The 57,671-nt window shown below is 31.8% G+C and carries 45 protein-coding genes and 1 tRNA gene (1 of these 46 running past the window's edge); 26 read left to right on the plus strand and 20 right to left on the minus strand.

The window, feature by feature from the left end:
- Positions 1–412: 412 nt before the first annotated feature.
- Genes odhB through ITB9_RS09565 form a run of 3 tightly spaced genes read right to left on the minus strand, consistent with a single transcriptional unit; the run spans position 413 to position 4,834 of the window.
- Complete coding sequence (gene odhB / locus ITB9_RS09555; protein ID WP_054852051.1) at positions 413–1,663, minus strand: 2-oxoglutarate dehydrogenase complex dihydrolipoyllysine-residue succinyltransferase; 1,251 nt, start codon at positions 1,661–1,663, stop codon at positions 413–415.
- 34 nt (positions 1,664–1,697) lie between these two features.
- Complete coding sequence (locus tag ITB9_RS09560) at positions 1,698–2,063, minus strand: DUF3887 domain-containing protein (protein ID WP_054852052.1); 366 nt, start codon at positions 2,061–2,063, stop codon at positions 1,698–1,700.
- 11 nt (positions 2,064–2,074) lie between these two features.
- Complete coding sequence (locus ITB9_RS09565) at positions 2,075–4,834, minus strand: 2-oxoglutarate dehydrogenase E1 component (RefSeq protein WP_054852053.1); 2,760 nt, start codon at positions 4,832–4,834, stop codon at positions 2,075–2,077.
- 116 nt (positions 4,835–4,950) lie between these two features.
- Here ITB9_RS09565 and ITB9_RS09570 point away from each other — a divergent pair, with 116 nt between their 5' ends.
- On the plus strand, positions 4,951–5,496 hold the full coding sequence (locus ITB9_RS09570) for a hypothetical protein (protein WP_054852054.1): 546 nt from the start codon (positions 4,951–4,953) through the stop codon (positions 5,494–5,496).
- On the opposite strand, the gene ITB9_RS09575 is transcribed toward ITB9_RS09570, so the two are convergent.
- Together ITB9_RS09575 and ITB9_RS09580 are read right to left on the minus strand one after the other, a co-directional pair.
- Complete coding sequence (locus tag ITB9_RS09575; protein WP_054852055.1) at positions 5,493–5,843, minus strand: hypothetical protein; 351 nt, start codon at positions 5,841–5,843, stop codon at positions 5,493–5,495. The genes ITB9_RS09570 and ITB9_RS09575 overlap by 4 nt on opposite strands.
- A gap of 5 nt (positions 5,844–5,848) precedes the next feature.
- A complete protein-coding gene (locus ITB9_RS09580; protein WP_054852056.1) occupies positions 5,849–6,823 on the minus strand; it encodes a polyprenyl synthetase family protein in 975 nt (324 codons plus the stop codon).
- Positions 6,824–6,950: 127 nt separating this feature from the next.
- Here ITB9_RS09580 and ITB9_RS09585 point away from each other — a divergent pair, with 127 nt between their 5' ends.
- The 7 genes from ITB9_RS09585 (at position 6,951) to ITB9_RS09615 (ending at position 17,542) form a co-directional block, all read left to right on the plus strand.
- Positions 6,951–7,559: a TetR/AcrR family transcriptional regulator gene (locus ITB9_RS09585; RefSeq protein ID WP_028607496.1), complete on the plus strand. Its 609-nt coding sequence runs from the start codon at positions 6,951–6,953 to the stop codon at positions 7,557–7,559.
- Positions 7,559–8,866 carry a TolC family protein gene (locus tag ITB9_RS09590; protein ID WP_028607497.1) on the plus strand — a complete coding sequence of 436 codons (1,308 nt, stop codon included), beginning with the start codon at positions 7,559–7,561 and terminating at the stop codon, positions 8,864–8,866. Before ITB9_RS09585 ends, ITB9_RS09590 begins: the two co-directional genes overlap by 1 nt.
- A 22-nt stretch (positions 8,867–8,888) precedes the next feature.
- On the plus strand, positions 8,889–10,058 hold the full coding sequence (locus ITB9_RS09595) for an efflux RND transporter periplasmic adaptor subunit (protein ID WP_054852057.1): 1,170 nt from the start codon (positions 8,889–8,891) through the stop codon (positions 10,056–10,058).
- Positions 10,059–10,070: 12 nt separating this feature from the next.
- Complete coding sequence (locus tag ITB9_RS09600) at positions 10,071–13,583, plus strand: efflux RND transporter permease subunit (RefSeq protein WP_054852058.1); 3,513 nt, start codon at positions 10,071–10,073, stop codon at positions 13,581–13,583.
- Between the two features lie 93 nt (positions 13,584–13,676).
- A complete protein-coding gene (gene aspS, locus ITB9_RS09605; RefSeq protein WP_054852059.1) occupies positions 13,677–15,431 on the plus strand; it encodes an aspartate--tRNA ligase in 1,755 nt (584 codons plus the stop codon).
- A gap of 47 nt (positions 15,432–15,478) precedes the next feature.
- Positions 15,479–17,260, plus strand: coding sequence for a chloride channel protein (locus tag ITB9_RS09610; RefSeq protein ID WP_054852060.1), 1,782 nt, complete (start codon positions 15,479–15,481; stop codon positions 17,258–17,260).
- Between the two features lie 42 nt (positions 17,261–17,302).
- Positions 17,303–17,542, plus strand: a complete 240-nt coding sequence (locus ITB9_RS09615) for a hypothetical protein (protein ID WP_054852061.1) — start codon at positions 17,303–17,305, stop codon at positions 17,540–17,542.
- Positions 17,543–17,681: 139 nt separating this feature from the next.
- Here the strand turns inward: ITB9_RS09615 and ITB9_RS09620 are convergent, their stop codons facing one another.
- Entirely contained in the window at positions 17,682–18,131 is a 450-nt protein-coding gene (locus tag ITB9_RS09620) for a nucleoside deaminase (RefSeq protein WP_054852062.1), read from the minus strand.
- Positions 18,132–18,195: 64 nt separating this feature from the next.
- Here ITB9_RS09620 and ITB9_RS09625 point away from each other — a divergent pair, with 64 nt between their 5' ends.
- The 3 genes from ITB9_RS09625 to ITB9_RS09635 all read left to right on the plus strand — a co-directional run bounded on the left by ITB9_RS09625 (position 18,196) and on the right by ITB9_RS09635 (position 21,448).
- A complete protein-coding gene (locus ITB9_RS09625) occupies positions 18,196–18,525 on the plus strand; it encodes a hypothetical protein (protein WP_054852063.1) in 330 nt (109 codons plus the stop codon).
- Between the two features lie 129 nt (positions 18,526–18,654).
- Positions 18,655–19,653 (plus strand): energy transducer TonB, encoded by a 999-nt coding sequence (locus tag ITB9_RS09630; RefSeq protein WP_054852064.1) that lies wholly within the window; start codon positions 18,655–18,657, stop codon positions 19,651–19,653.
- Positions 19,654–19,675: 22 nt separating this feature from the next.
- Positions 19,676–21,448, plus strand: a complete 1,773-nt coding sequence (locus tag ITB9_RS09635) for a 1-deoxy-D-xylulose-5-phosphate synthase (protein ID WP_054852065.1) — start codon at positions 19,676–19,678, stop codon at positions 21,446–21,448.
- Positions 21,449–21,488: 40 nt separating this feature from the next.
- Here ITB9_RS09635 and ITB9_RS09640 read toward each other — a convergent pair whose 3' ends face one another.
- The 3 genes from ITB9_RS09640 to dgt form a co-directional block, all read right to left on the minus strand.
- Positions 21,489–22,190 (minus strand): hypothetical protein, encoded by a 702-nt coding sequence (locus ITB9_RS09640; protein ID WP_054852066.1) that lies wholly within the window; start codon positions 22,188–22,190, stop codon positions 21,489–21,491.
- A 6-nt stretch (positions 22,191–22,196) separates the two neighbouring features.
- Positions 22,197–26,195, minus strand: a complete 3,999-nt coding sequence (locus ITB9_RS09645) for a thrombospondin type 3 repeat-containing protein (protein ID WP_054852067.1) — start codon at positions 26,193–26,195, stop codon at positions 22,197–22,199.
- 90 nt (positions 26,196–26,285) lie between these two features.
- Positions 26,286–27,629 (minus strand): dGTP triphosphohydrolase, encoded by a 1,344-nt coding sequence (gene dgt, locus ITB9_RS09650; RefSeq protein ID WP_054852068.1) that lies wholly within the window; start codon positions 27,627–27,629, stop codon positions 26,286–26,288.
- A gap of 200 nt (positions 27,630–27,829) precedes the next feature.
- Between dgt and ITB9_RS09655 the strand changes: the two genes are divergently transcribed.
- Positions 27,830–30,634 carry a TonB-dependent receptor gene (locus ITB9_RS09655; RefSeq protein ID WP_028607508.1) on the plus strand — a complete coding sequence of 935 codons (2,805 nt, stop codon included), beginning with the start codon at positions 27,830–27,832 and terminating at the stop codon, positions 30,632–30,634.
- Positions 30,635–30,675: 41 nt separating this feature from the next.
- The gene (locus ITB9_RS09660) at positions 30,676–31,845 is read left to right on the plus strand and encodes a hypothetical protein (protein WP_054852069.1); all 1,170 of its coding nucleotides are present in this window, start codon (positions 30,676–30,678) and stop codon (positions 31,843–31,845) included.
- Positions 31,846–31,917: 72 nt separating this feature from the next.
- Here the strand turns inward: ITB9_RS09660 and ITB9_RS09665 are convergent, their stop codons facing one another.
- On the minus strand, positions 31,918–32,271 hold the full coding sequence (locus ITB9_RS09665) for a toxin-antitoxin system YwqK family antitoxin (RefSeq protein WP_028607509.1): 354 nt from the start codon (positions 32,269–32,271) through the stop codon (positions 31,918–31,920).
- Between the two features lie 284 nt (positions 32,272–32,555).
- Here ITB9_RS09665 and ITB9_RS09670 point away from each other — a divergent pair, with 284 nt between their 5' ends.
- The 3 genes from ITB9_RS09670 to ITB9_RS09680 all read left to right on the plus strand — a co-directional run bounded on the left by ITB9_RS09670 (position 32,556) and on the right by ITB9_RS09680 (position 36,573).
- Complete coding sequence (locus ITB9_RS09670; protein ID WP_028607510.1) at positions 32,556–34,853, plus strand: inorganic phosphate transporter; 2,298 nt, start codon at positions 32,556–32,558, stop codon at positions 34,851–34,853.
- 83 nt (positions 34,854–34,936) lie between these two features.
- A complete protein-coding gene (locus ITB9_RS09675) occupies positions 34,937–35,656 on the plus strand; it encodes a DUF6503 family protein (protein WP_054852070.1) in 720 nt (239 codons plus the stop codon).
- A 65-nt stretch (positions 35,657–35,721) separates the two neighbouring features.
- Complete coding sequence (locus ITB9_RS09680; protein WP_054852071.1) at positions 35,722–36,573, plus strand: OmpA family protein; 852 nt, start codon at positions 35,722–35,724, stop codon at positions 36,571–36,573.
- Positions 36,574–36,626: 53 nt separating this feature from the next.
- Here ITB9_RS09680 and ITB9_RS09685 read toward each other — a convergent pair whose 3' ends face one another.
- The 5 genes from ITB9_RS09685 to ITB9_RS09705 form a co-directional block, all read right to left on the minus strand.
- The gene (locus ITB9_RS09685; protein WP_054852072.1) at positions 36,627–37,373 is read right to left on the minus strand and encodes a CPBP family intramembrane glutamic endopeptidase; all 747 of its coding nucleotides are present in this window, start codon (positions 37,371–37,373) and stop codon (positions 36,627–36,629) included.
- A complete protein-coding gene (locus ITB9_RS09690; RefSeq protein ID WP_054852073.1) occupies positions 37,373–37,882 on the minus strand; it encodes a zinc ribbon domain-containing protein in 510 nt (169 codons plus the stop codon). The genes ITB9_RS09685 and ITB9_RS09690 overlap by 1 nt, the downstream gene beginning before the upstream one ends.
- A 156-nt stretch (positions 37,883–38,038) precedes the next feature.
- A complete protein-coding gene (locus tag ITB9_RS09695; protein ID WP_028607514.1) occupies positions 38,039–39,835 on the minus strand; it encodes a ribonucleoside-diphosphate reductase subunit alpha in 1,797 nt (598 codons plus the stop codon).
- 1 nt (position 39,836) lies between these two features.
- Positions 39,837–41,111 carry a ribonucleotide-diphosphate reductase subunit beta gene (locus tag ITB9_RS09700; protein ID WP_028289724.1) on the minus strand — a complete coding sequence of 425 codons (1,275 nt, stop codon included), beginning with the start codon at positions 41,109–41,111 and terminating at the stop codon, positions 39,837–39,839.
- A 684-nt stretch (positions 41,112–41,795) separates the two neighbouring features.
- Positions 41,796–42,365: a DUF3109 family protein gene (locus ITB9_RS09705; protein WP_028289723.1), complete on the minus strand. Its 570-nt coding sequence runs from the start codon at positions 42,363–42,365 to the stop codon at positions 41,796–41,798.
- 149 nt (positions 42,366–42,514) lie between these two features.
- On the opposite strand from ITB9_RS09705, the gene ITB9_RS09710 reads away from it, so the two are divergent.
- The 3 genes from ITB9_RS09710 to ITB9_RS09720 are packed head-to-tail and all read left to right on the plus strand — an operon-like array spanning position 42,515 to position 43,935.
- The gene (locus tag ITB9_RS09710) at positions 42,515–43,096 is read left to right on the plus strand and encodes a MarC family protein (protein ID WP_028289722.1); all 582 of its coding nucleotides are present in this window, start codon (positions 42,515–42,517) and stop codon (positions 43,094–43,096) included.
- A 30-nt stretch (positions 43,097–43,126) separates the two neighbouring features.
- Positions 43,127–43,324 carry a hypothetical protein gene (locus tag ITB9_RS09715; protein ID WP_054852074.1) on the plus strand — a complete coding sequence of 66 codons (198 nt, stop codon included), beginning with the start codon at positions 43,127–43,129 and terminating at the stop codon, positions 43,322–43,324.
- Positions 43,324–43,935, plus strand: coding sequence for an FAD-dependent oxidoreductase (locus ITB9_RS09720; protein WP_054852075.1), 612 nt, complete (start codon positions 43,324–43,326; stop codon positions 43,933–43,935). The genes ITB9_RS09715 and ITB9_RS09720 overlap by 1 nt, the downstream gene beginning before the upstream one ends.
- Position 43,936: 1 nt before the next feature.
- Here the strand turns inward: ITB9_RS09720 and ITB9_RS09725 are convergent, their stop codons facing one another.
- The 3 genes from ITB9_RS09725 to ITB9_RS09735 form a co-directional block, all read right to left on the minus strand.
- Positions 43,937–45,532 carry a S41 family peptidase gene (locus tag ITB9_RS09725; protein WP_054852076.1) on the minus strand — a complete coding sequence of 532 codons (1,596 nt, stop codon included), beginning with the start codon at positions 45,530–45,532 and terminating at the stop codon, positions 43,937–43,939.
- Positions 45,532–45,963 carry a dCMP deaminase family protein gene (locus tag ITB9_RS09730; protein WP_028289718.1) on the minus strand — a complete coding sequence of 144 codons (432 nt, stop codon included), beginning with the start codon at positions 45,961–45,963 and terminating at the stop codon, positions 45,532–45,534. Before ITB9_RS09730 ends, ITB9_RS09725 begins: the two co-directional genes overlap by 1 nt.
- A 118-nt stretch (positions 45,964–46,081) precedes the next feature.
- Entirely contained in the window at positions 46,082–46,672 is a 591-nt protein-coding gene (locus ITB9_RS09735) for a HupE/UreJ family protein (RefSeq protein WP_028289717.1), read from the minus strand.
- Between the two features lie 190 nt (positions 46,673–46,862).
- On the opposite strand from ITB9_RS09735, the gene ITB9_RS09740 reads away from it, so the two are divergent.
- A complete protein-coding gene (locus tag ITB9_RS09740; RefSeq protein ID WP_054852077.1) occupies positions 46,863–47,873 on the plus strand; it encodes a LacI family DNA-binding transcriptional regulator in 1,011 nt (336 codons plus the stop codon).
- Between the two features lie 35 nt (positions 47,874–47,908).
- Here ITB9_RS09740 and ITB9_RS09745 read toward each other — a convergent pair.
- Positions 47,909–47,990 (minus strand) — tRNA-Leu (locus tag ITB9_RS09745).
- Positions 47,991–48,133: 143 nt separating this feature from the next.
- Here ITB9_RS09745 and ITB9_RS09750 point away from each other — a divergent pair.
- From ITB9_RS09750 to pth, 3 genes are all read left to right on the plus strand, one after another.
- Complete coding sequence (locus tag ITB9_RS09750; RefSeq protein WP_054852078.1) at positions 48,134–49,075, plus strand: ribose-phosphate pyrophosphokinase; 942 nt, start codon at positions 48,134–48,136, stop codon at positions 49,073–49,075.
- Between the two features lie 46 nt (positions 49,076–49,121).
- Positions 49,122–49,745, plus strand: a complete 624-nt coding sequence (locus tag ITB9_RS09755; RefSeq protein WP_028289714.1) for a 50S ribosomal protein L25/general stress protein Ctc — start codon at positions 49,122–49,124, stop codon at positions 49,743–49,745.
- A 146-nt stretch (positions 49,746–49,891) separates the two neighbouring features.
- Positions 49,892–50,458, plus strand: coding sequence for an aminoacyl-tRNA hydrolase (pth, locus tag ITB9_RS09760; RefSeq protein WP_261975599.1), 567 nt, complete (start codon positions 49,892–49,894; stop codon positions 50,456–50,458).
- A 52-nt stretch (positions 50,459–50,510) separates the two neighbouring features.
- Here the strand turns inward: pth and ITB9_RS09765 are convergent, their stop codons facing one another.
- Positions 50,511–53,534 (minus strand): reprolysin-like metallopeptidase, encoded by a 3,024-nt coding sequence (locus tag ITB9_RS09765; RefSeq protein WP_054852080.1) that lies wholly within the window; start codon positions 53,532–53,534, stop codon positions 50,511–50,513.
- A gap of 137 nt (positions 53,535–53,671) precedes the next feature.
- Here ITB9_RS09765 and ITB9_RS09770 point away from each other — a divergent pair, with 137 nt between their 5' ends.
- The 3 genes from ITB9_RS09770 to ITB9_RS09780 all read left to right on the plus strand — a co-directional run.
- Positions 53,672–56,476, plus strand: a complete 2,805-nt coding sequence (locus tag ITB9_RS09770) for a M43 family zinc metalloprotease (protein ID WP_054852081.1) — start codon at positions 53,672–53,674, stop codon at positions 56,474–56,476.
- Positions 56,477–56,558: 82 nt separating this feature from the next.
- Entirely contained in the window at positions 56,559–57,473 is a 915-nt protein-coding gene (locus ITB9_RS09775) for a bifunctional riboflavin kinase/FAD synthetase (protein WP_054852082.1), read from the plus strand.
- On the plus strand, positions 57,463–57,671 hold the start of the coding sequence (locus ITB9_RS09780) for an HTTM domain-containing protein (RefSeq protein ID WP_054852083.1). It continues 1,111 nt past the right edge of the window; 209 of the gene's 1,320 nt are visible here — the first part of the coding sequence; the start codon lies at positions 57,463–57,465; its stop codon lies off the right edge, out of view. The genes ITB9_RS09775 and ITB9_RS09780 overlap by 11 nt, the downstream gene beginning before the upstream one ends.

Below are 57,671 nucleotides of genomic sequence, written 5' to 3' on the forward strand. Positions count from 1 at the left end.
ATAATATTCAATTTACCTTTACGATGTTAACAATCAATTTTGGGAGAATTGATAAAGCTTTAAAACGATTTACTGTTTTAGAGCTTTTTTTTTGCTTCTATTGCGAAAAAATACGTAGTTATACGTATTTTATATATCCTTAACAATCAATACCTTTACCATGCTATTAATTAGTTCTTAGGGAGAATTATTTAAAGAAAACTCTGTATTGTAATGGTACAGAGTTTTTAACTAAAACAAGTATGTAAATATGATAGATTTAGAAAAAAGAACAAAAGAACAGAATACAATTATAATTGCATGTATTACAATACTAACTATTGTTATTGTTGCATTTAATATTTTTATCTTTTTTAAATAAAAAAAGGGAGCAATTAAATTGCTCCCTTTTTTTATTTATTAATTAGAATTATTATAATTCTAATGCTTTCTTGATATCGTTATTCATTAATAACTCGGTTGGGTTTTCTAAAGCTTCTTTAACAGCTACTAAAAAGCCTACACTTTCTTTACCATCAATTATTCTATGATCATAAGATAACGCAACATACATCATTGGATGTATTTCTACCTTACCATTTACAGCTATTGGTCTTTCAATAATATTATGCATACCTAAAATACCACTTTGAGGTGGATTAATAATAGGTGTAGACAACATACTACCAAATACTCCTCCATTTGTAATTGTAAATGTTCCACCTGTCATTTCATCTACTGTAATTTGTCCATCTCTAGCTCTTAGTGCTAAGCGTTTAACTTCAGATTCAACACCTCTAAAAGTTAAGTTTTCTGCATTTCTTATTACTGGCACCATTAATCCTTTAGGACCAGATACTGCAATACTAATGTCTACAAAATCAAAGCTTTTCATTTCTTTACCATCAATCATTGAGTTTACTGCAGGATACATTTGTAATGCACGAACAACTGCCAATGAGAAGAAAGACATAAAACCTAAGCTTACACCATGTTTAGCCTTGAAAGTTTCTTTATATTCTTTTCTAAGTTCAAAAATAGGAGCCATATCTACTTCGTTAAAAGTAGTTAACATAGCTGTTGTATTTTTAGCTTCTACTAAACGTTCTGCTACTTTACGTCGTAACATTGACATTTTAGTATTTGAAGATCCACGATTTCCCCCTGTTGGAGTTCCCATAGACGGTACAGCTTTTACTGCATCATCTTTTGTAATACGTCCATCTTTACCAGAGCCTTGAATTGTTGAGGCTTGAATATTTTTTTCAGCTAAAATCTTTTTTGCTGCAGGACTAGCAGTACCTGAAGCATAAGTTTCTGTTGCTGGGTTAGCAGCTTTAGCTGAATCATTATTTGGTGTTGATTTTTGGTCTTTAGCCAAATCTTTTTCAGCATTTGAGTTACCTCCTTCATCACCACCTTCAAAAGTGCTACTTGCTGGAGCTTCAGCACTTGTATCAATTAAACACACTACTTGGCCAACTGCTACAGCATCTCCTTCTTCCGCTTTAAGCGTAATAATTCCACTTGCTTCTGCAGGTAGCTCTAAAGTTGCTTTATCACTATCTACCTCAGCAATAGCTTGGTCTTTTTCTACATAATCACCATCTTGAACTAACCATTCTGCTATTTCAACTTCTGTGATAGATTCGCCTGGAGAAGGCACTTTCATTTCTAAAATCATCGTAATGTAATTTTATTTTGTTGTGTTAATTTTATTAGTTGATTGAATTTATTTCTAAAAATTCAAGTTTGTTATCTGTTCCTGCTTTGAAATACGCATTATAAACTCCGTTTTCAAAAACCATTGTATAGTTATTTCCAGATCTAACAGTATCTACATATTCTATTGATTTCATTTTACCTAAAGCATTCATTTTTAATTGATCCCTGAAGTAAGCTTTGGTTTTTTCTAATGTTAAAACCTTTTTGAAATCGCTGTTAAACATACTATAAATACCATCTACATCTCCATTATTATAATGTTTTTGAAAAGTTGACGCTATAGTTTTAGAAGTTTGACTTTCTTGAGCGAAGCCTATTGTTGAAACTAATAATGCTAGTATAAAAAGTATTTTTTTCATAATGGAAATATTTAATTACGTTGGTTGTTTTTTGATTTATCAAATACAAAACCGATAACTTCTTTATGACGTTTTTTAGATCTTACAGAACTACCAGCTGCTGGTGCACCATAAGGTCTTCTAGAGGCCAATCTAAATGTTTTAGCTTCGTCTAAATGCATTAACATGTGTGCATACGCTCCCATGTTTCTTGGTTCTTCTTGTGCCCAAACTACATCTTCAACATCTTTGTATTTGTCTAATATATTTTTAATATCCTGTGTTGGTAATGGAAATAGTTGTTCTATTCTAATAATAGCAACATCATCTCTGTTTAACTTAGTACGTTCTTCGTCTAAATCGTAATAAAACTTACCTGTTAAAAACACTAATGTTTTAACTTTTTCTGCTTTTACCTCTACATCATCAATTACAGTTTGGAAGCTTCCGTTAGCAAACTCTTCTACTGTACTTACACATTTAGGATGACGCAATAAACTTTTTGGTGTAAACACTATTAATGGTTTACGGTATTTAGATTTTACTTGACGTCTTAATAAGTGAAATATGTTAGCAGGAGTTGTACAGTCTGCAACAAACATATTGTCTTTAGCACATAATTGTAGGTAACGTTCCATGCGTGCTGAAGAGTGTTCTGCTCCTTGACCTTCATAACCATGAGGTAGTAACATGACTAACCCATTTTGAGTTTTCCATTTATCTTCACCTGCAGAAATGTATTGGTCTAACATGATTTGCGCACCATTACTAAAGTCTCCAAATTGTGCTTCCCAAATAGTTAATGTATTTGGACTTGCCATAGCATAACCGTAATCAAAACCTACAACTCCATACTCTGAAAGTAATGAATTAAAGATATGAAATTGACCTTGAGTATCACTAATTTGGTTTAATAATAAAATTTCTTCCTCGCTATCTTCTACCTTTACAACTGCATGTCTATGAGAAAAAGTACCACGCTCTACATCTTGACCAGACATACGTACATTGTAACCTTCTTCTAATAAAGTACCATAAGCTAAATGCTCTGCCATAGCCCAATCTAATCTGTTTTCGTCAAACATTTTTTGACGCTCATTTATTAGACGCTCTATTTTTCTGATAAACTTTTTATCTTTTGGTAAGTTAGATATTACTTTAGTAATTGCTTTTAATTTATCTGTAGAAGTTGTTGTGTCAACAGGTTGCATCATAACAGTTTCATCAACTTGTGTAAATGCTTTCCATTGTTCTTCCATAAACGGAGTGATTACCGTTTTATCTTCTTTACGAGAATCTTCTAGCTTTTCTTCTAAGCTAGATTTATAATCCTTTTCTAATTGCTTAACATGTCCTTTATCAATAATACCTTCTGACATTAATTTTTCAGCATAGATGTCTCTTGGGTTAGCATGTTTAGCAATTGCTTTATATAATTTAGGTTGTGTAAACCTAGGCTCATCACCTTCGTTATGACCATATTTTCTGTAACCTAATAGGTCAATAAATACGTCACGCTTAAAATTCATTCTAAAATCTAAAGCAAATAACATAGCGTGTACAACTGCTTCTGCATCATCTGCATTGACGTGTAATACTGGAGACAATGTTACTTTACCTATGTCTGTACAATACGTACTTGATCTTGCGTCTAAATAGTTAGTTGTAAATCCAACTTGATTATTTACTACAACGTGTATTGTACCATTAGTTTTATAACCATCTAACTGAGCCATTTGCACAACCTCGTACACCAATCCTTGACCAGCAATTGCAGCATCACCATGCACTACAATTGGTAATACTTTACTAAAGTCGTCGCTATAAAAATTGTCTTGTTTTGCTCTAACAATACCTTCTACTACTGCTCCTACAGTCTCTAAGTGAGATGGGTTTGGTGCAATACTTAGGTTTATTTTTTTCCCTGTATTGGTTTCTCTGTTACTAGTCCAACCTAAATGGTATTTTACATCTCCATCAAAAACTTCTTGCTCGTAATCTTTACCATCAAACTCGCTAAAAATATCTTTAGCTGATTTACCAAAAATATTTGTAAGTGTACTTAAACGACCTCTGTGAGCCATTCCCATTACAAACTCTTTAACACCAAGTTCTGCAGCTTTTTCAATAACTGCATCTAATCCAGGAATTAAAGACTCTCCTCCTTCTAGAGAAAAACGTTTTTGCCCTACATATTTAGTGTGTAAAAAACTTTCAAACGATACTGCTTCATTTAATTTTTTAAGGATATGCTTTTTTTGCTCTCCTGAAAAATTGGGTTGGTTATCGTTAATATTTAATTTATTCTGAATCCATTGTATTTCATCAGGCTTTCTAATATACATATACTCCACACCTATAGCATCACAATAAATGCTATTAAGATGTTTTAGTATTTCGCGTAAAGTTTGTGCACCAATACCAAGTATATCACCAGCATTAAAGCTTGTGTCAAGATCTGCATCTGATAACCCAAAATTTTCTAGTGCTAAAGTTGGCTCGTATTTTCTACGATCTCTAACAGGATTGGTTTTTGTAAATAAATGCCCTCTGTTACGATAACCATCTATTAATTTTACTACTTGAAATTCTTTCTGAACATGTTCTGGTATTTGACTAGAAACATTTTCAGTTAGTACTCCATCTTCAGTATAGTTTTCAGAACCAAAGTCGTAACCTTGAAAAAAGGCTCTCCAACTAGGCTCAACTGAGTCAGGATTTTTTAAGTATTGTTCGTATAAGTCAGCAAAGTATGCTGTATGTGCTGCGTTTAAAAAGGAGTATTTATCCATTATTTTCTTTAAGACGTGTTCGCTTCAACAAAATTTTATCAAAAATACAACATTTACCAAAAATAAAGATGCTTTTATTATATTTATAACATTGAAAAATTTCTAAATTAATTATTATGAAAATTAAATCGATTAAACTTCCTAAAATTATTGTTTTATCAGTAATCGCTTGTTTTTTATCAACTTTTGCTAATTCTCAGAACAATTTACCTCAGCAAAAAAGTGATTTTTGGAAAAACGTACGTTTTGGAGGTGGATTAGGTTTAAGTACTGGAAGTAATTTTTTTAGTGCTACTTTAGCTCCAAGTGCTATTTATCAGTTTAACAATACTTTTGCTATGGGTGTTGGTCTAAACGGAACATATAACAAAAGTAAAAACGTTTACAAATCTACCATTTTAGGAGGAAGTGTTATGGGTTTGTTTAATCCTATAGAAGACATACAGCTTTCTGCCGAGTTTGAACAGCTTAATGTTAACCAACAATTTGAAGGTGCTTTTGCTGAAAATACAGATAGAAACTATTGGGTACCTGCTTTATTTATTGGTGCAGGTTACAGAACTAACAACGTCACGTTTGGTGTTAGATATGATTTACTATATGATGAAGCTGATAGTGTTTACGCTAATGCTTTTGTGCCTTTTGTTAGAGTTTTCTTTTAAGAATATTTTTGCCTAAACCACACTTTTTGCCATTCTCTTTTTAAGATTAAAAATGAAACGTCTTCAGATAATTGTAATGTATCACTACCATCTAATTTTTTAATCGCGTCTTCTGACACATCTATTATATAAAGCAAGTTAAGATACTCGGCAAACTTTTCCTGAATCAGCTTATATACTGTCTCATGCAACATTAGTTTTAAACTTGAAGGTAAAATATCAAGACTAAAATCCAAATCTATATTAGCATACAAAAAATCTTTATTTAATTGTTGCACTAATTTTTGATACAAATTTTGTGTACTTGCATGCTCTATTAATTGGTTAAAATCTGATGGTAAATCCATAAAAACTAGACACTTCTTGTCATTAAATTAGTCCCAAAAGTTTTAAGCAATTGTTTTTTATCTTCAGATATACTTAGTGTGTCTAACACTTCAAAAGCCTTATTGGTATATTCTTTAATAGCTTCCTTAGTCGCTTCAGCAGATCCAGAGGCTACAAAATACTGTTTTACAGTTTCGATTTTATCACTATTATCTTCTAAATTAACAGAAAACAATTGTTCTAATCTATGTTTATCACTATCATCTAAAGCTTGTAATGCTTTTAAATAAAGGTAGGTTTTTTTATTTTCAATTATATCTCCTCCAACTTGTTTACCAAAAGTTTTTGGATCACCAAAAGCGTCTAAATAATCATCTTGTAATTGAAAAGCTATTCCTAAAAGACGACCAAATTGATAAATGCTATTTTGATTGTCTTCAGAAGTTTCGGCAACAATTGCTCCCATTTTCATGGCTGCTCCAACTAAAACTGCTGTTTTGTATTCAATCATTTTTAAATACTCAGGTATAGTTACATTATCTCTTGTCTCAAAATCAACATCATATTGTTGACCTTCGCAAACCTCTAAAGCTGTTTTGCTAAATAATTTTGCTAAAGACTGAAATACTTGTGGATTATAGTTTTCAAATAACTGATATGCCATAATCAACATAGCATCTCCCGACAAAATACCTGTATTTATATCCCACTTTTCGTGAACTGTTTGTTGACCACGTCTTAAAGGTGCATCATCCATAATGTCATCATGTACCAATGAAAAATTATGAAACACCTCTATACTCAAGGCTGCATCTAAAGCCTTAGTATGATTAGACCCAAAAATCTCGGCAGTCATTAAAGTCAACACTGGTCGTAAACGTTTACCACCTAGTTGTAATATATAATGTATAGGATTGTAAAGGTTAGCTGGTTCTTTTGGTGACGCATACCCTTTAAGATAATCCGTAAAAGCAGTTTGATATGATAAAATATTTTGCATTCTGCAAAAATAACGCAAATCCTATTAACAAACTAAAGTCTATGTAAAGAGCTGTGTTAAAAAACTATTAATACTTTGGAAACTTTTATTGTTTTTAAAGTTTCCTGTCGTACATTTGTGCCAAATTATGAGAGAAAAAATTATACTTAAATCTGCCGAACTATTTTTAACACTTGGTTTTAAAAGTGTTACAATGGATGAGATTGCCAATGCCTTAGGTATTTCTAAAAAAACAATCTATCAACATTTTGATAATAAAACTAAATTAGTGGAGGCAACTACAACACAAATTTTTGAAAATATATGTGGAGGAATTGATTGTATTTGTGATAAATCACATAATCCAATTGAGGAACTATATGATATTAAAATGTTTGTTATGACGTATTTAAAAAACGAAAAAGCATCACCACAATATCAATTAAAAAAATACTACCCTCAAATACATAACAACTTGCATTTAAAACAATTTGAAAAAATGTATGTATCTGTTAAAGACAGCATGCAAAAAGGTGTAGACACAGGGTTGTTTAGAAAAAATATAAATGTCGATTTTATTTCTAGAATGTACTTTAACGGTATGTCTGGTATTAAAGACGAAACTATTTTTCCGACAAGTATTTTTACAATGGAGTATCTAATGGAAAGCTATTTAGAATATCATTTAAGAGCCATTTGTACTGAAAAAGGATTACAAACACTAAATAAATTTATAAACAAAACCACCCTTAACTAATGAAAAACTTAATCTTAGTATTTAGTTTAATTCTGACGTCCATAGCAGTTGGTCAGGAAGCACCTACCAATATGTCATTACAAGAAGCTATTGACTATGCGTTAGAAAACAACAGAACTGCAAAAAATGCAGCGTTGGATATAGAAGCTGCCATCAAACAAAAATGGGAAACTACAGCTACAGGTTTACCTCAACTTAATGCTGCAGTAGACTACCAAAACGCACTAAAACGTAATGTATTTGTATTTGGAGACCAAGTAATACAAGTTGGCTCTAAGCACACATTAACAGGTACTGCTACTCTAAGTCAATTATTATTTGATGGGTCGTACTTAGTAGGACTACAATCCGCAAAGGTATATTTAGAGATTTCTAAAAACGCAAAAACAAAAACCGATTTAGAAGTTAGAAAAGCTGTAATTAATGCCTACGGAAATGTGCTTTTAGCAGAAGAAAGTGTTGCTATTTTAGAACGTAACATTAGTGTACTAGAAAAAAACCTAAATGATATTACCAAGATTTTTGAAAATGGTTTAGAAGAAGAAGAAAGCGTAGAGCAATTAAAAATAACATTATCTAGTGTAAAAAGTAATTTAAATAACACAACACGTTTAAAAGACTTAGCTTATCAAATGCTAAACTTAACTATTGGTAAACCTATTAACGACACGACTGTATTGACTGAAGACCTAGATGCTTTAGCACTTCAAAACATTAAATTAGAATTATTAGATACTGATAACAGCATAGAAAATAATATAGATTATAAAATAGCCCAAAACGACAAAACGTCTAAAGAGCTATTAGTTAAGTTAGAAAAAAGCAAAGCATTACCTAGTTTAAGCGCCTTTATAAACGGAGGGTATACAGGAAACAGAGAGTCTTTTAATTTTACAAATACAAACGAAAAATGGTATGGATCATCAATATTTGGTGTGAGCTTAAATGTACCAATATTTAGCTCTGGTATGCGTAGTGCAGCAACACAACGTGCTAAAATAAACTTAGAAAAAGCAGACATTAACCTTACCGAAACAGAGCAAATGTTAAATCTGCAAATAGAATCTGCAAAAAGCGATTACCAATTTGCTATTGAAGATTACCAAAATAAAAAAGAAAATCTGACACTTGCCGAGCGTATTGAAACTAAAAACCAAACCAAATTTTTTGAAGGAATTGGTTCTAGTTTTGAACTAAGACAAGCGCAAACGCAATTATATACTGCACAACAAGAATTACTTCAAACTATGCTAGATGTCATAACAAAAAAAGCAGAACTAGAAACTTTACTTAACACTACAAACTAATCAACCTTACAAAACAATAATTATGAAACATATAATAACACTTTCATTTGCTGCTATTTTATTAGCTTCATGTGGTGGAAATAAAAAGAATTCAGTCGAAAAAATATTAGAGAAAAACAACCTTGAAGACATTCGTACAAAACGTGCTGAATTAGTTACAGATCAAGAAGCTATTCAATCTAAAATAAAATTATTAGACGAAAGAATTAAAACCCTTGATACTACTCAAAATATTCCTTTAATTACAACTATCAAAGCTAAAGAAGAAGTTTTTGATCACGTATTAGAATTACAAGGTAACGTTACAACAAAAAACCTTTTAACTATTACACCAGAATATAATGGGATTTTAACCAATGTTTATGTCAAAGAAGGTCAACGCGTAAGTAAAGGACAAACCTTAGCCAAAATTGATGATGGTGGATTAAGCCAACAATTAGCGCAACTTAAAATACAGTCTGCTTTAGCCAAAACTACATTTGAACGTCAAGAAAGATTATGGAATCAAAAAATTGGTAGCGAAATACAATATCTTCAAGCAAAATCGTCTTTTGAAGCTCAAGAAGAGGCTATAAATCAATTACAACAGCAACTAAACAAAACTACAGTTAGAGCGCCTTTTTCAGGAACTATTGATGATGTAATTACAGAAAAAGGTAGTGTTGTAGGTGCAGGACAAACACCATTAATGCGTATTGTAAACTTAAACGACATGTACATTGAAACTGATGTACCAGAAAGCTACATACCATCTGTAGTAAAAGGAAAAAAAGTAACTGTAGAGTTTCCTGTTTTAGGAACAACAATAGACACTAAAATCCGTCAAGCTGGAGATATTATTAATCCTGCTAACCGTACTTTTAAAGTAGAAGTTGATGTACCAAACAAAGACAAAACAATTAAGCCTAACTTAACTGCAAAACTTAAAATAAACGATTATACCAACCCAAAAGCAATTTTAATACCACAAAGTATTATATCTGAAAATGCAGAAGGCGAACAATATGTTTACGTTGTAAAAGACAAAAAAGACGACAATAAAGGCACTGTCAGTAAAGTCATTATTAAAACAGGAAAAACACAAGGTGATGTTATTGAAGTTTTAGAAGGTATTGCAGGTGGAGCTGAATTGATCCAAGAAGGTGCACGTAGTGTAAAAGACGGACAAACTGTTAAAGTAATTAAATACTAAACCAACTAAATAATGACTAAAAAGAAAAAACAAGTCGATAAAGAATTTGGTTTGTCGTCGTGGGCAATTAATAATAAAACCACGATGTATGTACTAATTGCAGTAATCTTTTATTTAGGGATTTCTGCGTTTTTTGACATGCCAAGAGAAAACTTTCCGGAAGTAAACGAAACTAAAATATATGTTAGTTCAATATATCCAGGAAACACTGCAGAGGATATTGAAAAACTAATTTCCGATCCTTTAGAAGATAAATTAAAAACGGTTAGTAATGTTGTAGAAATTACTTCAACATCGCAAGAAGATTACTCGATGTTGATTGTTGAGTTTGATGATGGTTTAACTGTTGATCAAGCCAAACAAAAGGTAAAAGATGAAATTGACACTGAAACTTCTGGCGAAGATTGGCCAACCTTTAATGGAGCAAAAGTAGAACCAGATGTGTTTGAGTTAAGCTTATCTGAAGAAATGCCAATCTTAAACATTAATATCTCTGGAGATTATCCTATTCAGAAACTAAAAGAATATGCTGAATATCTTCAAGATGAAATTGAAAATCTTCAAGAAATAAAGAAAGCAGATATTCGAGGTGCTCAAGAAAAAGAAGTTGAAGTTGCAGTTGATATTTATAAAATGATGGCTGCTCAAGTTACTTTTAACGATATTATCGCAGCAATAAACAATGGTAACTTAACCATGTCTGCTGGTAACTTAAAAGCAAGTGGACAACGTCGTACTATTAGAGTTTTAGGTGAAATTGAAAAACCTTCAGAACTTGAAAATTTTGTTGTTAAATCAGAACAAGGAAATGCAATATACCTTAAAGACCTAGCAACGGTAACTTTTAAAGAAGAAGACAAAACAACTTTTGCAAGAGAGTATGGACATCCTGTAGTAATGCTAGATGTTAAAAAACGTGCTGGTAAAAATATGGTTGCTGCAGCAGAGCAAATTCAAGTTATAGTTGCAGATGCAATAGACAATGTATTTCCTCCAGACTTAACTGTAACAGTTGTTAACGATCAATCTTCAAAAACTATTGGTCAAGTCGATGATTTAGTAAACAATATCATCTTTGGGGTTATCTTGGTAGTAACCGTTTTAATGTTCTTTTTAGGATTTAAAAACGCCTTATTTGTCGGGTTTGCAATCCCAATGTCTATGTTTATGTCCTTAATGATATTACAATTATTAGGGCAAAGTTTAAATACAATGGTATTATTTGGTCTAATTATGGGACTTGGTATGCTTGTGGATAATGGTATTGTTGTAGTTGAAAACGTGTATCGTTTAATGGAATCTGAAGGTATGAGCAGAATTGAAGCTGCTAAAAAAGGTATTGGCGAAATTGCTTTTCCTATTATTATATCTACAGCTACTACAGTTGCAGCCTTTATTCCGTTAGGTTTATGGCCAGGAATTATGGGAGAATTCATGAAAATTTTACCTATAACATTATCTGTAGTATTAGGTTCTTCATTATTTGTGGCTATCTTTTTCAATTCGGTTTTAGTATCAAGATACATGACTATTGAAGACAAGGATATGCCTTTAAAGCAAATCATTAAAACCTCATCTATTATTGCTATTATCGGTATTTTAATATTAATGTTTGGAGGCGCTTACAGAGGCTTAGGTACAGTAATGATTTTTACTGCTGTAATGCTTTGGGCTTACCGTTTCTTTATTAGAAAAGCAGCTAATTATTTCCAGAACAAAACTTTAGTTTCTTTAGAAAACTGGTACGAACGTAAACTTCGTGCTGCTCTTTCAGGAAGAAAACCTTATTTATTAAGTGTTGGGACCTTCTTATTATTAATTGCATCGTTTATAGCATTTGGTATGTCATTAGGCGCAAAACGAACCAAAGTAGAGTTTTTCCCAGATAATAAACCAAATCAGATTATTGTTTACATAGAATATCCTGAAGGTACAGCCATAGAAAAAACAAATGCTATTACCAAAGAGATAGAACAACGTGTATTCACAGTATTAAATGATGACCATTACATGGATGATGGTTATAATTATTTAGTAGAAAGTACAGTATCTCAAGTTGGTGAAGGTGCAGGAAACCCTCAAACCGATGGTGGATCTGCTGCAGAAATGCCACACAAGGCCAAGATTACAGCTTCAATGCGTGAGTATAAATTTAGACGTGGCGAAGACAGTGAAGCGCTTAGACAAAAAGTACAAACCGCTTTAGTTGGTATTTATCCTGGAGTTTTAATTTCGGTTGAAAAAGATGCTAACGGACCTCCTGTTGGACCTCCTATTAATATTGAAATTGAAGGCGAAGATTACGACGAGTTAATCGCTACTGCAGAATCTATGCGAGAATTTATTAACACTAAAAGTATTCAAGGTATTGACGAGCTTAAGATTGATGTAAATAAAGCTAAACCAACCATGCGTGTCACTATTGACAGAGAAAAAGCTGGTGAGTTAGGTATTAGTGCTGCACAAGTTGGACAACAATTACGTAGCTCTGTATTTGGATCTAAAGCAGGTGTTTATAAAGAAGATGGTGACGATTACGATATTTATGTTCGTTTTAATAAAGAAAACAGATACAATAAAAGTGCTTTATTTAATCAAAACATAACGTTTAGAGACAATACTGGCCAAATAAAAAGCGTACCAGTTTCTGCTGTAATTAAATACGAGAACAACTCAGGTTTTAGCGCTATTAAACACAAAGACACTAGACGTGTTGTAACTGTTTACTCTGCATTATCACCAGGTTTTACAGATGCAGCTGCTATTGTAAGTCAAATTCAAAACGAAATGAAAAGTTATGAAAACTTACCAAAAGGCATCAAAATAGATTACACAGGTCAAATTGAAGAGCAAAACAAACAAATGCTATTTTTAGTTGGCGCCTTTTTTACTGGACTTGGGTTAATCTTTTTCATATTAATATTCCAATTTAATTCGGTTTCAAAACCAACAATAATCATGATTGCTATTTTCCTTAGTTTTATTGGTGTATTTGGTGGTATTGTAATTTCAGGAAGCTCTTTCGTTATAATGATGACCATGGTTGGTATAATATCTCTAGCCGGAATTGTTGTAAATAATGGTGTGGTATTATTAGATTATGCTCAACTTCTTATAGACAGAAAGAAAGCTAAATTAGATTTAGATGAAGACGACTATCTTACAAATGAAGATTTATTTGAAAGTATTGTAAACGCAGGAAAAGCACGTTTAAGACCAGTATTATTAACTGCAATTACTACCATTTTTGGATTAATACCGTTAGCTATTGGACTAAATATTAACTTCTTTACTTTATTTGCAGATTTTAATGCCAACATATATATGGGAGGAGATAACGTAATATTTTGGGGTCCATTAGCTTGGACTGTAATTTACGGATTACTTATCGCTACTTTCTTAACATTAATTGTGGTTCCAATATTATTTTTCTTAACCATAAGATTTAAAATGTGGTTAAAAAATAAATTTTCTTCTAATGTAAATGAAGAAGAAATTGTAATAGACACTGTAATTGAAGAATAATTTTCAGTTTACAACATACAATTAAATGATTTAAACAAAAAATCCGAAGTCTTTACTTCGGATTTTTTACTTTTGCATTTCTAATAGATAATTATGTACAGAAGTCACAACTGTGGTGAGCTAAACGCATCACATATAAATACAGAAGTTACCCTTTCAGGTTGGGTACAAAAATCAAGAGATAAAGGATTTATGATATGGGTCGATCTTCGTGATCGTTATGGTATTACTCAACTTATTTTTGATGAAGAGCGTACCTCAAAAGACATTCTTGAACAAGCTCAAAAATTAGGTCGCGAATTTGTAATACAAGTAAAAGGTACTGTTATTGAGCGTGCTTCTAAAAATCCAAATATTCCAACAGGAGATATAGAGATTTTAGTATCAGAATTAACTATTTTAAACGAAGCGCTTTTACCTCCTTTTACTATCGAAGATAAGACCGATGGTGGAGAAGATATCAGAATGAAATACCGTTATCTAGATATTAGAAGAAATCCTGTTAAAAACAATTTAATTTTCAGAGCAAAAGTGACTCAGGAAGTTAGAAACTTTTTATCAAACAATGACTTTATTGAAGTTGAAACACCTTACTTAATCAAGTCTACGCCAGAAGGTGCTAGAGATTTTGTAGTACCTTCTAGAATGAATGAAGGTGAGTTTTACGCACTTCCACAATCACCTCAAACCTTTAAGCAATTGCTTATGGTTGGTGGAATGGACAAATACTTCCAGATTGTAAAATGTTTTAGAGACGAAGATTTACGTGCAGACAGACAACCAGAATTTACGCAAATTGACTGCGAAATGGCATTTGTTGAGCAAGAAGATATATTAAATATTTTTGAAGGTTTAACACGTCACTTACTTAAAGAAGTTAATGGTGTAGAGGTTGACAAATTTCCACGTATGTTATATGACGATGCCATGCGTTTATACGGAAACGACAAACCAGACATTAGATTTGGAATGGAGTTTGGAGAGCTTAACGCTGTAGCGCAACACAAAGATTTTGGTGTTTTTAATAATGCCGAATTAGTTGTTGGTATTGCTGTTCCTGGCGGAAACAGTTATACACGTAAAGAAATAGACAAATTAATTGATTGGGTAAAACGTCCGCAAGTTGGTGCTTTAGGTATGGTTTACTCACGTTGTAATGACGACGGAACATTTAAATCTTCTGTAGATAAATTTTACGACCAAGACGATCTAGCAAAATGGGCAGAAGTAACTGGAGCCAAAGCTGGTGATTTAGTTTGTATATTATCTGGAGACACTAATAAAGTACGTGCGCAACTAAGTGCTTTACGTATGGAATTAGCAGAGCGTTTAGGTTTAAGAGATCCTAAAGTATTTGCTCCATTATGGGTTATAGATTTCCCATTATTAGAACTTGATGAAGAAACAGGTCATTACCACGCTATGCATCATCCATTTACATCACCAAAACCTGGTCAAATAGAATTATTAGACACAAATCCTGGAGATGTTAAAGCTAATGCTTACGATTTGGTTCTTAACGGAAACGAAATTGGTGGTGGATCTATACGTATACACGACAAAGCAACACAAGCAATCATGCTTAAACATTTAGGATTTAGCGAAGAAGACGCTAAAGCTCAGTTTGGCTTTTTAATGGATGCTTTTGAATATGGAGCACCTCCACATGGTGGATTAGCCTTTGGACTAGATAGATTAGTTTCTATTTTAGGTGGACAAGAAACCATTAGAGACTTTATTGCCTTCCCTAAAAACAATTCTGGTCGAGACGTCATGATTGATGCTCCTGCTCCAATTGATGATGAACAATTAAAAGAATTAAATCTTAAATTAGATTTACAATCATAAAAATAAAAAATCCTGCAAATCGCAGGATTTTTTATTACATTTAATTAATGCCTAAACAACCATTACATAAACGTTTTTTTATCTGGAGAATTAAAAACATCTCAGAAAAAAACTTCACTTATATTTTAAGCGGATTGGTTGGACTATTTGCTGGATTAGCAGCAGTAACATTAAGAAACATAACATTTACTATAGAGAGCGCTTTAGATAATTTAGTTGTATTTTCTAAAAATCAAATCTATTTTATACTACCTGTTTTTGGATTGTTTTTAGTGTATTTATTTACAAAATACATCACTAAAAAAAAGGTAGAACATGCCATACCTTCCATATTGTTTAAGTTATCTAAACGTAGTGGGTTAATAGAGCGCTCCAAAATATACATACCATTAATAACCGCACCTTTAACTGTTGGGTTTGGAGGATCTGTTGGATTACTAGGACCAGCTATTGCTTCCGGATCTGCAATTAGTTCTAACTTGGGCAAGCTTTTTCATGTTAATCAGCAAACACGTACTTTACTAATTGGTTGCGCAGCTGCAGGAGCCATTTCATCTATATTTAAATCACCAATTGCAGCTATTATTTTTGCAGTAGAAGTATTTAGTTTGGATTTGACCTTTGCTTCATTACTACCATTACTTATAGCTTCAGTTGCTTCGGTGTTGACTTCTTATTTCTTTTTGGGTGACGACTTATTATTCAACTTTAATTTTTCAGATAAATTTCAAATTAAAGACACTTTATTTTATGTAGTATTAGGTGTAGGTACTGGATTTGCTTCGATTTATTTTACTAAAATGTATTTCTTCATTTTAAAATTCTTTGAACGGTTTAGATCAAGACTCATTAAATTAATTATTGGTGGATTGGCTATTGGTGTAATGTTATATTTTATTCCACCATTGTATGGAGAAGGTTTTGGTTTTATAAATAATCTATTAGCAGGAAACCATTTGGCTGCATTAGGCACCACACCTTTTGACCATTTTAACGAAAATATTTGGGTTGTTATAGCATTACTAATTGGTATAACTGTTTTTAAAGCCATAGCCATGACCACTACATTTGCAGCTGGAGGAGCTGGAGGAATTTTTATACCGACTATGGTTATGGGTAGTGCATTGGGTAATGTCGTGGCTAAAATAATCAACAATTTAGGCTTAGGTTTTAATGTTTCAGAAACCAATTTCACTTTAATTGGTATGGCTGGTTTGATAGCAGGTGTATTGCATGCTCCCTTGACAGCTATTTTCTTAATTGCTGAAATTACTGGTGGTTACGAGTTATTTATTCCGTTAATGATAGCAGTAAGCATGTCTTTCATTATTAAAAAAAACGCAATAGATTTTACCATTTACACTAAAGAGCTAGCTTTAAAAGGCGAATTATTAACCCACAATAAAGATCAAAGCGTATTAACTTTAATGTCTTTGGATAGTGTAATAGAAACCAATTTTGTTAGACTTAATCCAAACATGACTTTAGGTGATATGTTACATAAAGGTGTAGCAAAATCTACTCGGAATTTATTTCCTGTAGTCAACAAAAACAAAGCGTTAGTTGGAATTATACTTTTGGATGACGTACGCGAAATCATGTTTAACCAAGCACTTTACCACACCACTTTGGTGGAAGACTTGATGCATAATCCACCAGATATTATAGATTACAAAACAGATTCTATGAAAACCGTAATGGCAAAATTTCAAGATTCTAACGCCTGGAATTTACCAGTAATTAAAGACGGCAAGTACATAGGTTTTGTTTCAAAATCTAAATTATTAACCGCTTACAGACGTCAATTAATAAACTACACGACCACTTAACTAAGCATTTTATATCTTTACAAAAAAATCTAATTTTAAAACGTGAAATACCTAATCGGACTATCTTTTATCGCATCTGTAGCAAGCATAATTTGTGGTTATTGGCTAGAAGTTGACTATGGACAAAAACTAATAGGTTTTGGTGTTTTAGGATTGTTTTTTGTAGTCATCCCGTTATTTACCTATCACAGATGGAAAGACAGAGATGCCAAAGAATACATGTTAACTAAAGAAAAAATAGAAGACATGCGTAAAAAAGAAGGCGATAAAAGACGCTTTTAGTATTTTATTTGGGCATTACCCTTTTCCGCTGAAAAGCTACAATGGGTCGCGCTATCCACTGTATCTTTTTGTTTTTTTTAGTAAAACAAAAAGGATGTCGTTACTATCCCTAATGCACTAAACCGCCAACACTGGTCTTTTAATTTAAGTTTCGTTTTTCTATAAAAAAACGTTTTAATAAAGCGGAAGCTTCCTCAGCTAACACTCCACCAACCATTTTTGTTTTAGGATGTAATTTAGTATTTAATGCAATACACCCACGATCTTCATCTCTTGCTCCATAAACAATTTTAGATATCTGACTCCAATACAATGCTCCTGCACACATTTGGCAAGGTTCTAAAGTGACATACAACGTACAGTCTTTTAAATATTTTCCACCTAAAAAATTAGCAGCAGCAGTAATTGCCTGCATTTCTGCATGTGCTGTTACATCATTTAAAAGTTCGGTTAAATTATGTGCTCTAGCAATAATGCGGTCTTTTATAACAATTACAGCACCAACCGGAATTTCGCCTTTATCAAAAGCATCCTCAGCTTCCTGAAGTGCTTTTTTCATAAAATAAGTATCGTCGTATGGATTTATCATAAATTCAAACTTACAAATTATTAATAAAACTATATATTTGATTTCAACTTTAAAAAACCAACAAATGAAAATCAAATTATTATTAGCAGGAATAGCATTATCGTTTATGTCTTGCGCAGGTACTCCTGAAGAAGAAGCTGCAAAACGTTTTTGTGAATGCTCAGGTGATATGGCTGAACTTACAAAACAAATGAAAGAAGATCCTGCAGCAATGGATTTTGCTAAATACACTAAAGTGATGGAAGATTTTCAGAAATGTGTAGATCCAGATGGCGAAATGAAAAAGAAAGAAGATGCCATGAACGAAGAAGAGAAAAAAGCTTATGGAGAAAAAATGAAAGCGTTAGTAGCTGAATCATGTCCTGATGTTGCAAAAACAATGGGAATGGAATAAGTTTTAATAACATAAAAAGACTTAAAAGTGGGAATTGTCAAAAAACAGTTCCCATTTTTTTTACATAAAAAAACTCAATAACGAACGGTTCGGCAAGGCTTTTGATGCCTATTAAAAAACTATTTTAATATGGCCAACTACTACTCTATTAAAATCCCAAAACCATGTCATGAAAATTGGGATACAATGTCACCACAAGATAAAGGTCGCTTTTGCGGATTATGTAATAAAACGGTTATTGATTTTACTAAAATGGATACCTATCAAATTCAAGATTTTTTACAAGAAAATAAAGACAAACGCATTTGCGGTCATATCAAGCAAACACAACTAGACTCGATAAACTTAACAATTCCTTTAAGCTTAATACAGCAAAAGCATAGTGTTTATAAATCATTCTTTTTAGCAGCCATGATTATTATGGGAACAAGTTTATTTAACTGCTCTTCTAACAACGGAACACCAAAAAAAATTGACACTATAGAAGTTATTGATTCGACTAAAAATGAAGTTATTGATGTTTTAGGATTAATCGAGATGCCTATTGAGACAGATAGTTTAATTACAAAACAGAAAGATTGTAAAACTCCACAAATAATTAAAGCTCCAATCCCTCCTCTTGATGGTATGATAGTAATTGAAAACATAACCACAGGAGAAATTATCACAACTCCAGACCCTATAAATATAGATTCGTTAAAAATAGAAATTCCTATACCTGAAATAATGGGTGACATGGTATTAGAAACTGATAACACACAAGAACCTTTTCCTTTTAATACGGTAGACGAGTTACCAAAATTTAAAAACTCACCCGAATTCTCTAACACGCATGATGAAACTAAATATTTTGAATCTCAGCTAAGTAACTTTGTAAAAAACAACTTCAATAAAAAATTAATCACAAAATTTGATTCAGTTTCAGAGACACATCGTATTTATGTGAATTTTGAAATTGAAAATAATGGTTCTATTAAAATACTTAATATTAGAGCACCTCATCCATCACTTAAAAAGGAGGCAGAACGCGTAATGAAAAAATTACCAAAATTTATTCCTGCAAAAAAGGATGGTAAAAACGTTTCCGTTTTATATACTTTACCCATAATTTTTAATACAGAAGACTAATAAAATCTTGTATTTTTGCTAAGTGCAAAATAAACTTTTAAATACCATTGATTCCCCAAAGGAACTTCGTCTTTTAAGTCAAGAAAAATTACCGCTTCTTGCTAAAGATTTACGCGATTTTATTATAAATATAGTAGCCACAAAAGAGGGACACTTAGGCGCTAGTTTAGGAGTAATAGAACTTACTATTGCTTTACACTATGTATTTGACACACCAAAAGATCAATTAGTTTGGGATGTTGGCCATCAAGCTTATGGACATAAAATTTTAACTGGAAGACGAGACACCTTTGATACTAACAGACAAATTGGTGGATTGAGTGGTTTTCCTAATAGATTAGAAAGTGATTTTGACACCTTTGGTGTTGGACATTCATCCACTTCAATTTCTGCTGCATTAGGTATGGCTATTGCTTCTAAACTAAAAGGAGATTTAGACACACAACATATTGCTGTAATTGGTGATGCATCTATAGCTAGCGGAATGGCTTTTGAAGGTTTAAATCATGCAGGAGTTACAAATGCAAACTTACTTGTAATATTAAATGACAACGCAATAGGTATAGACCCAAGTGTTGGTGCTTTAAAACAATATTTAACAAACGTAAAAAAAGGTACAGAAAAGCAAGACAATATTTTTGAAGCTCTTAATTTTGACTATTCTGGACCAATAGATGGTCATGATTTACCCTTATTAATCAAAGAATTAAAGCGTCTTAAAAATACAAAAGGTCCTAAATTTTTACATGTAATTACAACCAAAGGTAAAGGTTTACGTCAAGCCGAAGAAAACCAAGTTACTTATCATGCACCTGGAAAATTTAATAAAGAAACAGGCGAATTAAATCCTAAATCAAACATAAAACAACCACCAAAATATCAAGATGTTTTTGGACATACTATTGTTGAATTAGCAAAACAAAATAAAAAAATAATTGGGATTACACCAGCAATGCCTACTGGAAGCTCGTTAAAATATATGATGGAACAAATTCCGGATCGTGCTTTTGATGTTGGCATAGCAGAGCAGCATGCTGTGACATTTGCAGCAGGATTAGCAACTCAAGGTATGATTGCGTTTTGTAACATATACTCTACGTTTTTACAACGTGCTTATGATCAAATTATACATGATGTAGCCTTGCAAAATCTACCTGTTATTTTTTGTTTGGATCGTGCAGGTTTAGTTGGTGAAGATGGCGCAACCCATCATGGTGTTTTTGATTTAGCATATTTGCGTTGTATACCCAATCTAATTATCGCAGCTCCACGTAATGAAATGGAGCTACGTGATATTATGTATACAGCTCAATTAGGACTTAAGCATCCAATTGCTATAAGATACCCAAGAGGTCGAGGTGAAAACTTAAACTGGCAACAACCATTTAGTAAATTAGAAATCGGAAAAGGTGAATGCTTAAAACAAGGAACAAAAACAGCCATTTTATCAATAGGTAATATGTATAAAAATGTTGTTGAAGCTTTAGAATTTTTAGAAGAGGCTTCGGCATTTTCTCATTATGACCTTCGCTTTATAAAACCATTAGATGAGACTATGTTACATGAAGTATTTAAAACTCATGACACTGTAGTTACAATTGAAGACGGGACCTTATTAGGAGGTTTCGGAAGTGCTATTGCAGAGTTTAAAACTAAACACAATTACCTGAACAAATTAATTTTAAAAGGCATTCCTGATCACTTCATAGAACATGGAACGGTTTTAGAATTACAGAAAACAATTAATTTGGATTCTGAAAATTTGAGTTTGTTCCTAAAAAAAATGACAGACTAAATTAGTCTGTCATTTATAAGTAGTTATATATTTATGTAGATTAATTTGTCGTAAACGTCCAAACTTGCCCTATACTTTTAGTACCATTATTATCCTTAGTATCTATCTTCCAATAATAAGTTGTACCAGCTACTGTTGTTACATCTAAAGTTGTTGCTGTAACATCAGATTGCAGTAAATCAGGAGTATCTGTTGTACCAAAAAACACATCGTAAGTTAATGTATCATCTACATCAACGTCACTTCCTGACCATTCTAAAGATACACTTCCGGAATCTAAAAATGCATCCATTTCTGGTGCAATAATAGAAGCTGCAAAAGGCACATAGTTAGAAACACCTTCTCCTTCTGTATAAAACGCTAAGGTTGGAGACGCTTCTGCTTCATCTTCACCATCAGAAGCCACAACATTCCAATAATATGCAATTCCTGGATTTAAAGTAATAAATACAGAAGTATTACTAGTTGTTTGTTGAGCTACAATATTAGTTTGGTCTCTGTCAGTTGCTACTCTTATTGTGTACTCTAAATTATCATTATCTGCATCTGTAGCTGCTGCCCATTCAAATTCAATATTAGTATCAATACAAAGTAAATCAGAACTTGGATAAATTAAATTTGACACAGCTGTTGGTGCTGTATTTGGAGTTGGAGGAGCTGAACCTCCATCATCACTTCCTCCACAAGCCATAAATGTAATTGCTATTAGCATTACAGGAACTATTTTTATTAACTTATTCATATGTCTTTATTTTTTTATAATTTTTATAACCTCAGGAGAATCTACATTTAATTTAATGAAATAAATACCTGGATTTAAGTTTGCAAAAGGAACTTTAATAAAGTTTGAATTTCCTTTTACGTAGTTTTTATTGACAACCATTTTACCTGTAACATCATAAACTTGAACAATTATTTCTGGTTGAGTTACAGCATTAGGCAATGTGATTTTTAAATCATTTATCACTGGATTTGGACTAGCGATAATACTTAATGTATTTTCTATTGAAGTTTTAAATGTTCCTTCACAAGCTTCGGCTGTTTTAATTTCTAGTTCTCCTGAACCTACTAGGTCCAATTCAAAATTTTGATCACTAGTGATTTTAACAATCTCACCTTTAAATAGTACTGTATAAGGTGCTGTACCTCTACTCACTTCCACGTAAGTGGTATCACTATCAATATTATTGTTTACTATTTGTAAATCAATAACATCAGCTTCATCAATATTAATTTCAAAACATTGCTCGTGAGATGTTCCATTAACAGAGACACAAACAGTATACGCACCAACTGCTAAATCATCAAAAGTGAATGAGTCAGCTGTAATTTGTTCTGATAAACTGACCCCATTACCTACAACAGTTGCTGTGTACGTTACGTAGGTTTCGTTTACATTGACAACTACAGATCCATTGTTTTGATTTTCACATCTTTCAGAAATAACTTCTAATGAAATATTATCAGCATTTAAATAACTTGTATCACAAGCATCACCAATACCATTTCCGTTAGTATCTTCTTGATCTGGATTTGCTGTTTCTAAACAATTATCAACATCATCAAAGACTCCATCACCATCATCATCTTGGCAAGCATCACCTACTCCGTTTCCATCGGAATCTAATTGATTAGGGTTAGCTATTAATGGACAATTATCATCAATATCTAAAACTCCATCACCATCTGTATCTTGACAAGCGTCTCCAATACCATTTCCATCGACATCTGCTTGATCTGGATTAGATGTATTCAAACAATTATCTAAATCATTAATGACACCATCTCCATCTTCGTCTCCATTTCCATCTATTTTAAATTCTCCAGAAAATATTCCACGTCCATAAGTAGCTGCAAAAACCATATTGTCATCACGTACATCTAAATCTGTAACTTTCACATTAGACATACCATTAAATGCTTGATTCCAGTTAGGATTTGCATCTGAAAAATTATTAGTAAACCATACACCTAATTCTGTACCAATTATAACTTCATTTGGACTTAAAGGGTTCTGTAAAATTGTTTTCACAGGCATATCTGGTAAATCACCTTCTTTTTCTAACCAAGTTGTACCTCCATCGTTTGTATACCAAATACTTTGAACACCATAATTATGTACTGTTAAAAATATTTCATTTTCTGATATTCCAAATTCAAGATCAGAAACGCTTCCCACAATAACATTATTAATATCTAAATCAATAAACACAGGAGAAGTATCTGCATTTTCAACTTTAAAAATACTTCCTAAAACAGTTCCAACTAACAAGGTTGAAGATGAAGTAGTATAGGGAGAAACACTAAAAGCAGTAGGAGCACTATTTAATTGAGGGTTTGTAATATTAGAGGCGTCTAATGTATTTTGAGCTTTGATACCTGTGTATCTTCTTATTAGAAATGCACCACCAGAAGAATAATTTGAATATAAAATATCTAGATTTGAATCTAGTGCTTGAGGATTTATGAATGCCCCATTTGAATTTGACTCTCCGTTAATGGTTATGTTAGAATTAGTAGCGAAATTATACAATTCTATTCCTGAATTATATACGTAATTTCTTATGAAGTATTGATCAACTCCATCTTGATCAAAAAAGGTATAAGCTCCATCTCCTCCATAAGCTTCAACTGAAGCAGAGGTTTGATTCGGTGATGCATCTTGAAACAAATGTGTTCCGTTATCTTGTAAACCACCTGCAAAATAATCTCCTTCAAAGGCTGTAGTCGGCGCTACACCTAGTGTATAAAATTGAGAAGTATTAAAATCTTTATTTCTTGAAGTAGTGGTTGCACCAGCATTTGCTGAAAAATAAACTCCTCCATCATTTCCAAAAGCAAAAGTTGTTGATGATCCATTAGCAAAAGTCATAGCATGTTGATCTGCATGAACGTCTTGATAACCAAAGCCACCATACCAATGAGTAAATTGAGTCCAATTAGCGCCAGCTGTGGTAGATTTAAATAAGTCTATTCCACCTGCATAGATTATCTGATCGTTATTAGGGTCTACCTCAATCATTAAATCATAAAAAGCTTGTCCTCTAGTAAAATCATTAGCGTCAATTCCTGTATCCGCATCATTAGGCAAAGTCATAGAGTTATTAGAGGCAAATGCATCTGATGTTTTTTCCATTAATACAGGAGCTGAACCGCTACCTTCTGCTAAAACATAAACTAAATCAGGGTTAGATGTAGAAATTGCTATTTGAGTTCTATCGGCATTTGGAATAATCCTTTTTACAACGAAATTCACTCCATCTACTGAATTAAGTATAGTTCCACCTCCATCTCCAAAAATAACACTATTAGTTGTTGACAGCCAAAGTTTATTATCTGAGCCTATTTCAATATCATTAGGACAAAATTTATTACCGTTGGATGTTAAAGGCATATTGATTTCATTCCAAGACGAGCCTTCATCAATTGATTTATATAATCCATAATCTGGACCAGTTAGAAATGTTGCAGAGCTAGCTGCACTATAGAAACCATCTCCTGCAGCCACATAAACCTCAGAAACACCATTATTATCTCTTACTTTAATATCGTTAACAAATTGTATACCTGGAACTAGTTGACCATTAAACACACCTGTCTGAGGGTTTAAAGAACCTGTTACAGCACCTGTACTTAGTGCTGCTTCAATAAGATCTCCATCAGCTTTAGATATCATTACAGCTGGAATAACTATTGAGTCATCATCACCGGACATATTGATTAACGCACCATCCGCATTATTCATCACAATCACTCCTACAGCGCCAGCATCCTGAGCAGATTTTACTTTTTCAACAAATGTACAAACCCCTCTTCTAACTAGGGCTATTTTACCAGTCATATCTATAACTGATGGACCACATCCTTCTTCAGGAATATCGGAAGTTTGACCATTAGTGCCTGTAAATGGTACCGCACCATTTGCGAGTACAAACTCTCCTGTAATAACATTATCAATAGTACCACCAAATATGGTTGTAGGATTAGAAATATAATCTCCTGCAATTACACTTGGTGAATTAACTGTTATACTATTTGTAATAGCATCTGATGTTGTAGGTCCTGATATACCACCAAAAACTTTTGTCCATGTCGTTCCTGCATCCTCTGATTTCCATACTCCATCTCCATTTACATCTCCATTTACATAGGACTCTCCTGTACCTAGATAAAAAGTATTTAAATTATTTGGATCGTAAGTTATACAACTTACGGCTAAATTCTCTGAAATATCAACCCTTTGCCAACCTGATTCAGGATTAGATATATTTGTGTTTTTCCATAAACCTCCACTTACACCACCTGCAAATAAAGTTTCGTTTGTTGTATCATTAGGATCAAACATTATAGCTCTAGTACGTCCACCAACATTATTTGGACCTCTTTCAATCCAATTATTATCTATAGCGTCTCCAGGTACTCTTCCCGAAGCTAAAAAGTTTTGTCGTTTTAATTTTTGATCAGCTCTAATTTGTTTTAAATTCTCTGATGTTGGCCTACCTAAAACAGGATTCATTGTTAGTTCCCATTCTTGCTCATAGTATTTATTAGGAGTTAGACCTGCTGCCTTTCGTTCTGGCTTAGACAACTTCAACACATCCTTATAAGGACTTGCCTCAAGGTGTTTTTTATGAATTTCTTTTACGCTAAGTTGTTTGGAAGTTTCTGATTGTTCAAAATTAAACAAACCAAAAAACGCAACACATGCAATCGCAAATGTTGCTAGAATAGTGATTTTCTTTTTCATTAGTTATATTTAGGACGTCAAAAATAAACATTTTTAACATTTATTTAAGAGGTTTTTTGTTAAAAAAACAAAACAAAGCTTAAAAAAACACTATAAATTAAATCCTCTAACTTTTTTGTATTCTAAAATAGCTTGACTATCCGTCATTAAAGAAACGTAATGACAAACATTTAATAGCCTGTGATACAGGCTATCATTATTAAAATCTAAGACTTTTGGCAAACCTTTTAAAATTAAAGCATCATAATTAGAACTAAGTACTAAATAATTATTGTTTACAGCTTTAGAGTAAGTATGCAAAAGCGTATTTAAGACTTGATAACCAGAAATTTCTTTATCAACAACTTCTTTAGATTGATAAACTTTCTGAACACTAACTTTGATTATATCGTTGATTTGTGCTTCGTATTTACTTTTATCTAACAAACCTATATTAAATTCTCCTTTTAATATAGCTTCTTCATTATCCATAAATATACTAACAGCTTCATTTATTAAAGTATTAATAGCTAAAGCTCTTAAATAACTAATTCTATCCTTGGTATTAGTCAATTGATGATATTTGTTAGTATTAATAGTGTCTCTAACCAGATTAATCAAATACTCTAAAGCGTATTCTTCTTCTATTAACCCTAAATTAATTCCGTCTTCAAAATCAATTATTGTATAACATATATCATCTGCAGCTTCAACTAAAAAAGCTAATGGATGTCTAGAATAGCTTACTGAATTACCATCACCTCTACTAGACATACCTAGTTCATTTGCTACATCAATAAATGCTTCTTTTTCAGATTGAAAAAAACCATATTTTTTATCAGCAATATGCTTTGTTGGTTTTTTAGGTAAGGATTCTTTTGGATATTTTGTAAAAGCACCTAAAGTTGCATAACTTAGACGCAAACCACCTTCGCGACCAGCTCTACTTTGTGTGACAATTTTAAAACCATTGGCATTACCTTCAAAATCACATAAATCTTGATACTCTTTTTTAGATAAATCTTCTTTATACTTTTGTCCTTCTCCAGATATAAAATACTCACCAATAGCTTTCTCTCCAGAATGCCCAAATGGAGGATTACCAATATCATGTGCTAAAGCTGCTGCTGCTACAATAGCACCAAAGTCATTAGGTTGATAACCATGAACAGTTTGTAAATGTGGGTATTTAGCTAATATTTTTTGACCCACACTACGTCCTAAAGATCGTCCAACAACACTAACCTCTAAACTATGCGTCAATCGTGTATGTACAAAGTCTGTCTTAGACAAGGGTATTACCTGTGTTTTATCTTGAAGACTTCTAAACTCTGAAGAAAAGATTATACGATCATAATCTACCTCAAAACCTAAACGTGTTTCGTCTTGTTCTTTTCTTAATCTTTTATTAGTATCTCCAAAACGCTTCAAGGATAGCAGCTGTTCCCAATTCATATCATTTATTTTATATGGCAAGATAAGTAAATGCAATAAATTCTTGCACATATTTTAATGTTAACTAAATGTTTTCAAAACCTAAAAACACAAATATCTCATAACATTAATCTAACCTTTTAGTGATTAACAGTTAATTTCTAGTTAACATAGACTTTACAGTTTAGAAGTTTCTTTGCCACAAGAATTTAATAGTCAAAATGAAAAATATAACATCATTACTTTTTGCTTTATTTAGCATCGTTTCTTACTCTCAAAGCGGTTCAATTTCTGGAACTTTGACAGACAAAGAGTTTAACAATGAACCCTTAGCTTATGCCAACATATTAATTAAAGGCACAACGATAGGTACTACATCAGATAACAGCGGACAATATAGTTTCTCGGATCTAGAGCCAGGAACCTATAATATTGAATTTAGTTTTGTTGGCTATCAAACAGAAATAATTCCAGCGACTGTTCAAGCTGGAAAAAACACAACAATAAACATAGCAATGGGAGCAAGTGCTGCATCTTTAGAGGAAGTAGTCCTTGAAACTGTTACTACAAAACGTGAAAGCGAAACAGCTTTACTTTTAGAACAGAAAAAAGCAGTAGAAATTAAACAGAGTATTGGTGCAGAAGAATTAGCTAGAAAAGGGGTCAGTGATGCTGCAGGTGCAGTTTCAAAAATTTCTGGTGTTTCTAAACAAGAAGGATCAAGCAACGTTTATGTGAGAGGTCTTGGTGACAGATATTTAAATACATCAATGAATGGGTTATCACTACCATCTAATGATGTAAATAAGAAAAACATAGATCTAAACTTATTCTCTTCAGATGTCATCCAAAACGTATCAATAAGCAAAGCCTATGCTTCTCAGTATTATAGTGATTTTGCTGCAGGAAATGTAAACATAACATCTAAAGAGCATAAGGGAGGTGCATTTGTTGAAGCTTATTCTGGAACAGGGTTTAATACTAATGCAATAGACAAAAATTTTGTACGAAGTGAAGGAACGGGTTACTTTGGTTTTTATGGAAGAAACGAACACAATCCATTTGCTATAATTCTTTCTCATGGTGTAGATCCAGTAACAGTTGATACTCCAATCAATGTAGCTTATGGAGCAACAGCAGGCACTTCTTTCAATTTTGAAAACGGTTCAAGATTGAGCTTATTTGCAACAGCTGGATTTGAAAACAATTATGAATATAGAAAAGGGAAAACTGTAGATTTTTCGACAGTTGAAAAAAAATCTTTTGAAACAGCAGAAGAATTCGAGTATTCTACAACTTCAACAGCAATGCTAAATACTAACTTCAAAATTAACTCCGATAATAACCTAAGTTACAATTCGGTTTTCATAAATAGTTCGTCTGACGAAGTTGGACAATATGGTATTGATGGACAAGGAAGAAACAGAGATGCTATATTAAATACCGATAAAGGTTTTTATCAAAAAAATATTCAATTTGACCAAACAAAGATATTTGTTAATCAATTGATGGGTAACCATAAATCTGATAATTTTGAATTAGATTGGGGATTTGGTTACAATAAAGTATTTTCTGACCAACCAGATAGAAAGCGTTTTAGTGTAGAAAATTATGATTACGCACTTGACAATGACCCTACAACTAATCCAACCTTTTACAGCAATGTAGTTTTTGACAACCAACGTTACTTTCAAAAGATTGAAGATGATGAATATAATGGTAGAATCAATCTAGCATATGAGATAAATGATAACCTAAAATTTAATTTTGGATATAATGGACGTTATAAAACAAGACAATTTAATAATATTAGATATGGTTATGATATAGTTGATGGAGGCTATGAAATAACAAATATAAATAATTTAAATGCTGTATTTAACCTTGACAACTTAAACCTTAACACCAACTCTAATGGTATATATGAAATTAAAGTATTAAAGCCCTACCCTACATTATCTAATACTAACAGACCTGGTTTATTTGAAAACACATACAATGGAAAGCTTAAAGTATATGCTGGTTATGTAGATGCACAGATTAAAGCAGGAGAAAAATGGTTATTTGTTCCAGGTGTAAGACTTGAAAGTTTTGAACAAAGTATTGATTATAACGTTATAAACCTAGGTAATAATGGAATTGATATTAAAACCTCTTCTGAAACATTTGTTTTACCTAGCATAAACATTAAATACAGTTTATCTGAAGAACAAAACCTAAGATTATCAGCAAGTAAAACCGTTTCTACTCCAGAGTTTAAAGAAATAGCTCCATTTGTATATGAGGATGTATCTTCTCGTATTGGTGGAAATCCAGATGTTCTTGGATATTCAAATATTTTAAATATTGACTTAAAATACGAATGGTTTTTTAGTAAAAGTGAAATATTTTCTTTAGGTGCTTTTACCAAACAAATAGATGACCCAATAAACTTGGTAGTTGTTGGAGATGCAACTGGAACACAGCGCTATGTTAGAACAGGAGACAAAGCAACAGTATATGGTGTAGAAGTAGAATTGAGAAAAAATTTATTGGTAGACGAAAATGAAAACACAAACCTATCGTTTGGGATTAATGCTACATACATGAATACCAAACAAGATTTATACAACAACATCGATGGTACTTTTGATTTAGCATTTAATAAAACAGAAGATGAACTTCAAGGAGCTTCTCCTTTAATCTTAAACGCAGACATAAGCTATTCTCCAACGTTTGAAAACTATAAACCTGTAGCAAACTTAGTGTTTTCTTATTTCTCTGATCGAATAGATGCTCTTGGTTCTGGAGACCTTGGAAATATTATAGAAAAAAGTGTTCCAACTTTAGACTTCATTTGGAAAAATAAAATAAAAGACAATTTTGAAATAAACTTTAGTGCAAAAAACCTTTTAAACCCAACTATTCAATACGTTAGAGATGATCAAAACCTAGGAGAAATCCTAGTAGTATCAGCTAATGGGAAAGGGGTAACTGATTATAAGAGAGGAATGAATTTAGGACTACAATTAAAATATAAATTTTAACATACTTAACACAATTAAAATTACAACTAAAAATTAAAAAAATGAAAAAACAAATAATCTTAGGCTTAGCATTAGTATCTATGGTATTCTCTTGCTCTACAGATGACACTTCTGACATTGTAATAAATGACAATAGCGTAACAAATAATAATTCAGGTGGTGAAGAAACAGATCCAGAAACAATTTATTTATCAGGCACATACATTGCTGATTTAACATTAGATGCTAACAATACATATGTACTTAACGGGCCATTAATAATGACTAGTGGAACAACTTTAACAATACCACCATGTATGACAATTAGAGCTTTAGCTTCTGGTGCTGATGTATACATAGCAATATCACAAGGAGCTAAAATCATAGCTAATGGTACTGCTGATTGTCCAATAGTATTAACTTCTGACGCATCAAATCCTGCTGCTGGTGATTGGGGAGGTCTTATCTTATTAGGTAAAGCACCTATCAATTCTGTGACAGGTACTAACACTGCAACTTCTGAAATTGCAAGCTTACCTTACGGAGGTAACATCTCTGATGACAATTCTGGATCTTTAAGCTATGTTCGTGTAGAGTACTCTGGAGGAGCTGCTGATGGTTCTTCAGAAAATAACGGATTCTCATTTTACGGTGTAGGAAATGGAACATCAATAAATTATATTCAAGCTTTTGCTGGAAAAGATGATGGTATAGAGTTTTTTGGAGGTACAGTAAACGCTAGCTACTTATCAGTAATTAATGCTGAAGATGATTCTGTTGATTGGACTGAAGGTTTTTCAGGAACATTAGAAAACGTATATATATCTAACAGAGCAACAGACGATAAAGCAATTGAAGCAGATGGTTACAACACTGATTTCAGTAATGCAACAGGAATATTCTCAAAACCTACAGTTAATAACGTTTCTATTATTGGAGAAGGATCAGCCAACTCATCTGAAGCAATTAGATTACGTGCTGGTACGCAAGGTTTATTTAGTAATGTCATGATAACTGGATATGGTGAAGGTTTTGATTTAGATGATTTAGATACTGGAAATGGAGTTGTAAGTGACGACCTTCAAGTTGCAGATGTAACATTTGTAGATGTGACAGTTAAAGTTAAAAATGATACAACAGTTAATTTTACAGACGCTGACTTTTTCACAGGAGAAAACAACGCTACTGGAACAGATTATGCAACTTGGGGAGCTGGTTGGACAACAAACTAATCCCTATATATTAATACAAAAAAAAGCCTTACTTTAACAGTGAGGCTTTTTTTTGTATTAATAGATCTACTATTATCTATCAGCAATAGTAGATTTCAATTCCCAGTTATTGACATTAGCGATTGTATTATTAGAATAATCTACTTCGCTTAAGTTATTGTCTGACCAGAAAAACCACTTTCCAACCTTTACGCCTTCTTTATAACTTCCAACTGCCAACTTATTACCTTCAACATCATACTTAGTCCAAACTCCTTCTAATTTGTTGTCCTTTGTATAAAATCCTGTCTGTGCAACTTGACCATTGTCATGAAAAAAAGTAGCTTCAAGTAAATTTCCTTTTTTCTCTATAATTGGATTGTTAGTGTCCTGTGCTGATACAAAAGCTGTAAATAATAAAGCTAATGCTAAAAATATCTTTTTCATATTCGTTTGGGTATTAATGATTACATAACAAAGATAGCATTTATTTTACAATATACAAACAATTACGTAACATTAAATTAACATTAGAAATGCAAATACTTGATTTTCAATTTTTTAATTCAAAACCTTCAAGTCATTTATAGTAACATAATAATGCTATTAAGTATATAAATAGGAATTTAATAAGAAATATTAGGATTTTTTATGATTAGAACATAACATTAAATTAACATTGCGTTCGATTTAAAACAAGAAATTTGTGCTCGAATATTACATTTTTTTCAATGGAAAACATTTATCTATTTATGATTATTGCGTTAGCTATTTTAGCTATTGCAGATTTAGTTGTTGGTGTTAGCAATGATGCGGTAAACTTTTTAAACTCCGCTATTGGATCCAAAGCTATTTCGTTTAAAACCATAATGTTAGTCGCTAGTATTGGTGTGGCGCTTGGAGCAATATTTTCTAGCGGATTAATGGAAGTTGCTAGAAAAGGGATTTTTAATCCTGAACAATTTATGTTCAGTGAGATTATGATAATTTTTATGGCAGTTATGATAACTGACATATTATTATTAGACTTTTTTAATACGGTTGGAATGCCAACATCAACTACTGTTTCAATAGTTTTTGAATTACTTGGTGCTGCGGTAGCTGTTTCGTTATTAAAAATATGGAGCGAAGGCGGTTCTTCTTCAGAAGTTATCCAATACATAAATACGTCTACAGCAACAGATATTGTTGTTGGTATCCTACTCTCGGTCGCTATAGCCTTTTCAATTGGTGCAATAGTACAATGGTTTACAAGAGTATTAATGTCTTACGACTTTCAAGATAAAGCTAATTGGGTTGGTGCACTTTTTGGTGGTATTGCATTGACATCAATAACATATTTCATTTTTATAAAAGGAATAAAAGGAACACCATATGCAAATCAACAATTTGATTTTACTGACGGTTTAAAGATTAAAGACTATCTAGAAGCTCATGTTTTTAAAATTGTTAGCATTAGTTTAATACTCTGGACAGCTGTTTCATTTTTAATTATGACTGCTTTAAAAACTAATATTTACAAAATAATCATTTTAGTAGGTACGTTTGCATTAGCATTAGCTTTTGCTGGTAATGACTTGGTTAATTTTGTTGGAGTACCAATTGCTGCTTGGCAAGCATTTCAAGAATACGCTGCACAAGGTATTCCTGCCAACCAATTATCTATGGCATTTTTATCAAAAGCAGTAGAGACACCTACCTTACTATTATTTATAGCAGGTATGATTATGGTTGTTACTTTATGGTTTTCTAGTAAAGCAAAGGACGTTGTGAAGACCTCATTAGATTTATCTAGTCAAAGTGACACCAAAGAACGTTTTGAACCTAACTTTTTATCTCGTGGATTTGTACGTCTAGCTGTAGCAGCATCAGAAATGAGTAGCTACATTATACCTGAAAAATGGCAGAAAAAAATTGACAAACAGTTTGAACAACCAGCTGAAACCATAGTATATAAAGAAGATGAAAAACCTGCTTTTGATTTAGTCAGAGCTGCTGTTAACCTAATGGTTGCTGCTGTATTAATATCTATAGCAACATCAATGGGACTACCATTATCTACCACATATGTAACTTTTATGGTTGCAATGGGTACATCTTTAGCCGATAGAGCTTGGGGAGCAGAAAGCGCAGTGTATCGTGTTGCTGGAGTTATAAATGTTATTGGAGGATGGTTTTTTACTGCTTTAATAGCTTTTGTTGCTGCTGGACTTATTGCTTACTTATTAAGTCTAAACGTTAGGTTAATGACACCAATATTACTACTTGTTGCCTTTGGTTTGTTAATTAGAAATTATGTTTCACACAACAAGAAAAACAAAAAAAATAAAGAAGAAGATAGTTTAATAAAGGCAGAAAGCAGTTCTGTACAAGGTGTAATTCAAGAAAGCGCTCAAAATATTGCTAATGTAATAAGACGTGGTAATAAAGTTTATACAAATGCAATTAATGGATTAGCAAAACAAGATTTAGATTTATTAAAGAAAAACAAAAAACAAATCACCAAATTATCAAGTGAAGTTGATGATTTACGTGATAACATTTTTTACTTTATTAAAAATTTAGACGAGTCTAGTTTAAGTGCTAGTAATTTTTACATAAATATTTTAAGCTATTTACAAGACATGACACAATCTTTAGAATACATTTCTAAAGTCAGTCATAAACATGTACATAACAACCACAAAAAACTAAAGTTTAGTCAAATTAAAGAATTAAAAGAAATTGACGAGCGTTTTGAGCGTCTGTTTGAAAATACTCATGTCATTTTTGACACAAGATCTTTTGAGGATATTGGTAGACTACTAACAAAAAAGAATGAGATTATAGGACTTGTAACGTCTAAAATACAAAAGCAAGTGGAACGAACTAGAACTGAAGAATCTAGTCCAAAAAACACAACACTTTACTTTAGTCTATTATCCGAAACTAAAGACTTACTTAGTGCTACAATGAATTTATTAGAAGAATATCATAACGCACATGATAGTTCTGTTCCGCCAGCATCAATAATTGACGAGTCAGAATAAATCCTTAACAAGTTACAAAACACTAAAACCATCAGTTAAACTGATGGTTTTTTTATACATTAGTATCAAACACAAGCATTATCATGAAATCATTTTACATACTAGCATTCATTTTAACATCAACATCAATTACAATTGCACAACAAATATCAGGTCCTCAATTGCTTGATAAAACAATACAATATCATGATCCACAAGGTCATTGGTCTACATTTAATGACACCTTAAATATTACTATGACTATGCCTGAAAGCAACGCTAGAAATAGCCAAATTGTAATAAATCTTCCTAAAGAATATTTTTCTGTTACAGCAAAAAAAGATACGGTTACAACACAATATACCATCATAAAAGACTCCTGTACTATAAGTCTAAACGGAAATAAAAAATTAACAACCAAACAATTAAAAAGTAATAATCTAAGTTGTGATCGTGCGACGCTGTATAAAAACTACTATACGTATTTATATGGTTTACCGATGAAGCTAAAAGACAAAGGCACAATAATAAGTCCTGAAGCAAAAACTGTAAACTTTAAAGGTAAAACCTATTTGCAACTACAGGTAAATTATAATGCTGAAGTCGGTAAAGATGTATGGTATTTTTATTTTAATCCTAAAACATATGCTATGGAAATGTATCAGTTTTATAAAACAGATAGTATAGGCCAAGTGGATACAAATACAGGAGAATACATTATACTTAATGATATTAAAACCGTAAACGGAATAAAAATACCTAAAATCAGAACATGGTATTACAATAAGGATGACAAGTATTTAGCAACAGATAATCTAAATTAATTAACATAAAACATCTAAAAGTACTTTTTCTGCGTAGATACTATAACTAAAAATTTTAAGTATTTATGAAAAAAACATCCATAGCACTAATCGCTTTAGTATTATTAAGCTCATGTGTTTCTAAAAAGAAATACGTTGCATTAGAAGAAAAAAACGGAGAAATTGCTAGTCAACTACAAAAAACTCAAGTTGAGAAAGAAGATTTGGAAGCTAAATTCGCTAAAATTGAAGCCAGAGTTACCGAGTATAATTCTAAAATAAATAATCTAACTGAAGAAGTTGGTGTACTTACAGAAGAAAATCAAACAAAATTTGATGCAGTTGGTAATAAAGCTGTAGTTTCTGAAAAAGCAAAAATAGAAATGCGTAAAACGTTAAGTGACGTTAATCCTGAAGTAATGAAATATTACACTACTTTGGAAGATTCTATGAACCTAGCCTTATCACTTAACTTAAAGCAATTTGTAGACACTACAGATTTAGATGAAAGTGATGATATCGCAATTAATATTGACCAAACGGTTGTTATGATTTCTATCTCTGACAAAATGTTATTTAACAGCGGAAGCTACAGAATAAGTAATAAAGCAGATAAGATTTTAAAAAAATTAGCGGACGTTATTAATTCTGAACCAAGTATTGATGTAATGATTGAAGGTCACACAGACTCAAGAACAATCAGTACAGACAAGATTGCAGATAATTGGGACCTAAGTGTACTTCGTGCAACATCTGTGGTTAGAAAGCTTCAAAAAGACTTTGGAGTAGCTCCAGAAAAATTAATTGCATCTGGTAGAAGTAGCTATCAACCATTAACAGAAAATGATTCTAAAGATGGACGCTCTAGAAATAGACGTACACGTATTGTTATCTTACCTAACATCGATAAGTTTTTTGCTTTAATGGCATCTAAATAAAACCCATTTATAACACTATTAAGAGCATCCAGAAATGGATGCTTTTTTTTGTTTTAAAACGAATAAAAACTATAATAATCCAACATAAGAATTATAAAATTATGTAGAAAATGAATTATAATACCTAACCAAAGCGTATTGTATTTATACCTTAAATAACCCAACAGTAAACCAAAAGGAAAAATCCACAAAAAAGAAAATATTGAAAAATGAATCAATGCAAACAGAAAAGCTGTTGCAATTATTGTCAGTTTTTGATTGGTAACTTTTAACAACTGATTAAACAAAACACCTCTAAAAGCTAACTCTTCTATAATTGGCGGTAAAATAGCAATAAACAATATGGACCAAAATAATGGATAATCAAGGTATTGGTAAGATTCGTAATAATTTGCTGCTTCAACATCTGAAAACAAATAATTAGCATATTCTATAAAAAAGTAAACAAAAAAGCTAGTAATTATTGGCGTAAGCGCAGCAAAGCCAATAAGCTTAAGGTTTAATTGTTTAATATTATAGAGAAGTAATACTGGTTTAAAATCTAATGAAGCAAAACCTAACACGATACAAGCAAAACCGGTTTCTACTATTAAGTCGGCTTCTAAATTAAAAGGAAAATTAAGATCGATAAAATATACTATTACCATAAACACTAGCATAGCAATGTAAAAACTAATAATAATATTTACATTTTTTATTTTAGTATTGGTTACTGTTTTTACAACAGACTGCCCACATTGCGAGCAAAACTTGACTTCTTGCTCTAATAAATTATTACAGTGCTTACAGTTTATATCCATTAGGCTAATTTATTAACAGAAGATGCCGAGTGAATTCCTTTAGCTAAATAAGCTATTATTACAATTTTCCAAATAATACCAGACACTAAGGTCTTTGGCTCTGCAATAGCTGTTATTACAATAATGGTAAGATACAATAATAAGCCTAAAAGTAAAGCTATTAAAGGTTTATATTTAGACCAAGTCCCTAAAACAATATAAATAACACCTACAATAATATTAATAATTAAAGCGGTAACATCTTTACTACTTAAAAATATAAAGAAACCAAAAACCATTATAATTCCGGCTATCACATAAAGTGTTGTTCTAGCAGACTTAATCTTTTTTTCGGCGTCCTTAGATTTTCTTTTATCCATGACACGCTTTGCATAAAATTTAGCAACATCTTCTTCTGTTCCTTTTAAAGGATAACCACATTCATGACAAAAAAGGGAGGCTTCATCATGAGGTGTGTCACAATGTTTACACTCTAATGCATTGGTTATAATTTTTGGTGCTTCTTCCATTATTGATTAGTTAAGGAGTAGTAATATACTATAATATTATAGTTTTTAAATAAAAAAAGCATCCATTTCTGGATGCCTTTTAATATTATAACACTATAATTTGACAAGCCCTAGCAACCTTGTCATTATTTCTGGTGAAAGTTAACTAATTATATACTAACCTTCACAACTTGCGCATTCCTTTTTCTGTTTAAATTTTTGAGCTGCATTCATACTGTGTTGGTAGTACAATGACTTAACTCCTAATTTCCATGCTGTAACATATATATTATTAATCTCTTTTACAGGCATATCTGGATGCACCATAATATTTAAAGACTGACCTTGGTCTATATGATTTTGTCTATTTGCTGCTTGATAAATGATTGTCATTTGATCAATTTCAGAATAAGTTTTAAACACTTCTTTTTCATGCTCTGTCAAACCATCTAAATGCTGTACAGATCCATCAAAATCACGTATGCTTTTCCAAGTCTCTACGTTATTCATCCCTTTTTCTTCTAACAATTCTACTAAAAACGGGTTTTTAATAGTTGTCTTTATTTTAGCAATGTCTTTTACATAACTATTAGACCAAATTGGCTCAATACCTTGTGACACTTGCCCTAAAATAAATGCAGATGATGTTGTTGGTGCTACAGCATTTAGTGTAGTATTACGTCTACCGTATCCTTTTAACACTTCTGGCTCACCAAATAACTTAGCTAATTCTTCTGATGCTTTTTTAGACTTTTCACCAATAGTTTTAAAAATCTCACTATTTAAATTGAAAGCTTCTTGACTATCAAAAGACATCATTTTTGATTGTAATAAACTATGCCATCCTAAAGCACCTAGACCTAAAGCTCTGTTTTCTTTAGCAAAGTTGTATGCTTTTTCCATAAACATAAACGTCTGTCTATCGTCTCTACTAGGCGAATCTCTATAATCTTCTAACTTAGTAATAAACTCTTCTAAAACAGCGTCTAAAAAGTATACCATTGTCTCTACTGCATCAGTATCTTTCCACTTATCATAATGCAATAAGTTTATTGATGATAATACACATACAAAAGACCATCTGTCGTTTGTTGGCAACATGATTTCTGAACACAAGTTACTGGCATAGATTTCATGATTTTTATCTTGATACACATCTGGTGAAGTGTTATTAGCATTATCTTTAAAGAAAATATAAGGATACCCTATCTCTCCTCTACGCTGTAATACTTTTGCCCAAATGGCTCTTTTATCTGTATCTCCATCAATCATTTCTTGCATCCATTGGTTACCAACAGTAACACCATGCGTCAATTCTTGTATTGGATTACCTTCAGTTCCTATTTCTAAAAACTCATGTATATCTTCATGCTCTATTGGTAAATAAGGCGAAAAACGTCCTCTTCTAACCGATCCCTGACTTACAACATCAACCATTTTTTCAAATAACTGCATGATATGCACAGCACCAGAAGACTCTCCGTTATTTTTAACAGGAGCACCACGATGACGTAACTTACCAAAGTAACCAGAAGTACCACCTCCTAGTTTTGACATCATACCAACCTCAGATTGTGTATATAAAATATCACCCATATCATCATCTATATGAGATCCAAAACAACTAATTGGCAATCCTCTTCTCTTACCAAAATTTGACCATACTGGAGATGCTAAAGAGTAATATCCTTCAGCCATGTATCCGTAAAACTTATCTGCAAATCCATCAATTTTTAAGATAGACTCAGCGCGTTCTGCTATTTCTCTAATTCTTTGTTCTGGAGAAGTTCCTTCTGTTAAGTAACCTGACGCTAAAAATTTGCGACTGTTTTCTGTTAACCATTTAATTTCTGGTTCTTCTTTATGGGCTTCTTTTCTGGCCTCTTTTCTAGCGTTAATTAATTGATCATAATTTGAAGCTGTAGCTTCTGGGCTTACATTTGCCTCACTGTTCTGTTTTGTTTGATTACTCATATTAAAATAAATCGTCGCTAGTTATACTTTTTGTTCTTTTACTGTAGTTAATTGAACGCTTAACAAAGAAATCTCCGTGTTTTGTTCCAATTATTTCGTCATCAAACCATTCGGTTTGTGCAATTAATGCTTCATTAACTTCAAATACTTTTCCTATACCAATACTTTCTAAAGAATTATTGAAACGGTTTTTAATAAACTCGTTAATCACATCTTTTGGTAAGAAATCTAATTCTCCTGCTTCAAAAATCCAGTCAATAATATCGCTTTCAGAAGCAAAAGCTTCTTTACATAGATCTTGTACTTGTTTTGCATGCGCATCATCAAACCATGTAGGGTTTTCTTCTTTAATAATTTTGATAATATCAATACCAAAATCTCCGTGTATTTGTTCTTCTTTAGAAGTCGCCTCAACTACATTAGATACTCCTTTAAGCATATTTTTATGCTTATTAAAAGCCATAATTATTAAAAACTGAGAAAATAAAGACACATGCTCTATAAACAATGAGAATAATAAAACAGATTCTGCATACTCTTTATTGTCTTCGCTTTTAGAATTTTTTAATGCTGTTTCCAAATAATGCACACGACGCATTATTACTGGTTTTTTCTTAATGTTTTTAAACTCGTTATTAAGACCTAAAATTTCTAATAAATGAGAGTAAGCATCTTGGTGACGCACTTCACTCTCTGCAAAGGTTGCTCCTACAGATCCAATTTCTGGTTTTGGCATTTTGTTATAAATTTCTCCCCAAAAATTCTTTACTGCAACTTCAATTTGCGATATAGCTAACATTGTGTTTTTTATCGCATTTTGCTCTACAACTGTTAACCTGGTTTTAAAATCCTGAATATCACTAGTAAAGTTAAATTCAGAATGAATCCAATAAGAGTGTCTAATAGCATCTACATAGTCATTAAGTGCTGGATACTCGTAAGGTTTTAAGTTAATACGCTTTTCAAAGATGTTTGTTTTTCTATTTCTAGTTTGCTCATCTCTGTATAATATGTATGCTTTTGCTACATCATGAAATTGGCTTCCCATTAATTTTTCTTCCACAAGATCTTGTACTTGCTCAACGGTAGGTACGTATCTATAATCTTTTTCTTTTCTGTCTAATAAAGCTTGTAATACATTTCCAGAAATAGTATTTGCATCTGCTTTTGATCCATTTCCAACAGAAAGCATTGCTTTTTCAATAGCGTTAGAAATTTTATTTAAAACAAAGGGACTTGTTTCATAATCTCGTTTAATAATCTGAGTAATCTCCATAATCTTTTAGTTAAATAGCTGGTCATTTTTCCGGAATGAAAACTCATTCTAAAAACGACAATAATAAATCTGTAAAAACGTGTTATATTTTCCTTTTGAGGGAATAAAAAAAGGGCGTATTATTAAAAAAAAATGGATTTATCCTTACTTTTTATTTTCAAAAAAAATACTGAAAATCTATTTTGTTTTTGCCTTGAGCAAAGATTGACATTTAGCCTCTAAAATGAAAGGGGATTCTGTAAACGTTGTCAACAAGTTTTTAACAAAGCTTGTAATCCCTTTGTTTTAGGGGACTCTGACAAAAAACCGCACAACTAATTGATTTGCAGCGATTTTTTAACTTAAAAAAAGCTAAAAACAAGCTACTAAATTAAGCGTCAGCGCTTTATTTTAAAGTCTTTTTTAAGCATTTTTTTATTTAGAAAAAAAGAAAAAAAATGATAGTATTTAAGCTTACAATTTACTATAAATAATACTCATTTTTTTAATAAACAAGAGCCTTAAAGATAAATTTTAACAAGAAATTTCATTCTTATTTTTTTTAAGCAAAAAAAATGATAAAAGTTTAAAAAAAATTAAATTTTAACGTCAAAAAAAACGCTTTTTCTGTTAAAAAAAAGCGTTTTAATTTTATCTATTTAGTTAAAAAATTCTACCTGAAATTTCTAAGTGTTATTTCATCGATTATTTTGTCATTTTATCTGCTACTTTTTCTAATTCAGAGTACCAATCTTCACCAAATTTTCTAATTAAAGCTTCTTTTACAAACTTATAAACTGGTACTTGTAATTCTTTTCCTAAAGAACAAGCATCATCACAAATATCCCATTTATCATAATTTACTGCAGAAAATTCAGAGTAATCTTTTGTTCTAATTGGATATAAATGACAAGAAATTGGCTTTTTCCAATCTACATCACCTTGATTATACGCTTCCTCAATACCACAAAGCGCTGTTTTTTTCTTATCAAAAATCACATAGGCACAATCTGCACCATTTATTAAAGGCGTTTCAATATCTCCAAAAGGAGTCACAATAGTGGTGCCTTGAGCTTCAATTGCCTCTATACCTTCTTTACGCAAATAAGGTTTTACTTTAGGATAAATCTCCTTCATAATTTGCGCTTCTTCTTTACTAATTGGTGCACCTGCATCACCATCAATACAACAAGCACCTTTACAGGCAGACAGATTACACACAAAATCTTTTTCTATTATCTCCTCTGAAACAATGGTTTTACCTAATTGAAACATAAAGTTTTATTTTTTAGCAAATATAAATTATCTTACTAAAGTAAAAAGTTGTTTCGATTAAAACCAAAAAGTAATTTTATATATTATTATTTTTTAGATGAATAAAACTACTTTTACCAAAAATTAAGAACCTTTAATTTATACTAACTATGGCTATCAATTTTAAAGAAATATTTACTGTTTTTATGGTGCTTTTTGCTGTAATAGATATTGTTGGAAACATCCCGATTATTATTGATTTACGTAAAAAAGTAGGTCATATACAAAGTGAAAAAGCAGCAATTATTGCTGGAGTGATATTAATTGCTTTTTTATTTTTAGGAAAAAGCATCTTAAATCTTATAGGTATTAATGTTAGTTCTTTTGCAGTAGCAGGTTCTTTTATACTATTTTTTATTGCTTTAGAAATGATTTTAGGGATTACCTTATATAAAGAAGAGGACACTAACCCAATTACAGCGTCTGTTTTTCCGTTAGCATTCCCTTTAATTGCTGGTCCAGGTAGTTTAACAACCTTATTAGCTTTAAGAGCTGAATATGATATTAAAAACATTATAATTGCTGTTATATTAAATGTTATTGTCATATATATTGTACTAAAAACATCAAGACGTATTGAGCGCTTTATTGGACAAAACGGAATTAGTATTATTAGAAAAGTATTTGGGGTAATATTATTAGCAATAGCAGTTAAGTTGTTTACTGATAATATCAAGATACTGTTAGCCTAATTTTGTATTTTTGCACAAACATTTATTACAATGAAAATCTTTACCTATATCGTTACTGTTTTAGCAATAGCTTTAATTATTTATAATTCTACTAAGATTGACTTTTCTGCTTTATTTTCAAACGAAAGTATTGTAGCTTTAATCACGATCTTAGCATCATTATGCGCAATAGCATTATTACAGATTTTACGAATTTCTAAAAAAATTGAAGCTAAATCAAGGTTGTAATGGATTTTGACACTTTAATTATTGGTGGTGGAGCTGCAGGATTGTCTTGCGCTTTAGTTTTGGGCTCTGGATTAAGCAAACCTTTTGCTAAAAACAAAACCGTTGGTATTATTACACACCAAAAGACTTCTCACCTACAAAATGCTTTATTTAATAATGTTTTAGGATTGACTCCAGGGACTTTAGGTAAAGATATTTTAGAATATGGCAAACAACAATTAACCCATTTATATCCTGAAGTTGTACAAATTGATAAAGAAAAAGTTGAAGCTATAGCTGAAGTTGAACAACATTATCAAGTTACAACAAACAAAAAAGCATATACTGCACAACGTGTAGTTATAGCTGTTGGCTATACAAACTTATTAAACATTACAGGTTTGGAAAACTATATTAAACCACATCCAAAATCTGCTATTGAAAAAGACCGCATCTGGTTAAAAAACACAGATCATTTAATTAAGGATAACTTATATGTAGCTGGTACGTTAGCTGGTTGGAGAAGTCAGTTTGCTATTGCGTCAGGAAGTGGTGCACATGTCGCAACAGATATTTTAACACTATGGAATAACGGTAAGCATACCAAAGTACACGATAAGACACATAGCTAAATTAATTGCTCTGAACTTGGCTTAACGATATTACTTTATCAATCATAATATCATGCTTATTTAGTATCTTATAATAAGCTCCATATCCATATAATTGTTCAGCAAGTGTTGCTTTTAAATAATGTTTAACTTCGTTTTTATAAGCTACAAATACGATATTAGATCGTGTTTTTAGCTTTAAAAAATCTTCTAAAGACTTTATAACACTATCTGTTACTGTAAAGTTTTCAAAAAACTCTTGTCTAGAAATATCATTAAACTTATTTCTATCTTTTTCTAATTCTTCAAAAACAAAATTATCTAAAAAGCCTCTTCTTTCTAGAAATGTTAAGGTTTCGTTTTGCATTTGTGTATCATAAGGCACAAAAACATCAGGAATAATTCCTCCTCCACCATACACAACTTTACCTTTAGGTGTTGTGAACTTTAATGAGTCTGCTACTTCAATTTTATTTTCATCTAACAATTCACCTCTATTTAATCTATCAGCATAATCATCATAATAATCTCGGTTTCCGTTTTCATAAGAGCGTTGAATAGATCGACCTGTTGGTGTATAATATTTAGAAACCGTTAATCTTACAGCACTACCATCACCCAAATTCATTTCTCTTTGGACTAAACCTTTTCCGTAAGATCGTCTTCCTACTATGGTACCTTTATCATTGTCTTGTAATGCACCTGCAATAATCTCGGAAGCAGAAGCCGAGTTTTCATCAATCATGACATAAACGTGACCTTTTTCAAAATCACCTTTTGTAGTTGCATAACTGCGGTCTTCTTTTCCTTTTTTATTTCTTGTATAAACAATAAGTTTATCATCCTCTAAAAACTCGTCTACAATTGCTACTGCTATTTCTAAAAAACCTCCAGGATTACCTCTTAAATCTAGAGCTAAACTGGTTGCTCCTAGTTGTTTTAATTTATCTAAAGCTGTTTTAAACTCTTGGTAAGTACTTTCGGCAAAACGGTTAACTTTAATATATCCTAAATTATTGGTTAACATATAAGAAGCATCAATACTTTTGATTGGCACAACGTCTCTGGTAACATTAAAAGTCAATAACTCTGGACTTCCTTTCCTAAATACTTTAAGCTTTAATTTAGAATAACGTTCGCCTCTTAATTTATCAACTAAAGTATCATTATTGTAACCTCCACCTAAAAGTGACTCTCCGTTTGCAGATACAATCCTGTCACCTCCTTTGATTCCTACTTTAGCACTTGGACCATTTTCTACAGTTTTTATAACTGTTATAGTATCTTTAAAAGTGTAAAAATTAATACCTATACCAACAAAGTTTCCTTTCATGTTGTCGGCAACTTCTTGCATGTTTTCTTTAGGAATGTAAACCGAATGTGGATCTAGATTATTTAAAATACCATTAACCGTAACGTCAACAATACTGTCTGTATTAACGTCTTCCACATATTCATAATCAATATAATCAATAAGTCTATTAAGCTTATCCTTTTTACTGTTAGAAGAAAACAACCTGTCAGACGTATCAGCAAAATCTAATTTTCCACCAATAAAAATGCCAGCTGCAATTGCTGCACCAAGTATAAACGGAAATAAAATTTTGCTTTTTGACATTAATCTTCTAATTCTTCAATTAATTGAATATCGATTCCTGCTTTTTCTAAAAACTTTAAGCCAGAATCATCTTTGTAACCTTGATTATACACCACACGTATTATTCCTGCTTGATGTATTAACTTACTACATTCTTTACAAGGCGACATGGTAATATATAATGTGGCTCCTTTACAAGATTGAGTGGATGAAGCTACTTTTAAAATGGCATTAGCCTCAGCATGTAAAACATACCATTTAGTGTAACCTTCATCATCTTCGCAAAAATTTTCAAATCCACTAGGTGTACCATTATAACCATCAGAAATTATCATTCTGTCTTTAACAATTAATGCACCTACTTGTTTTCGTTTACAATACGATAGTTTTCCCCATTCTGTAGCAATCCTTAAGTAAGCTTTATCGTATTTAAGTTGTTTGTCTTGTGGCATAATTAATTAAATAGAAATAATAAGCATCAATAGATACTTAACAATACTAACGAAGATACTCGCTTCATATTTTAATTACAATTCTTAATCTTAAGATTTATGAAAACTTTAATGAAAACTAGCCTAAAAATGGACTATTTAACAACATTGGTATTACTAAACCAATAACAATTGCAGAAATTACCATAATCCAATCACGTTTAGAAAACCTAAATACAGTTTGAAAAATATAACCTAAAAATAAGATAATAAAAACAATAATAACTTGGGCAATTTCAATACCTAAAGCAAATTCAATTAATCTTAAAAACTTACTATCTCCTTTATCTAAGCTCATTCTAAATTCTCTAGCAAATCCAAAACCATGAACAAGTCCAAAAAACAAAGTAGAAACAAATAAAAGACCAATTTTCTGACTTTTTGCAGTTTTACCTGCTGTAAACACATTATAAATTGCAACAATCATAATGGTCACAGGAATCAAAAACTCGATTAAATTAGCGTCTACTTTTACCTTTCCGTAACTAGCCAACACTAATGATATAGAGTGTCCAACGGTAAACATTGTTACCAACCAAAGTACACGCTGCCAGTCTTTAAACAAATACGGAACAGCTAATACTATTAAAAATAAAACATGGTCATAAGCGTTAATATCTAATACATGGTTCATACCATATTGTACGTTTATCCAAAATTCTTGGAACATAAAAAATCAGTTTTAGGGTTGTTGTAAATATACATAAAAACAAAAATGCTAACCAAAATTGTAAACGAAATACATTGCAAAAAAAAGGAATACTCAAAAAACTATTATATATAATGATAGTTTGGTAAATTTGCCACAAATATTGTTTCAAAAAACGAAAGTTGTTTGATGCTAAATTACAAGTATTGTTATGAAAAAAACCACATTAAAAGATATAGCTAATCATTTTGACGTTTCAATATCAACTGTATCAAAAGCTTTAAACGACAGTCCCGAAATTAGCAAAACTACTTCTGAAGAAATAAAAGCATATGCTAAAGAAATAAACTACACACCAAACTTTAATGCCTTAAGTTTAAAAAACCAACGCACAAAAACCATTGGTGTAATAATACCAAACATGCTTAACTATTATTTTGCGCAAGTTTTAAAAGGTATTGAAAAGACAGCTACAAAAAAAGGGTATAAAATTATTACTTGCATTTCAAACGATTCTCTTCAAAAAGAAATTGAAACTATTGAAATGTTATCCTCTGGAGTTGTTGATGGGTTTATTTTATCTGTAGCAGAAGAAACAGAAGCAAAAAAAGAATACAACCACTTTAAATCAAGTATTGCTAAAGAGATTCCTTTAGTAATGTTTGATCGTGTTGTTGAAGATATTGACTGTGATAAGGTCATCACCAATGATTTTATGGCTTCAGTAAATGCTGTAAATTATTTAAAAAATAAAGGTTGCAAAAAAATTGCTTTTGCAGCAGCCAACATGGATTTAAGCGTTGGGAAACTAAGATATGATGGGTATTTAGCAGGCCTAAAAAACAATAATCTAAATAAAGACGATAGCATTATAATTACTACTCATGAAATGTATTACAAAAAACATGAAGCCATCGTAAAGCCATTATTTGATCAATCTTTTGATGCAATTATAGCCTCAAACGAGTCCGTAGCAATTGCAGCTTTACGAGTAGCCAAAGACAAAGGTATCAAAATACCTGAAGACCTATCTGTAATTGCTTTTTCTAACGGAATTTTAGCAAGACATTCTAACCCAAGATTAAGTACTGTTAGTCAACACGGAGAGATTATAGGTGAAAAATCTGTCACACTATTAATTAACAAGTTAGAAAACAAAATTAAAACAACAACTTCAGAAACTGTAGAAACTGATATTGTAATCAGAGATTCTTCAAAATAAAAAAAGCTCTAAAACATTACTGTTTTAGAGCTTAGTACTCAAAGTGGGAATCGAACCCACACTCCCGAAAGAACTGGATTTTGAATCCAGCGCGTCTACCAATTCCGCCATTTGAGCAATTACGTTTGCAAAAGTAAATATATTTTAGATAAATCATCTAAAAATAACATCTAATATCTTTTAAAGCTCAAAAATTATAGTAAATTTGCACCTCATAAAAAATCACGTAGCCTAAAAAGCTACATAACAACATTTTAACAATGCCCAACACAAAGCCTGAAGCTAAAATATTTTCGATTACGCAAAGTAAAGCTTTAGCAGAGAAAATTGCTGCTGCTTATGGATCTGAATTAGGTAAAGTTATTACCTCAACCTATAGTGATGGAGAGTTCCAACCCTCTTACGAAGAATCTATAAGAGGTTCTAGAATTTTTATTATTGGATCTACAAATCCAAGTTCTGAAAATTTAATGGAAATGTTATTAATGATTGATGCAGCAAAACGTGCGTCTGCAAGACACATAACAGCTGTATTACCTTATTTTGGTTGGGCTAGACAAGACAGAAAAGATAAGCCTAGAGTACCAATTGCTGCTAAATTAGTTGCTAAAATGTTAGAAACAGCAGGAGCCACTAGAATTATAACAATGGACTTACACGCTGATCAAATTCAAGGGTTTTTTGAAAAACCTGTTGATCACTTATTTGCTTCAACTATATTTTTACCATACTTAAAAGAGTTAAACCTTGATAATTTAACCATTGCTTCTCCAGATATGGGAGGATCGAAACGTGCATATGCTTACTCTAAAGCATTACAAAGTGATGTTGTTATATGTTATAAGCAACGTGCTAAAGCCAATGTCATTTCGCATATGGAATTAATTGGAGACGTTACAGGTAAAAATGTTGTGCTAGTAGATGACATGGTCGATACTGCAGGAACTTTAACAAAAGCAGCAGATTTAATGATGGAACGTGGTGCTTTAAGCGTAAGAGCAATATGTACACACCCAATTTTATCAGGTAATGCTTATGAGCGTCTAGAAAATTCTAAACTAGAAGAATTAATTGTTACAGATTCAATTCCTTTAAAACAAGAAAGTAAAAAAATAAAAGTATTAAGTTGTGCCGATTTATTTGCTGAAGTTATGCAAAATGTACACTTTAATAAATCAATAAGCTCTAAATTTTTAATGTAACTTAAAGCTTACAATCAAGTATATTAATAAATAAATATAAATAAAAATGAAATCAATTACAATCAACGGATCTAAAAGAGAAAGCGTGGGTAAAAAGGTAACTAAAGCCTTACGTAATGCTGGTCAGGTTCCTTGCGTATTATACGGAGGAGACAACCAAGTGCATTTCTCTGCACCAGAATTAGCTTTCTCTAAACTTGTATACACTCCAAATGCGCATACAGTTGTTATTGAGTTAGAAAGTGGAGAAAAATTTGATGCTATCTTACAAGACATCCAATTTCACCCAGTTACAGACAAAATCTTACACGTAGATTTTTACCAAACATTCCCAGATAAAGAAATCACAATGGATATTCCTCTTAATTTTACAGGAAATTCTCGTGGTGTTAAAAGTGGTGGTGTTTTACGTAAAAACAGACGTAGCTTAAGAGTTAAAGCTATTCCAGGAAACTTACCAGATTTTATCGATGCTGACATTACAGATCTTAAAATTGGAAACAAGCTTTACATTACAGCTTTAGAAACTGAAGGATACAAATTCATGCATCCTGATAACACTGTAGTATGTTTAGTAAGACGTTCTAGAGCTGCTATTACAGTTGACGAAGATGATGAAGATGAAGATGTACCAGCAACAGAAACAGATGATGTAGCTGCTGTTAAGTAATAATCATATTACCATAATTTTATAAAAGCGTCCTGTTAATTCAGGATGCTTTTTTATTTTTACAAAAAACACTTATTATGTTTGAATGGCTTATTAAATTCTTAAAAAACAATAACTCATCAAATACTACTGAAACACAAGATCCCATGAAAAAATTTTTAATTGTTGGCTTAGGTAATATTGGCGAAAAATATGAGAACACACGTCACAACATAGGCTTTAAAATTTTAGATTTTTTAGCTAAAAAGGAAGACATCACCTTTGAAACACAAAAACTAGGAGACGTAGCAACCTTTAGATTTAAAGGTCGAACCTTTATATTACTTAAACCAAGTACATATATGAACCTTAGCGGAAAAGCTATATTATATTGGTTAACTAAAGAAAAGGTTCCTTTAGAAAACCTACTAGTAATTACTGATGATTTAAATTTGCCATTTGGTAGTCTAAGAATAAAAACCAAAGGAAGTGATGGAGGTCATAATGGTTTAAAAGACACACAAGACAAATTAAACACCTCAAAATACAATAGGTTTAGATTTGGAATAAGTGATGCTTTTTCAAAAGGAAGACAAGTTGATTATGTTTTAGGTGAATGGGAAGAAGAAGAGAACAAAAAACTTCCTGAACGATTAGAAAAATCTGCTGAAATAGTCAAATCATTTGGTACAGCAGGTATTAACAATACCATGAATTCATTTAACGGTAAATAAAAAAAGGAAGCTTAATAGCTTCCTTTTTTCATTAATAAACACTTTACTAAATTTACTTGATTACAAGCTTTTTGGTCATTGCTGAATTTCCGTCAGAAACATTTAATAAATATAAACCTGATTCAACGTTATTCAATTTAATTCTTTGTTTAAAATCATTTGAATTCACAAACGAAGTATTGTAAACTTTTCTTCCTCTAACATCATAAACAACTACATTCAATTTATTATTTAAATTATTATTTTTTAATTCAATAGTAAATTCCCCATTATTAGGGTTTGGATATACGTTAAAACTACCCGCAAAATCAAATTCAGATATAGATAGAGAGGTTTGCACATTAACTGTATAGTCTTCAACTTCTGCATCATGATTGTTATCACAAGACCCAGCAGCTGATGAATATTTAGTGGTTATACGCATTGTTGTAGCTCCTATAACTGCATCAGAAGGAACAACTACATTTAAACCTGAATTAGTAGTAGGTCCATTTACTACGTTTGTCGCAGTACCTAAGTCGTAGAACTCATTAGAATCAAAAATACAATTCTGATTCCAATCAATCCAAACACTAGAAGTACAAAGGTAATTACCATCTGTATTTTGATTAACCGTCAAAGTATAAGATGCATCTCTATTTACATCTGTAGTTTGAGTAGCTGTTGGTGCAATGCGATAATCACTATAACCAGATGGTTTACCTGATGAATTATCAATATCTCCAAACTGTACTAAAGTTGTACTTGTATCATATATAGTATTTGCAACTGAAGCACATAAACCATCAACAACTGTTAATTCTAAATCTACTGCTTTAGTTTGCGTAGTAGAAGTACCTGTTATAGTAATTGTGTAATCACCAGCTGCAGCTCCAGTTAATCCAGACACATTAACTAAAGTTGAACCATCAGAATTTAAACTTGAAGGTGTAAAGGTTACAGTAGCAGCTAATGCTGGACTTATTGATGATGTGAAATTTGTTGTTTCAGAAAAACCATTAGCAGTTATCATATCAACAGTATATTCAACCTCATCAATAGCACAAGCTGTTCGATCTCCTGATGAATTGCTTAAAACAAATGAAGGTGTACTATTTATTGGAAAGACCTCTGATAAAGCATAAAATATATTATCTGCAGCTTCTACCATTACTCTAGCATTATTGGTATCTGCTACACTAGGAATTGTAATCGTTTCTGAACCATCATTTGAAACTCCAGAAGCAAGAGTTGTTGGAAAAGTTAATCCTCCATCTGTTGAAAATAAGATATTAACAGATTGACAATTAATTATAGCACCATTAGTATCACCAACATTCCAAACTAACGTTTGATTACTTCCTGAAGCCCAAGCTGGAGGAGTAACAACAGTAAAAGGCTGATCACCTACTACATCAACAGTCATTAAATCAGCATCTGTTTGACCTATTCCATTAGCAAAACCACTAGCATTATCTCTAACTATAAAAGAAAAATTCATAGTACGAGCTACTGATGGTGTCACTTCCCAAGTTGGTGTTAAATTACCTGCAACTACATCACTATAGCTAGGCATGTATCTATCAGGTGAATCTGAAGGCAATATAGATCTATACATTGGACCTGTCGTCCAAGTAGGCTGAGGTGCACCATTTGAAGGGGCTTGAGATGGGTCATTAGGACTCCAATTATAAGTTAAACTTGCTAATCCATCTGGATCAGTAGCAGTACCTCTTAATACATAAGCTGTACTTGGCGGAATTGAATAATCTAAACCAGCGTTAGCAACTGGAGGCTGATTTGTTAATGCCATAGTAGCTCCACAATCACTTGTTCCACCTGGTTGTATATTTGCCGAAATATCTCTTATATTGACATAATTGAAATGTGCATCACTATTAGATTGTACATTGGTAGCACAAATACCTGCATAACCCATTATTGAACTTCCTGAAGCAGGCTCAACTTCTGTCATTCCATTTCCTGAACGACTACATGTATTCATACTATGCCAGCCATCAAATTGGTGACCCATTTCATGAGCCACATAATCAATATCAAATGCGTCACCTGTTGGATTTGCTCTTCCTGTATATCCTCTTCCTTTTTGATTTCCAGTATATGGAGGTGCTCCATCCAAACAAACACAGCCTAAACAACCTGCACTACCACCTCCTGAAGTATTGAAATTGTGACCAATATCATATAAACTTTCATCATTTAAAGTTGTTGATATAACTTCTTGAGTTTTGGTATTAAATTCATTAGTCCAAGGATCTGAAGCTGGATCATAATAAATTAATTGATCATTTTGATTAATAAAAACTAACGTTACTGCTAAATCTCTTTCATAAACTTCATTAACTCTATTAATAGTTATAGCCATTTGAGCTTGAATATTTTGTTTCTTTTGAGCGTCAGTACCAGTTCCTGCAAAAAGAGCTCCATAACTACTATTACAAGTTTGGGCTAACCTATAGGTTCTTAATTGCATATCATCTGTATCAGCTAATTGACTTGCTCTTTCGTTAGTTAATGAAGATAATTCTACATCTTTATCAGTTAAACATTCAAAACCCTGTAAATCTTGACCTAAGGCATTTCTTTCATATACAATATAAAAGTCGTTAGTGGTTGTATAGGGATCAATAAACAACGAGCTTCGTTTACCTGACAAAGACATAGTGTGTAATCCAAATTGCGTAACACTAAAACTCATAGTGGCAGTTTGGTCATCCAATCCAGCAGCCTTGTATGTTTTAATCATCGGGTATCTTGCTGCTAATTCAGACTGCATAATCGGAGCTTCAGTTACACTAAAACGCTCTAACTCGCCTTTAGCATTTGGAAAATAGACAATAATATTTGATTTACCGATATTCTCCCCTCTTACAGGAGCATTAATTATTTGAGTTTTAAACTTCTCGATATCTAAAGAAAAAATCTGATAATCAGAAGGAAAAGATGCACGTCTGACTTTATCCAAATTTGCAACTTTGTCTTCAGAACTTAATGTCCAATAATCTTGTTGACCAAAAGCAACAACGCAAAGCATCATTGTGATAATTTTAGTTAAATTAAGTAATAGTTTTTTCATACTAATAAATAGTTAAGGGTTAATTATATCTAATTTAATAAGAATTCTCAACAAAACAACATATAACTCAAAAAATTAACAGATTAATTGTGAAAAAAAACATAATTTTACCGAATAATATAAATCCTTCCTAATTAATGAAAAAAATTACTTTATACCTTTTTATTGCTTTCTTTATATCAAGTTTGACAGCAATATCACAAATTTCAAAACAAAAACAAATATCAAACATAGAAGAAGTCATCAGATGCCATGCTGATGAACATAACAAAGAATTATTAAAACACAATCCAGAAATGATGGGAAGTGTTAATTTTGAGAAAAAAATTGCTGCCAAAATAAATGAATTGAGCCAGCAAAGAAATTCTAACCAAATGGTTGTTTTAAATATACCTGTAGTAGTACATGTATTTAATAATGGAGAACAAATAGGCTCAAATGCTAATATCTCTGAAGAACAAATTTTATCACAAATAGAAGTTTTAAACGAAGACTTTAGAAGAATGTTTGGAACTAGGGGATATAATACAAATCCGGTTGGAGCTGATGTAGAAGTTCAATTTTGTATGGCACAAACTGCCCCAGACGGTAGTCCAACAAATGGTATTAATCGTGTTAACATTGGACAAAATGGACTAACAGGAACAGGAGCAAATGCAGATGCGATTTCAAACGACCTTATAGCTCAAGTAGAAGCGTTAAAACCTAATAACATATGGGATCCATCATTATACATGAATATGTGGTCGGTAAAATTTAATAACGGTGGCTTACTTGGTTATGCTCAGTTCCCCGGAGGTGATGCTAGTACAGATGGAGTAGTATCAAGACACTCATCATTTGGCTCTAATGATGCAGATGGAGTTAATATTCCAGGCTCATTTAACTTAGGAAGAACTATGACACATGAAGTAGGACACTTTCTAGGTTTGTTCCATACCTTTCAGGGTGGTTGTGCTGGAACAGGAGCAAATGCTGGTGATTTTTGTGCTGACACTCCTGCTGTAGCAAATTCATCATCAAACGGAAGCACCTGTAATACTGGGAATGATTCTTGTCCAGCAGATCCTGGTTTAGATATGGTAGAAAATTACATGGATTATAGTATCGATTCTTGTATGGATACATTCACTCAAGATCAAAAATCTAGAGTACAAGCCGTATTAGCTACTTTTAATAATCGAGCGTCTTTAACGTCATCAAACGTTTGCAACTCACCAACAACTCCTTACATCAACTTCTCATCTGGATCCATATCTCCAGGACAGGTAGCAGAAGGAAACAATTGTGATTTTACGGATTACACTATTGATTTAAACATGAATATTCCTGCTAATGCAAACGCTACTGCACAGCTAATAAACAATGGTACTGGAATAGAAAATGAAGACTTTGTTTTAATTAATAACTCCGTAACATTTACTGCAGGATCTACAACACCAAGTAACACTATAACTTTAAGATTATATAATGACAATGCTGTAGAATTGGATGAAACAATAGAGCTATCAATTGGAGTAAATACTACTGGTGATGCAATAGCTGGAAATGGTTTGTATCAAATTACAATTGAGAATGATGATATATCTCTTATGGCACAAGGTAATACCGAAATTTTTAATGATGGTTTTGAAACATATACAGATTTTGCAATAACACCAGTTGGAGGATGGACTTTGATAGATAATGATGGAGATTCTACATATTCATCTGATAGTAGTGATTTTTTAAATGAATCTTACACAGGTTCTTTTATCGTATTTAATCCATCACAAACAACACCTGCTTCAGGGACTGGTTGGGAACCACATACAGGAAACAAGGGATACTATTGCTTTAATTCAACAGGGTCTGTAAGTGGTACACCATTAAATGATGACTACGCTATTACTCCACAAATATCATTAAACGGCACTAATAGTCAATTATCGCTTTGGGCAAAATCTCTTACTAATAATTACAATGGAGGTGAACGTTTTAAAGTAGAGGTGTCTACTACGAACACTAATGCAACAAGTTTTACAACTATAAGTCCAGCACCATATACTATACCTCCTTTAAATTGGACAGAGTATATCTATGATTTATCAGCCTATGATGGTCAAGACATATACATTGCAATACACGTTGTGTCTGCAGACGAGTTTGTTTTCCTTCTTGACGATATATCAGTAACTGCTGATGTTACAACTAATGTTCAAACAACTGAAAATTCAGGTACTGTAAATCAAATTAATATATTAGGTCAAGGCCAATCATTTTGTACAGATGCAACTTCTGGAAATATTATGACTGATATAGACAACATTGGTGGTGATGATTACGGTTGTACAACCGTATCGGTATCTAGAGACATTACAACTGCTGGAGCTGCAGCTGTAGCTTATAATGGAGGAACTGATACTTCTGGTTTTGTAACTGCAAAAACATACGATATCACAACCACTAATACAGCAACTGGAACTGCAACAGTAAACTTCTATTTTACAGAAGCTGAACTTGCTGCTTGGGAAAATATGACTGGCCAAAACAGATCATCATTATTTGTTAAAAATAATACAACAAATGAGTTGTTACCTGTAACAATATCTGCTTTTGGATCAGACTCTAAACTATCTGCCACTTTCACAAATGGATTAACAGGCACATATTACTTTGGTTCTCAATTAGCCTTTTTATCAGTTAATAATTTTGAACTAGAAAACTCAATCAGCATCTACCCTAACCCAACGGTTAGTTCATTAAATATTAAAACAAGTAATAGTAATGATTTACCAAATACTTATAAAGTTTATAACATGCTAGGTCAATTAGTTTTAGAAAAAGCTATAAATTCTACTCAAGATTTAACAATAGACACAACTCCATTTAGCAATGGTATGTATTTTATTAAAATATCTAAAGATGGTAATGCAGCAACATTTCCTTTTATAAAAAAATAAGACGGTAATTTTTTAAATAACTTAAAAGCCAATTGAATTAATTCAATTGGCTTTTTTACTTTTGTAAAATAACTACAAGGCATTGAAAACAAATCCTAAACAACATACTGTATTAACCATCGGAACTTTTGATGGTGTACATATTGGTCATCAAAAAATTATTAAAAGATTAGTTGAAGTCGCTAATGTAAAAGGTTTACAACCATCATTATTAACTTTTTTTCCTCATCCTAGGATGGTTTTGCAAAAAGATGCTAATATTAAATTAATAAATACTATTAGCGAGAAAGAACAACTTTTAAAACGCTTTGGCATTACTAATTTGGTTGTTAAAGAGTTTACAAAAGAATTTTCAAGGTTGACTGCTTTAGATTATGTTGAAAACCTACTAGTTAATCAGTTAAAATCTAAATATATCATCATTGGTTACGACCATCATTTTGGCAGAAACAGAAATGCTAATATTAATGATTTAATACAATTTGGAGAAGATTTTAATTTTGAAGTTGAAGAAATATCCATGCAAGATATTAATGATGTTGCAATATCTTCAACAAAAATAAGAACTGCTTTAAATGAAGGAGAAATTAAAACTGCCAATACTTATTTAGGTTATAATTTTATGCTTACAGGTACAATAGTAAAAGGAAAAGGTTTAGGTAAAACCATACAATATCCAACAGCTAATTTACATATTGAAGAAACCTATAAACTAATACCAAAACAAGGGGTTTATGTTGTCAAAGCATTAATTGATGATACTATCCAATATGGCATGATGAATATTGGAAACAACCCAACCGTCAATGGACAATCACAAACCATAGAAACTCATTTTTTTAATTTCAACAACTCTTTGTATGATAAAAACATTAGTATTCAATTACTAGAACGTTTAAGAGATGAACAAAAATTTGATGGATTAAAACAATTAACAACACAATTAGACCAAGATAAAACCCAAGCTTTACAGTACATAAAAGACTATGCTAAATAAAATTTTATTTAAACAAATAGACAATAGTGCATTAATAGTATTCAGGATTATTTTTGGACTACTTTGTTTTTTAGAATCCGTTGGCGCAATTTTTACAGGTTGGGTAAAATATACTTTAATAGACTCAAAATTTACTTTTAATTTTATAGGCTTAGACTTTTTACAACCCTTACCTACTCCATGGATATATGTGTATTA

The organism is Olleya sp. ITB9 (assembly GCF_001315805.1).
GTDB classification, from domain to species: Bacteria; Bacteroidota; Bacteroidia; order Flavobacteriales; family Flavobacteriaceae; genus Olleya; species Olleya sediminilitoris.

Excerpts from the sequence above, each read along its gene's own strand:
- odhB (WP_054852051.1), bottom strand. The coding sequence starts at position 1,663 with ATGATTTTAGAAATGAAAGTGCCTTCTCCAGGCGAATCTATCACAGAA.
- ITB9_RS09560 (WP_054852052.1), bottom strand. The coding sequence starts at position 2,063 with ATGAAAAAAATACTTTTTATACTAGCATTATTAGTTTCAACAATAGGC.
- ITB9_RS09565 (WP_054852053.1), bottom strand. The coding sequence starts at position 4,834 with ATGGATAAATACTCCTTTTTAAACGCAGCACATACAGCATACTTTGCT.
- ITB9_RS09570 (WP_054852054.1), top strand. The coding sequence starts at position 4,951 with ATGAAAATTAAATCGATTAAACTTCCTAAAATTATTGTTTTATCAGTA.
- ITB9_RS09575 (WP_054852055.1), bottom strand. The coding sequence starts at position 5,843 with ATGGATTTACCATCAGATTTTAACCAATTAATAGAGCATGCAAGTACA.
- ITB9_RS09580 (WP_054852056.1), bottom strand. The coding sequence starts at position 6,823 with ATGCAAAATATTTTATCATATCAAACTGCTTTTACGGATTATCTTAAA.
- ITB9_RS09585 (WP_028607496.1), top strand. The coding sequence starts at position 6,951 with ATGAGAGAAAAAATTATACTTAAATCTGCCGAACTATTTTTAACACTT.
- ITB9_RS09590 (WP_028607497.1), top strand. The coding sequence starts at position 7,559 with ATGAAAAACTTAATCTTAGTATTTAGTTTAATTCTGACGTCCATAGCA.
- ITB9_RS09595 (WP_054852057.1), top strand. The coding sequence starts at position 8,889 with ATGAAACATATAATAACACTTTCATTTGCTGCTATTTTATTAGCTTCA.
- ITB9_RS09600 (WP_054852058.1), top strand. The coding sequence starts at position 10,071 with ATGACTAAAAAGAAAAAACAAGTCGATAAAGAATTTGGTTTGTCGTCG.
- aspS (WP_054852059.1), top strand. The coding sequence starts at position 13,677 with ATGTACAGAAGTCACAACTGTGGTGAGCTAAACGCATCACATATAAAT.
- ITB9_RS09610 (WP_054852060.1), top strand. The coding sequence starts at position 15,479 with ATGCCTAAACAACCATTACATAAACGTTTTTTTATCTGGAGAATTAAA.
- ITB9_RS09620 (WP_054852062.1), bottom strand. The coding sequence starts at position 18,131 with ATGATAAATCCATACGACGATACTTATTTTATGAAAAAAGCACTTCAG.
- ITB9_RS09625 (WP_054852063.1), top strand. The coding sequence starts at position 18,196 with ATGAAAATCAAATTATTATTAGCAGGAATAGCATTATCGTTTATGTCT.
- ITB9_RS09630 (WP_054852064.1), top strand. The coding sequence starts at position 18,655 with ATGGCCAACTACTACTCTATTAAAATCCCAAAACCATGTCATGAAAAT.
- ITB9_RS09640 (WP_054852066.1), bottom strand. The coding sequence starts at position 22,190 with ATGAATAAGTTAATAAAAATAGTTCCTGTAATGCTAATAGCAATTACA.
- ITB9_RS09645 (WP_054852067.1), bottom strand. The coding sequence starts at position 26,195 with ATGAAAAAGAAAATCACTATTCTAGCAACATTTGCGATTGCATGTGTT.
- dgt (WP_054852068.1), bottom strand. The coding sequence starts at position 27,629 with ATGAATTGGGAACAGCTGCTATCCTTGAAGCGTTTTGGAGATACTAAT.
- ITB9_RS09655 (WP_028607508.1), top strand. The coding sequence starts at position 27,830 with ATGAAAAATATAACATCATTACTTTTTGCTTTATTTAGCATCGTTTCT.
- ITB9_RS09660 (WP_054852069.1), top strand. The coding sequence starts at position 30,676 with ATGAAAAAACAAATAATCTTAGGCTTAGCATTAGTATCTATGGTATTC.
- ITB9_RS09665 (WP_028607509.1), bottom strand. The coding sequence starts at position 32,271 with ATGAAAAAGATATTTTTAGCATTAGCTTTATTATTTACAGCTTTTGTA.
- ITB9_RS09670 (WP_028607510.1), top strand. The coding sequence starts at position 32,556 with ATGGAAAACATTTATCTATTTATGATTATTGCGTTAGCTATTTTAGCT.
- ITB9_RS09675 (WP_054852070.1), top strand. The coding sequence starts at position 34,937 with ATGAAATCATTTTACATACTAGCATTCATTTTAACATCAACATCAATT.
- ITB9_RS09680 (WP_054852071.1), top strand. The coding sequence starts at position 35,722 with ATGAAAAAAACATCCATAGCACTAATCGCTTTAGTATTATTAAGCTCA.
- ITB9_RS09685 (WP_054852072.1), bottom strand. The coding sequence starts at position 37,373 with ATGGATATAAACTGTAAGCACTGTAATAATTTATTAGAGCAAGAAGTC.
- ITB9_RS09690 (WP_054852073.1), bottom strand. The coding sequence starts at position 37,882 with ATGGAAGAAGCACCAAAAATTATAACCAATGCATTAGAGTGTAAACAT.
- ITB9_RS09695 (WP_028607514.1), bottom strand. The coding sequence starts at position 39,835 with ATGAGTAATCAAACAAAACAGAACAGTGAGGCAAATGTAAGCCCAGAA.
- ITB9_RS09700 (WP_028289724.1), bottom strand. The coding sequence starts at position 41,111 with ATGGAGATTACTCAGATTATTAAACGAGATTATGAAACAAGTCCCTTT.
- ITB9_RS09705 (WP_028289723.1), bottom strand. The coding sequence starts at position 42,365 with ATGTTTCAATTAGGTAAAACCATTGTTTCAGAGGAGATAATAGAAAAA.
- ITB9_RS09710 (WP_028289722.1), top strand. The coding sequence starts at position 42,515 with ATGGCTATCAATTTTAAAGAAATATTTACTGTTTTTATGGTGCTTTTT.
- ITB9_RS09715 (WP_054852074.1), top strand. The coding sequence starts at position 43,127 with ATGAAAATCTTTACCTATATCGTTACTGTTTTAGCAATAGCTTTAATT.
- ITB9_RS09720 (WP_054852075.1), top strand. The coding sequence starts at position 43,324 with ATGGATTTTGACACTTTAATTATTGGTGGTGGAGCTGCAGGATTGTCT.
- ITB9_RS09725 (WP_054852076.1), bottom strand. The coding sequence starts at position 45,532 with ATGTCAAAAAGCAAAATTTTATTTCCGTTTATACTTGGTGCAGCAATT.
- ITB9_RS09730 (WP_028289718.1), bottom strand. The coding sequence starts at position 45,963 with ATGCCACAAGACAAACAACTTAAATACGATAAAGCTTACTTAAGGATT.
- ITB9_RS09735 (WP_028289717.1), bottom strand. The coding sequence starts at position 46,672 with ATGTTCCAAGAATTTTGGATAAACGTACAATATGGTATGAACCATGTA.
- ITB9_RS09740 (WP_054852077.1), top strand. The coding sequence starts at position 46,863 with ATGAAAAAAACCACATTAAAAGATATAGCTAATCATTTTGACGTTTCA.
- ITB9_RS09750 (WP_054852078.1), top strand. The coding sequence starts at position 48,134 with ATGCCCAACACAAAGCCTGAAGCTAAAATATTTTCGATTACGCAAAGT.
- ITB9_RS09755 (WP_028289714.1), top strand. The coding sequence starts at position 49,122 with ATGAAATCAATTACAATCAACGGATCTAAAAGAGAAAGCGTGGGTAAA.
- pth (WP_261975599.1), top strand. The coding sequence starts at position 49,892 with ATGAAAAAATTTTTAATTGTTGGCTTAGGTAATATTGGCGAAAAATAT.
- ITB9_RS09765 (WP_054852080.1), bottom strand. The coding sequence starts at position 53,534 with ATGAAAAAACTATTACTTAATTTAACTAAAATTATCACAATGATGCTT.
- ITB9_RS09770 (WP_054852081.1), top strand. The coding sequence starts at position 53,672 with ATGAAAAAAATTACTTTATACCTTTTTATTGCTTTCTTTATATCAAGT.